The organism is Paraclostridium sp. MRS3W1 (assembly GCF_032465715.1).
Taxonomy (GTDB): Bacteria; Bacillota; Clostridia; order Peptostreptococcales; family Peptostreptococcaceae; genus Paraclostridium; species Paraclostridium dentum.
In genome coordinates this window covers 1-50,041 of sequence record NZ_JAWDJM010000024.1, presented here as the reverse complement: position 1 = coordinate 50,041, position 50,041 = coordinate 1, and the positions used below count along the sequence as shown (strand labels likewise).

General features: G+C 27.3%; 51 protein-coding genes. 11 read left to right on the top strand and 40 right to left on the bottom strand.

Features of this window, described 5'->3' with window-relative positions:
• The 10 genes from RWY47_RS02115 to RWY47_RS02070 all read right to left on the bottom strand — a co-directional run.
• Window positions 1-812, bottom strand: an 812-nt coding sequence (locus RWY47_RS02115; protein ID WP_316030222.1) for an ABC transporter ATP-binding protein, incomplete at its 3' end; no start/stop codon positions are given.
• A 123-nt stretch (window positions 813-935) separates the two neighbouring features.
• Window positions 936-1,898 carry a siderophore ABC transporter substrate-binding protein gene (locus RWY47_RS02110; protein WP_150842241.1) on the bottom strand — a complete coding sequence of 321 codons (963 nt, stop codon included), beginning with the start codon at window positions 1,896-1,898 and terminating at the stop codon, window positions 936-938.
• Window positions 1,899-1,954: 56 nt separating this feature from the next.
• Entirely contained in the window at window positions 1,955-2,710 is a 756-nt protein-coding gene (locus tag RWY47_RS02105; protein WP_021428691.1) for an iron ABC transporter ATP-binding protein, read from the bottom strand.
• Complete coding sequence (locus tag RWY47_RS02100) at window positions 2,707-3,702, bottom strand: iron chelate uptake ABC transporter family permease subunit (protein ID WP_224170894.1); 996 nt, start codon at window positions 3,700-3,702, stop codon at window positions 2,707-2,709. Before RWY47_RS02100 ends, RWY47_RS02105 begins: the two co-directional genes overlap by 4 nt.
• Window positions 3,689-4,645 (bottom strand): ABC transporter permease, encoded by a 957-nt coding sequence (locus RWY47_RS02095; protein ID WP_114542924.1) that lies wholly within the window; start codon window positions 4,643-4,645, stop codon window positions 3,689-3,691. The genes RWY47_RS02100 and RWY47_RS02095 overlap by 14 nt, the downstream gene beginning before the upstream one ends.
• 172 nt (window positions 4,646-4,817) lie before the next feature.
• A complete protein-coding gene (locus tag RWY47_RS02090) occupies window positions 4,818-6,008 on the bottom strand; it encodes a MalY/PatB family protein (RefSeq protein ID WP_224170893.1) in 1,191 nt (396 codons plus the stop codon).
• Window positions 6,009-6,010: 2 nt separating this feature from the next.
• On the bottom strand, window positions 6,011-6,763 hold the full coding sequence (locus RWY47_RS02085; RefSeq protein ID WP_150886177.1) for a MurR/RpiR family transcriptional regulator: 753 nt from the start codon (window positions 6,761-6,763) through the stop codon (window positions 6,011-6,013).
• A gap of 1 nt (window position 6,764) precedes the next feature.
• Window positions 6,765-8,105, bottom strand: a complete 1,341-nt coding sequence (locus tag RWY47_RS02080) for a PTS sugar transporter subunit IIC (RefSeq protein WP_150842237.1) — start codon at window positions 8,103-8,105, stop codon at window positions 6,765-6,767.
• 154 nt (window positions 8,106-8,259) lie between these two features.
• A complete protein-coding gene (locus RWY47_RS02075) occupies window positions 8,260-9,000 on the bottom strand; it encodes a LytR/AlgR family response regulator transcription factor (protein WP_021428763.1) in 741 nt (246 codons plus the stop codon).
• Window positions 9,001-9,012: 12 nt separating this feature from the next.
• Window positions 9,013-10,671, bottom strand: coding sequence for a sensor histidine kinase (locus RWY47_RS02070; protein WP_150842236.1), 1,659 nt, complete (start codon window positions 10,669-10,671; stop codon window positions 9,013-9,015).
• Between the two features lie 235 nt (window positions 10,672-10,906).
• Here RWY47_RS02070 and RWY47_RS02065 point away from each other — a divergent pair, with 235 nt between their 5' ends.
• A complete protein-coding gene (locus RWY47_RS02065) occupies window positions 10,907-11,251 on the top strand; it encodes a hypothetical protein (protein ID WP_168932033.1) in 345 nt (114 codons plus the stop codon).
• 46 nt (window positions 11,252-11,297) lie between these two features.
• Here the strand turns inward: RWY47_RS02065 and RWY47_RS02060 are convergent, their stop codons facing one another.
• Window positions 11,298-12,236 carry a dipeptidase gene (locus RWY47_RS02060; protein WP_150842235.1) on the bottom strand — a complete coding sequence of 313 codons (939 nt, stop codon included), beginning with the start codon at window positions 12,234-12,236 and terminating at the stop codon, window positions 11,298-11,300.
• 214 nt (window positions 12,237-12,450) lie between these two features.
• On the opposite strand from RWY47_RS02060, the gene RWY47_RS02055 reads away from it, so the two are divergent.
• Window positions 12,451-13,188 (top strand): hypothetical protein, encoded by a 738-nt coding sequence (locus RWY47_RS02055; RefSeq protein WP_168932036.1) that lies wholly within the window; start codon window positions 12,451-12,453, stop codon window positions 13,186-13,188.
• 68 nt (window positions 13,189-13,256) lie between these two features.
• On the opposite strand, the gene RWY47_RS02050 is transcribed toward RWY47_RS02055, so the two are convergent.
• The 4 genes from RWY47_RS02050 to murJ all read right to left on the bottom strand — a co-directional run bounded on the left by RWY47_RS02050 (window position 13,257) and on the right by murJ (window position 16,566).
• Window positions 13,257-13,814 (bottom strand): NUDIX hydrolase, encoded by a 558-nt coding sequence (locus tag RWY47_RS02050; protein WP_150842234.1) that lies wholly within the window; start codon window positions 13,812-13,814, stop codon window positions 13,257-13,259.
• 222 nt (window positions 13,815-14,036) lie between these two features.
• Entirely contained in the window at window positions 14,037-14,159 is a 123-nt protein-coding gene (locus tag RWY47_RS02045) for a hypothetical protein (protein ID WP_257438867.1), read from the bottom strand.
• A gap of 75 nt (window positions 14,160-14,234) precedes the next feature.
• Window positions 14,235-14,846: a DUF3786 domain-containing protein gene (locus RWY47_RS02040; RefSeq protein WP_168932042.1), complete on the bottom strand. Its 612-nt coding sequence runs from the start codon at window positions 14,844-14,846 to the stop codon at window positions 14,235-14,237.
• 172 nt (window positions 14,847-15,018) lie between these two features.
• The gene (murJ, locus tag RWY47_RS02035; RefSeq protein WP_035114198.1) at window positions 15,019-16,566 is read right to left on the bottom strand and encodes a murein biosynthesis integral membrane protein MurJ; all 1,548 of its coding nucleotides are present in this window, start codon (window positions 16,564-16,566) and stop codon (window positions 15,019-15,021) included.
• Between the two features lie 176 nt (window positions 16,567-16,742).
• On the opposite strand from murJ, the gene RWY47_RS02030 reads away from it, so the two are divergent.
• A complete protein-coding gene (locus RWY47_RS02030) occupies window positions 16,743-17,045 on the top strand; it encodes a hypothetical protein (protein ID WP_142730379.1) in 303 nt (100 codons plus the stop codon).
• 55 nt (window positions 17,046-17,100) lie between these two features.
• Here RWY47_RS02030 and dltC read toward each other — a convergent pair whose 3' ends face one another.
• The 8 genes from dltC to RWY47_RS01990 form a co-directional block, all read right to left on the bottom strand.
• Window positions 17,101-17,331 carry a D-alanine--poly(phosphoribitol) ligase subunit 2 gene (gene dltC, locus RWY47_RS02025; protein ID WP_021428708.1) on the bottom strand — a complete coding sequence of 77 codons (231 nt, stop codon included), beginning with the start codon at window positions 17,329-17,331 and terminating at the stop codon, window positions 17,101-17,103.
• Window positions 17,332-17,348: 17 nt separating this feature from the next.
• On the bottom strand, window positions 17,349-18,497 hold the full coding sequence (gene dltB / locus RWY47_RS02020) for a D-alanyl-lipoteichoic acid biosynthesis protein DltB (protein ID WP_224170892.1): 1,149 nt from the start codon (window positions 18,495-18,497) through the stop codon (window positions 17,349-17,351).
• A complete protein-coding gene (locus RWY47_RS02015; RefSeq protein ID WP_224170891.1) occupies window positions 18,497-20,011 on the bottom strand; it encodes a D-alanine--poly(phosphoribitol) ligase in 1,515 nt (504 codons plus the stop codon). Before RWY47_RS02015 ends, dltB begins: the two co-directional genes overlap by 1 nt.
• 121 nt (window positions 20,012-20,132) lie before the next feature.
• Window positions 20,133-21,323: a D-alanyl-lipoteichoic acid biosynthesis protein DltD gene (dltD, locus tag RWY47_RS02010; protein ID WP_224170890.1), complete on the bottom strand. Its 1,191-nt coding sequence runs from the start codon at window positions 21,321-21,323 to the stop codon at window positions 20,133-20,135.
• 396 nt (window positions 21,324-21,719) lie between these two features.
• Window positions 21,720-22,301: an HD domain-containing protein gene (locus RWY47_RS02005; RefSeq protein WP_224170889.1), complete on the bottom strand. Its 582-nt coding sequence runs from the start codon at window positions 22,299-22,301 to the stop codon at window positions 21,720-21,722.
• Window positions 22,302-22,597: 296 nt separating this feature from the next.
• Window positions 22,598-23,575 carry a DMT family transporter gene (locus RWY47_RS02000; protein ID WP_224170888.1) on the bottom strand — a complete coding sequence of 326 codons (978 nt, stop codon included), beginning with the start codon at window positions 23,573-23,575 and terminating at the stop codon, window positions 22,598-22,600.
• Between the two features lie 385 nt (window positions 23,576-23,960).
• The gene (locus tag RWY47_RS01995; RefSeq protein WP_224170887.1) at window positions 23,961-24,494 is read right to left on the bottom strand and encodes a hypothetical protein; all 534 of its coding nucleotides are present in this window, start codon (window positions 24,492-24,494) and stop codon (window positions 23,961-23,963) included.
• A gap of 179 nt (window positions 24,495-24,673) precedes the next feature.
• Complete coding sequence (locus RWY47_RS01990; RefSeq protein ID WP_224170886.1) at window positions 24,674-25,363, bottom strand: hypothetical protein; 690 nt, start codon at window positions 25,361-25,363, stop codon at window positions 24,674-24,676.
• 421 nt (window positions 25,364-25,784) lie between these two features.
• On the opposite strand from RWY47_RS01990, the gene RWY47_RS01985 reads away from it, so the two are divergent.
• The gene (locus RWY47_RS01985) at window positions 25,785-26,393 is read left to right on the top strand and encodes a TetR/AcrR family transcriptional regulator (RefSeq protein ID WP_224170885.1); all 609 of its coding nucleotides are present in this window, start codon (window positions 25,785-25,787) and stop codon (window positions 26,391-26,393) included.
• A gap of 10 nt (window positions 26,394-26,403) precedes the next feature.
• On the top strand, window positions 26,404-27,669 hold the full coding sequence (locus tag RWY47_RS01980) for a glycosyltransferase (RefSeq protein ID WP_224170884.1): 1,266 nt from the start codon (window positions 26,404-26,406) through the stop codon (window positions 27,667-27,669).
• Window positions 27,670-27,794: 125 nt separating this feature from the next.
• On the opposite strand, the gene RWY47_RS01975 is transcribed toward RWY47_RS01980, so the two are convergent.
• From RWY47_RS01975 to RWY47_RS01960, 4 genes are all read right to left on the bottom strand, one after another.
• Complete coding sequence (locus tag RWY47_RS01975; protein ID WP_224170883.1) at window positions 27,795-28,412, bottom strand: hypothetical protein; 618 nt, start codon at window positions 28,410-28,412, stop codon at window positions 27,795-27,797.
• A 144-nt stretch (window positions 28,413-28,556) separates the two neighbouring features.
• Window positions 28,557-28,814, bottom strand: a complete 258-nt coding sequence (locus tag RWY47_RS01970; RefSeq protein WP_168932104.1) for a Mor transcription activator family protein — start codon at window positions 28,812-28,814, stop codon at window positions 28,557-28,559.
• 218 nt (window positions 28,815-29,032) lie between these two features.
• Window positions 29,033-29,311, bottom strand: a complete 279-nt coding sequence (locus tag RWY47_RS01965) for a hypothetical protein (RefSeq protein WP_021428689.1) — start codon at window positions 29,309-29,311, stop codon at window positions 29,033-29,035.
• Between the two features lie 105 nt (window positions 29,312-29,416).
• Entirely contained in the window at window positions 29,417-29,764 is a 348-nt protein-coding gene (locus RWY47_RS01960; protein ID WP_224170882.1) for a hypothetical protein, read from the bottom strand.
• Window positions 29,765-29,944: 180 nt separating this feature from the next.
• Here RWY47_RS01960 and RWY47_RS01955 point away from each other — a divergent pair, with 180 nt between their 5' ends.
• The 4 genes from RWY47_RS01955 to RWY47_RS01940 all read left to right on the top strand — a co-directional run bounded on the left by RWY47_RS01955 (window position 29,945) and on the right by RWY47_RS01940 (window position 31,496).
• A complete protein-coding gene (locus RWY47_RS01955; RefSeq protein ID WP_224170881.1) occupies window positions 29,945-30,604 on the top strand; it encodes an N-acetylmuramoyl-L-alanine amidase family protein in 660 nt (219 codons plus the stop codon).
• A 121-nt stretch (window positions 30,605-30,725) separates the two neighbouring features.
• Entirely contained in the window at window positions 30,726-30,974 is a 249-nt protein-coding gene (locus RWY47_RS01950) for a DUF1659 domain-containing protein (RefSeq protein WP_021428713.1), read from the top strand.
• A gap of 27 nt (window positions 30,975-31,001) precedes the next feature.
• Window positions 31,002-31,235: a DUF2922 domain-containing protein gene (locus RWY47_RS01945; protein ID WP_224170880.1), complete on the top strand. Its 234-nt coding sequence runs from the start codon at window positions 31,002-31,004 to the stop codon at window positions 31,233-31,235.
• Window positions 31,236-31,340: 105 nt separating this feature from the next.
• Window positions 31,341-31,496: a YvrJ family protein gene (locus RWY47_RS01940; RefSeq protein WP_021428807.1), complete on the top strand. Its 156-nt coding sequence runs from the start codon at window positions 31,341-31,343 to the stop codon at window positions 31,494-31,496.
• Between the two features lie 238 nt (window positions 31,497-31,734).
• Here the strand turns inward: RWY47_RS01940 and RWY47_RS01935 are convergent, their stop codons facing one another.
• From RWY47_RS01935 to RWY47_RS01885, 11 genes are all read right to left on the bottom strand, one after another.
• Window positions 31,735-32,358, bottom strand: a complete 624-nt coding sequence (locus RWY47_RS01935) for an EcsC family protein (protein WP_224170879.1) — start codon at window positions 32,356-32,358, stop codon at window positions 31,735-31,737.
• A 322-nt stretch (window positions 32,359-32,680) separates the two neighbouring features.
• Window positions 32,681-35,662, bottom strand: coding sequence for a type I restriction endonuclease subunit R (locus RWY47_RS01930; protein ID WP_224170878.1), 2,982 nt, complete (start codon window positions 35,660-35,662; stop codon window positions 32,681-32,683).
• Window positions 35,663-35,699: 37 nt separating this feature from the next.
• Complete coding sequence (locus RWY47_RS01925; protein ID WP_224170877.1) at window positions 35,700-36,152, bottom strand: hypothetical protein; 453 nt, start codon at window positions 36,150-36,152, stop codon at window positions 35,700-35,702.
• Between the two features lie 28 nt (window positions 36,153-36,180).
• Entirely contained in the window at window positions 36,181-37,578 is a 1,398-nt protein-coding gene (locus RWY47_RS01920) for a restriction endonuclease subunit S (protein ID WP_224170876.1), read from the bottom strand.
• A complete protein-coding gene (locus RWY47_RS01915; RefSeq protein ID WP_224170875.1) occupies window positions 37,578-39,605 on the bottom strand; it encodes a type I restriction-modification system subunit M in 2,028 nt (675 codons plus the stop codon). The genes RWY47_RS01920 and RWY47_RS01915 overlap by 1 nt, the downstream gene beginning before the upstream one ends.
• A 354-nt stretch (window positions 39,606-39,959) precedes the next feature.
• Window positions 39,960-41,375, bottom strand: coding sequence for an SMEK domain-containing protein (locus RWY47_RS01910; protein WP_224170874.1), 1,416 nt, complete (start codon window positions 41,373-41,375; stop codon window positions 39,960-39,962).
• Window positions 41,376-41,840: 465 nt separating this feature from the next.
• Window positions 41,841-42,260 (bottom strand): hypothetical protein, encoded by a 420-nt coding sequence (locus tag RWY47_RS01905; protein ID WP_224170873.1) that lies wholly within the window; start codon window positions 42,258-42,260, stop codon window positions 41,841-41,843.
• Between the two features lie 8 nt (window positions 42,261-42,268).
• Window positions 42,269-42,439 (bottom strand): hypothetical protein, encoded by a 171-nt coding sequence (locus tag RWY47_RS01900; RefSeq protein WP_224170872.1) that lies wholly within the window; start codon window positions 42,437-42,439, stop codon window positions 42,269-42,271.
• A 536-nt stretch (window positions 42,440-42,975) separates the two neighbouring features.
• The gene (locus tag RWY47_RS01895; RefSeq protein ID WP_316030221.1) at window positions 42,976-43,893 is read right to left on the bottom strand and encodes an Abi family protein; all 918 of its coding nucleotides are present in this window, start codon (window positions 43,891-43,893) and stop codon (window positions 42,976-42,978) included.
• Between the two features lie 542 nt (window positions 43,894-44,435).
• The gene (locus RWY47_RS01890) at window positions 44,436-45,122 is read right to left on the bottom strand and encodes an ATP-binding protein (protein WP_264319135.1); all 687 of its coding nucleotides are present in this window, start codon (window positions 45,120-45,122) and stop codon (window positions 44,436-44,438) included.
• Window positions 45,106-46,059 carry a DnaD domain protein gene (locus tag RWY47_RS01885; protein WP_224170870.1) on the bottom strand — a complete coding sequence of 318 codons (954 nt, stop codon included), beginning with the start codon at window positions 46,057-46,059 and terminating at the stop codon, window positions 45,106-45,108. The genes RWY47_RS01890 and RWY47_RS01885 overlap by 17 nt, the downstream gene beginning before the upstream one ends.
• 441 nt (window positions 46,060-46,500) lie before the next feature.
• Here RWY47_RS01885 and RWY47_RS01880 point away from each other — a divergent pair, with 441 nt between their 5' ends.
• The gene (locus RWY47_RS01880; protein ID WP_316030220.1) at window positions 46,501-46,767 is read left to right on the top strand and encodes a hypothetical protein; all 267 of its coding nucleotides are present in this window, start codon (window positions 46,501-46,503) and stop codon (window positions 46,765-46,767) included.
• Between the two features lie 53 nt (window positions 46,768-46,820).
• Here the strand turns inward: RWY47_RS01880 and RWY47_RS01875 are convergent, their stop codons facing one another.
• Window positions 46,821-48,104 carry an FAD-dependent oxidoreductase gene (locus RWY47_RS01875; RefSeq protein ID WP_021429833.1) on the bottom strand — a complete coding sequence of 428 codons (1,284 nt, stop codon included), beginning with the start codon at window positions 48,102-48,104 and terminating at the stop codon, window positions 46,821-46,823.
• A 30-nt stretch (window positions 48,105-48,134) separates the two neighbouring features.
• Window positions 48,135-49,091, bottom strand: a complete 957-nt coding sequence (locus RWY47_RS01870; protein ID WP_021432197.1) for a 2Fe-2S iron-sulfur cluster-binding protein — start codon at window positions 49,089-49,091, stop codon at window positions 48,135-48,137.
• A gap of 206 nt (window positions 49,092-49,297) precedes the next feature.
• Here RWY47_RS01870 and RWY47_RS01865 point away from each other — a divergent pair, with 206 nt between their 5' ends.
• Window positions 49,298-49,969 carry a TMEM164 family acyltransferase gene (locus RWY47_RS01865; protein ID WP_206622124.1) on the top strand — a complete coding sequence of 224 codons (672 nt, stop codon included), beginning with the start codon at window positions 49,298-49,300 and terminating at the stop codon, window positions 49,967-49,969.
• Window positions 49,970-50,041 lie beyond the last annotated feature (72 nt).

Here is a 50,041-nt window from a genome sequence, read left to right as displayed (position 1 = left end):
CCTAAGTTTATATAGTTCATATAAGTAAAGTATCCAGCTACTATTAAAACAACTAGGTTTAATATATCTATAAATAAGAACATCCCTGAGAAGTACTCTGCCATAACTTTGTATGCGCCTTCTCTAGCATGTCTAAATATATTATTAGACTCATTAAACTTTTCTAACTCCTCTTTTTCTGTACAGAATGATTTAGTAACTCTCATACCTGCTATGCTATTTTCTAATGTAGCATTTACATCTCCTGTTTTAACTCTAGTGTCCATAAATGCTTTTGACATTCTTTTTCTTTGAGTTACAGCATACAAAATTATAAATGGCAATATCGCAAAAATAATTAATGTAAGAGGTACATTTATTCCTAATAATATTAAGAATGAACCTATTAACATAACTAATGACACAAATAAATCTTCCGGTCCATGATGAGCTAATTCTGAAACTTCCATAAGGTCATTTATGATTCTAGACATTATAACCCCAGATTTATTATCATTAAAATATGAATTAGGAAGTTTTTGTAAATGAGTAAATACATAACTTCTCATATCAGCTTGCATTCTAACACCTACAACGTGTCCCCAGTACTGCATAAAATAATTTAATCCTGCTTTTACTATAAATATTAATAGTAATGTAACTGCAAATACAATTAACATCCTTGAATCCTTATTTGGTACAACTTCATTCATTATATTTCTAGTTATCATCGGATAAACTAGGTCACATAAAGCTACGGCAAATGCAGCTATTAAATCAAGTATGAATAATTTTTTATATGGCTTGTAATATTTTATAAATTCTTTTAACATACCATCCCTCCTTGTCTATACTATTATATACCCAATTTGAGTATATGTAATTAAAAAAAGTAATATTAATAGAAATTTAAAAGTTGTATGAAAACTGCATAGTTTACATACAACTTTTTTATATTATTTATTATCTATCGCTTTATCTACTTCATCTAACATAGTATTTGTAGATATAAATCCACCATCACTTAAGTACCAAGAATGAGTATCTAAGTATACTATGTTGCCATTTTTAGCAGCATTAGTTTTATTTACTAAATCATTATTTAATATCTCTTTAGCTGGCTTTTGATTTTTATCACTTGCTATAACTGATTTATCTATAACAAACATGTAATCAGCATCTTGACTTGATACATACTCAAATGATATATCTTGACCGTGGTCTGCAGATTTTAAATTGCTATCCGTATTTTTAAATCCAAGATTATTATATATCATTCCAAATCTTGAATCAGATCCAAAAGCACTTAAATTCCCATCACTTACCATTAATGTTGTTGCTTTGTACCCATTTTTAGTAACTTCTTCATTTATATCTTCTATTTTTTCATTTATTTTCTTTAATTCTGAATCTACTTGGTCTTCTTTATTGAATATGTCTCCTAATACTTTCATGTTATGTGTAAAAGATTCCATATATTTTCCATCTTCTTTAGCTAAAGATATCGTTGGAGCTATTTCACTTAGCTTATCATAGAAACTATGTTGTCTTCCATTTATTATTATTAAGTCTGGCTTAAGTTCATTTATTTTTTCTAAATCTGGTTCTTTAAGTCCTCCTACATTTGCATATTCACTAGATTCATATTGACTTAAATAAGGTGGCATAGATGAACTTTGAGCCGTTCCTACTACACCTTCTACCCCTAAAGTTTTTATAGCATCTAATGCTGCATAGTCAAATACTACTACCTTTTTAGGATTTTCTTTTACCTCTGTTGTTCCAAGTGCATGTTCAATTTTTATAACATGACTGTTTTGTTCGCTAGTTTTATCATTTTTCTTAGATCCAAACAATAATGTTCCTCCTATTAAACCAACTATAACAATTCCTGATATTAACGCCACTTTTTTGTTCATTTTTCTTTTCTCCTTTTTTATAATGATTATCTTTATCAATTAATATTTAAATTTTTTTAGAAATAAACACAAATCTTATCTCCGTTTATTTCTCTAATATCAAATTCCATATCATATATACCTTCTAAAACTTCTTTATTGATTATATCTTGTGTTTTCCCGTGATTAGCAATTTTACCATCTTTCAATGCTACTATATAGTCAGAATAACAAGATGTGTAATTTATGTCATGCATAACTAATACAACAGTTTTTCCTAATTCATCACATAAGTTTCTAAGAACTTTCATCATTTCAACAGAATGTTTCATATCTAAGTTATTAAGTGGTTCATCTAGAAATACATATTCAGTGTTTTGTGCTATTACCATCGCTATGTAAGCCCTTTGTCTTTGACCTCCACTTAATTCATCTAAATATTTATTTTGAATATCTTTTAATTTCATAAAATCTATAGCTTCATCTATATATTTTTCATCTTCTTTTGTTAATCTGCCTTCGCTATGAGGATATCTTCCAAAGCTAACTAGCTCTCTAATTGTAAGTTTTAAATTTATATTATTTGATTGTTTTAATATAGCTATTTTTTTAGACAACTCTTTGTTATCCCACTCTTCTAATCTCTTGCCATCTATTAGAACTTCTCCGTTATCCTTTTTCATTAGCCTAGTTATCATCGATAAAACTGTACTCTTTCCAGCTCCATTTGGCCCTATAAATGAAGTTATCTTGCCTTTTTCTATATTTATAGATACTTTATCAACAACATTTTTATTTGAATATTTTTTTATTAAGTTCTCTACTTGTATCATTGATTTTTACTCTCCTTTAATAACAAGTATATAAAGTATAATCCACCTATAAAGTTTATAATTACACTTATAGTAGTTGTAAATGTGAATACTCTTTCCACTAAAAACTGACCTACTACTAAAGTTGATATACTTATTAGAATTGATGCACTTATCAAGTATGTGTGCTTGTATGTTTTAAATAACTGCTTTGCTACATTTACAACCAAAAGTCCTAAAAATGTTATAGGTCCAACTAAAGCAGTTGATATTGAAACTAACATAGCCACAACTATTATTAATTTTTTTACAGCTTTATCATAATTTACACCTAAATTTATTGCATGATCTTTTCCCAAAGATATTACATCTAACATTTTAAGTTCATCATATATAAATGGTATAATAGCTATAATCATTATTACTGACATCATCAAGATTTCTGTATTTACATTACTAAAACTAGCATATAAACTATTTTGAAGTGCAGCATATTCATTTGGATCTATCACTACTTGCATAAATGTAGACATACTTTTAAATAATGTTCCAAATATCATACCAACAAGTAGTAAGAAAAACACATTATTGTTAGATCTTTCAAACAGTTTTTTGTAAAGAACAAAAGATGCTAAAATCATTAATGATGATGATAGTAAAAAGTTAGAACTTTTGTTAGTTATAAATGAGCTTTCCACTCCTAATAAAAATACTATTACCGTTTGAATTAAAACATATAATGAGTCTAATCCTAGTACACTTGGCGTTAGTATATTATTATTTGTTATAGTTTGAAATATGATTGATGAAAAAGCTATACATCCCCCAGTTATAACAATTGCTATAAGTTTAGGTATCCTTTGGCTCATAGCATAATCTATGTGATCAAAATTAACTCCTACAGTTAAAAATAATGCTGAAAAAATTACAATTAGAGCCCCTACTATGTATAGTTTACTTTTTAAGTTTATTTTTATATTTATCTCTTTTTCTAAAGCGCTAAGCTGTTGCATGATTTCCCCTCCTTAAAATCATAAAAAGGAATATTATACTTCCAATAGCTCCAACCGTAAGCCCTATCGGAATTTCATATGGATATATGACAGTCCTTGAAAATATATCACATACTAAAACAAATATTGCTCCAAATAATCCAGTATGCCATATGCTATCCTTTAAGTTATCACCTTTGTACATAGATACTATATTTGGTACTATCAATCCTATAAAAGGTATACTTCCCGCTGTTATAACTACACAAACTGTTACAATTGCAACTATCATAAGACCTAAGTTAACAACTTTATTGTAATTAAGACCTAAATTAGTAGCAAAGTCTTCACCCATTCCTGCTATTGTAAATTTATTTGCATATATGTAAGCCATTATTATGCATGGTATTGTTATGTATAGCATTTCATAATTTCCTTTTATTATCATAGAAAAGTTGCCTTGCATCCAAGCAGTTATATCTTGCATAAGATTGTATTTATACGCTATAAAAGTTGTTGCAGAACCTATAATATTTCCAAACATTATACCTATCAATGGAACAAATACGGCATTTTTAAACTTTAAACTTTTTAAAATCTTCATAAAAATAAAAGTTCCTGCAAGTGCAAAAGCAAATGATGCTATCATTTTTCCAGCTAAGCCTGTGCTTGGTATAATCAACATTGCAAATACCAATCCCAATTGAGCTGAATCAATTGTTGCACCCGTTGTAGGTGAAACAAATTTATTTCGACTTACCTGTTGCATTATTAATCCGCATATACTCATCCCTAATCCTGCCAACAGTATACTCACAAGTCTAGGAACTCTGCTTATAAAAAATATATCTACTTTTTCTTTATTGTAACTTACAATATCCATTAAAGTTATATCGTTAACTCCTATAAACAAAGATGTTATTGACAATAATATTAATACAATTAATAAGTATCTTTTTTTCATTAGTTTACTCTCTCTTTCTGAAACCAGTTAATTATTGATAATAGTTTTCATTACTTGTTTTATATTTTACTGATAATAGTTATCACTGTCAATATTATTTTTAAAATTTATTTATAATTTTAAATTTTTTTAAAATTCATTTAGCAATTTCACATAAAAAAAGAAGCTATAACTAAGTTACAGCTTCTTTTTTTATAAACTCATCATAAAATTTATTAAGTTCTCTCATTGATTTTTCAATTATAGTTTTACTAGTGGCTATGTTTATACGTATATATCCATTTTCGCTATCAACAAACCTTGTTCCACTTTCTAGTAACACGCCACTTTCTTTAGCAAGCTTTTCAACAAACTCCAAACTATCATTAACTTTATTCAATTTAACCCAAACTAAATATCCAGACTCTGGAGTCATTACTTCTATTCCTTCGTTGTCTAATAAACTCTCTACAATTTTTAAGTTTTCTTTTATGTTTTCTCTCAATGAATCTACCCAATTATGTCCATTTTCATAACAAGCTACTAAAAATTCATATCCCACTCTGTTTATTTCTAATTTATTTTTAATAAATGTATTTTTTATTTTATCATTAAGTATTTTATTTTTTATTAGTAAATATGAACCACATACTCCAGCTAAATTAAAAGTCTTGTTTGGAGATGAACTGATTATTATATTTTCATAATCTTTTTCAAAATTTATTAAAGAAATAAATTTTTTATCATTTAATATCAAGTCGCTATGAACTTCATCTGATAATAAAAAAACATTATATTTTTTGCATATATATACTAACTTATTTAGTTCATCATAATCCCATACCCTTCCAGATGGATTATGTGGATTACACATTAATACACACTTTATGTCATTCTTAATTATATTGGATTCAAGTTCATCAAAGTCAATATAGTATCTGTTTTTTATATTTTTTAATGGTTGTTTAATAAGATTTAGTTCATTGTTTTCCACTATATCTCTAAACGGTCCATACACTGGAGTAAAAATCAAAACACTATCATTTTTATTTAGTAAAGTTTTAACTACTAAATTCATAGATGCCAAAGTCCCTATTCCAGGTAATATTATATTTCTATCAATCTCTATATCATTTATTTTTTTATACCAATTAACTATAGATTCATTAAATTTTTCTAAAACATCAAAATATCCAAAATCACATTTTTGTATAAATTCCATAAAATTATTAGTTATTTCAATTGGCAATTTATAGTCCATATCAGCTATAAATAGTGGATAAAATGGAGTTTTAAATCCAGGAAACCTTCTATTTATATAATCCTCATTCCACTTTTTAGATCCATTTTCTTTTCTACATAATATATCTTCAAAATCATACATGGCTATACCTTCTTCTTGTATTTTTCTATAAACCTTTTTATAAGCATATCCATAGCTATATGAAAGTTAAGTCTTGTATCAATGTCCGTGTCAGAATCTTGAGTACACCCTGTGTAAATTTTATATTTACACATTCTTTCAAAAGTAGAACCTCTTGTTTCCGTTATCAATACAACATCTATTCCTTTCAAATTAGCTTCTACCAAAACTTCAAGTAACTCAGGTGTTTCTCCACTTCTTGAAAGTATTATAACTAAATCGTCTTCTTTTTTTAATATGCGGCTTGATAGTCTCATAAATCTTGAGTCATCGTGCTGTTCAGCTGGAATACCTAAAAGCTGTAACTTTATTTGAAAAATCTTTCCTAGATAATTGCTCATTCCCATACCGTAAATATTAATTTTTTTGCAGCTATTCATTTTGTCAATTATCTCATCACTTATAGATTCTGATACTAAACTATATGTATCTATCATAAGGTTTACAAAATCATTATTCAAAACAGTATTTTCATTTGAACTTTTTTCATTTCTTTTAAAATAATCATCTTTAAATTGGATAAAACTATCATATCCTAATTTTTCTGATAGTCTATGTACACTTGTATTACTAACTGAAAACTCATTTGCAATGTTCGCTATAGTAAATTTTTTATAAGTAAATTTACTTTTATTTTCTAATAAATCATGTAATAAGTCTTTTTCTAATTTGCTTAAATTTCTAGCATTTAGTGAAATCTTTTTATTTAAATTCATGTTATAAAGCCCACTCATCATCTTCAGAAACTGATTCTGAATTATTTTCTTCAACTTCTATTTCTTCTTTCCTATATTGATTATCTAGTGCTTTTACAAATGGTAAGTATATTAAAGTAGATGCAACTATAGCTATCAATTGAATCAATGCTCCTTGCCATCCACTAACTAATAACCCACTTATTATAGGTGGTGTCGTCCAAGGTGCTATAACTCCATTAAACGGTAGCATGAATTGTAATTTCATAGCTAAGTAAGCTATCAATACTGATACTATAGGTGCTAAAGTAACCGGTACTAACATTAATGGATTTAATATAATCGGAGTACCAAATATAAGTGGCTCATTTATATTAAATAAAGATGGAACTGCCCCTAATTTTGACATCATTTTTAATCTTTGAGATCTTGCAACTATAAGCATAGCAACTACTAGTCCTATAGTCATACCTGCTCCGCCTATTGTAGCAAATTGATCTATCATTTGTATTGTTCCTACATTTGCATTTTCAAATGTAAGATGTCCAGCTTTAAATAGTTCTAAATTCTCTATAGCATTAGCATTTAATAAAGGATTAACTATTGAGTTAACTACAGTAGGATGTATTCCAAACCACCATAATAATCCATTTAATCCTGCCACTACAGTTATAGCTTCTACTGATGAAGTTAACCCTTGTAATGGAACTTGTAATACAGTGTATATAAAGTCATGCATTGTAGTTCCCATAAATAAGAATATTCCATTTAATATTAATGAAATTAAAACTACTATAGTCCCTGGTACTAAAGCTGTAAATGACTTACTTACCATTTCTGGTACATTACTTGGAAGCTTAATCACTATTTTCTTATCAATTGCAAATCTATAAATTTCTGTAGATAATATACTCATTATAATTGCAGTTATAACGCCTCTAGCACCTAACCAAACCATAGGAATAACTTTATTCACAAATTCTCCGGCATCTGTTGTCATAGATTTAGGAGTTACTATCATATAAGCTACTAAAGATATTATCATTACAGATAAACTATCTAACTTATAATCTTCAGCCAGTTTATATGATAATGTTCCTGCTAGCATTACTCCCATCAAATCAAATGTAGCTCTATAACCTGGCTCTAAATAAGCTCCCCAGTTTGCTCCAAATATATTAGCCATAAATTCTGCATATCCACTTACAGGAAAATCTGCTATTAATAAAAATATAGATCCTATTATTGTAAGAGGCATTATAGCAAAGAACCCTGAACGTAATGCTTTTATATAACGTAAATTTGAAAATTTAGCTACTTTTGGTACCATTTTTTCTTCTATAAATTGTGTTACTTTTTCCATGGTTATATCCTCCTGTCGAATTTTGTTAACGTTTTCTTTAAATTTATTTTACTGGAATTTTTTCTAATTGTACATTTCTTTTTTCGGAATATTTTCCATAAATTTTAGATATAATTTTATACATAAAAAAGGTACTAAATTTCTTTAGTACCTCTTATATATGCATAGTATTTCTAAATTCTTTTATATTGCTTCTACTAACTGGAATTTCTTTTTTTATATCATTTAACTTCAGTATGTATGTACTATTAAACCACGGTATAATTTCTTTTATTTTATTTATATTAACAATATAAGATCTATGTGTTTTAAAAAACTGATTACTTGGTAAACTTTTGAAAAACTCAGAAATAGAGCTTTTAACTATATATTCATTTTCTTTTGTATAAACTATTGTTTCTCTTTCGTTTGCTTCGCAGTAATATATATCATCAAATTTTAAAACTATAATTTTATCATTTTTCCACATCGTTATTGTATCTTGCACATCGCTTTTTTCTTCTAAATTTTGTTCTCTTTTTAAAACCTTTTCATTTTCTTCACAGTCTTTTAGTTTATTTAATGTATTTATTATTCTCTGATCCGAATAAGGCTTTAACACATAATCAAATGCTTCTAATTCAAATGCCTCCACTGCATGCTCTTTATAAGCTGTTATAAATACAATTTTAGGCTTGTACTTAAATTTATTTATAGTTTTAGCTAGCAATATACCATCTAACATAGGTATGTTTATATCTAAAAATATAACATCTATGCTATTTTCTTGTATAAACTTTAAAACATCTATTCCATTATCAAATTCACTTACAATTTCAATATTACTATGATTTTTAATAAAATATTTTAGTTCTTCTCTTGCTGGAAATTCATCTTCTACGATAATACACTTCATTAGTAAATCCTCCTATATTGAAAATTCTATTTTTGTACCTGGATTTAGTCTTTTTATACTTAAGCCTTTACCATACATAAGTTTCATTCTTAAATGTACATTATAAAGTCCAATTTTATTTTCTGGCATATTTCCATTTTTAACTTTTTTTATTATATCTTTATCTATAGTTACTCCATCGTTTTCTACACTTATATATATTTTATTAGTTTTATTTTTAACACTAATTTTAACAGTTCCATGACCTCCATTAGCTCTTATTCCATGTATAATTGCATTTTCAACTAATGGTTGAATTATTAAACTCGGTATTTTTATATTAACATCTTCATCTATATCATAAATTACATTTAACTTATCTCCAAATCTTGCTTTTTCAATTTCAACATATGCTTTCACTTGCTCTAACTCTTTTTTTATATCTATAGTTGTGTCACTAAACTCTAAATTATATCTTAGAAAAGTAGCTAAATTTATAATTAAATTTCTAGCTATATCTGGATTTATTCGTATAAATGAAGTTATTGTATTTAATGCATTAAATAAAAAATGTGGGTTTATTTGAGTTTGTAATGCCTTTATTTCAGCTTTATTTGCGGCCTCTTTCATTTGCTCAACCTTAGATATTTCCATCAATGTAGATATCATTTGAGATAATCCAATAGCTAATGCTTGTCTAGATTCTGTTATTTCACGTTGCTTTGAGTAGTATATTTTTAATGTTCCTACAGTTTCATCATTTTCTTTCAAGGGAATTATCATAGCTGTTTTTAAAGGAGTTTTTTTATCAACTAAATATTCTTCTTGTTCTTCTTTTATATATATAATTTCACCTTTAATAATACATTCTTTAGTTATATTGCTTAAAGTCTTATTGTTATTTTTAAAATAATCTTCTCCTATTCCAACATAAGATAATACAACCTTCCTATCTGTAATCGATACAGCATCAGCATCTATATCATTTTTTATTATTTCACAAACTTTATTTAATGAGTTTTTATTCATATTCCTAAAGTATGGAAGTGTTTTGTTTGCTATATCAAGTGATAACTTTGCTTGTTGAGCTGCAATTTCTTCTTTTTCTCTTCTTAAACTCTGTAAAATAGATATTAAAAAACCTATTCCAACTTGCCCTATCATCATAGGTATATATATGTGCCTTACAATAGACACTGCTATATCATAAGGTCTTGATAATATTAAAATAATTTCCATACTCATGCTTTCAACAAACATTCCGCATATTATTCCAACCACCCATTTTTTATCACTATCTACTCTATTGCATAAATATCCTGATAAAACACCTGCCAACACACTCGTTAAAAAGCAAGGTATTGCTGTTATCCCATTTATATCAATTAAAAATCTATGAACTCCTGCAATAATGCCTGCTGTAACCCCTACTATAGGTCCAAACAACATTCCTCCTGAAACTATCGCAATATTTCGTACATTTGCCATAGAGCCATCCACATCTATTCCAAGGTACGTTCCTACAATAGCAAGAAAGCTAAATACACCTGAAATTATAATTAAATTTCTTTTATTATTTTGCTCACTTTTTAATATATTCTTTAAGATTTTAATTTTACTCATTAAAATTAAAATCACTATTAGAAAACTAGTTTTCTCTAGTAAATTAAGTACGATTCCTTCTCCTGCCATAAAAACCTCTCTCAATAAAATTTCATACATACTAATTATATAATAGGAATTAAAAAGAGTATATATTCACATTTATTAACTTATATTTTAAACACATTTTTAATTACAATTTCGTAACCGTAAGTAACAACGGTGTAACTGTTATCTATATTTTTTCTATGGTAATATTTAAATATAGAAAGACATAAGCAATTATACTTAAATAAATATTATATAAAGAAAAGGGGTTTTACATATGAAAAAATCAATCTTAGTTTTATCAATATTAGTTGGAGGACTATTTTTAGTAAATCCTACTCATGAAATAACTTTTGCTCAAGAAAATAATAATCAAGCAACTGTTCAAAAACAACATACATTAACTCAAGCTGATGCACAACAGCTTTTAATAAATAATAATGACAAAGTAAATTACATATTCCAAGGAACTTCAGATAATTTTAAAGCTTTACAAGATAAAGGTTTAAGAGGATACGTATTCTTACCAGATGTGGAATCTGATATGGGATATTTCGTTGACCAAGATACTAGTCATATTTACTATTTCCACCCAAGTGGATATTTAGAGTTAATAAAATAGACACTCAAAAACAGGCTCATTCTATTAAATAGAATGAGCCTGTTTTTTACATTACATCTTTAATTACTCTAAGTGCATTTTTATAAAAAATCTTTTCTATCTCATCAACTTTAAAACCTTCTTTTTCTAACTGTATTGCAAGCTTATTCATTTCACTTGAATTTTTAATTTCAACAGGAGACTCTATTCCATCAAAATCTGAACCAAGTGCTATTACATCTATTCCCCCTACATTTCTCATATGTTTTATATGTCTTACCATATCACGTATCATAGTCATAGGAGTTTCACCTATAAATGCACTACAGAAGTTTATTCCAGTTACACCTCCTGCATTTGCTAATATCTTAATCATTTCATCAGTTAAGTTTCTACTATGTTTAGTCATTTCTCTTGAATTTGAGTGAGTTGCAATAAATGGTTTTTTAGATATCTTTGCTACATCATAAAAACCTGCATCAGATAAATGTGATACATCTACAATCATCCCTAAATCATTCATATTTTCAACAACTTCAATTCCAAATGGTTTTAGTCCCTTAGTTGCATTTTCTGGCTTTATATGTGGGTACCCAATTTCATTCTCATGGTTCCATGTTAATGTAATCATTCTAACTCCAAGATCATAGAATTTTTTCAAATTTTTTATATCGCCCTCTAGAACAGCACCTTCCTCTATTGCTAAAAGTGCGCTAATTTTACCTTCTTTTTCATTTTTTATTATTTCTGTATAGTTAGTAGCTAAGCCTATAAATTCATTATTTAATTTTATCTCTTCATGGAATTTATTTGCCATATTCATGCAGTGCTTATATGCATTTTTATGTTCATCAATATCAACATATAATGCAAATGTCTGAGCCAAACAGTTACCTTCTTTTAGTTTTTTTATATCTATGCAGTGTTCATTTTGACTTAAATTACTTCCACCTTTTCCTAACATTAATAAATCTATCGTATCGCAATGTAAATCTATAAATTTCACTTAAAATACCCCCAAATATTATTTTATTCATATACTAATATTATAGGTTTAGTTCCTTTAAATATCTATAATAAATATAAATGTCAATGATTGATGTTTTTAATCTTATTTTCTTTTAATATTATAGTTGCTATATATAGGAGCTTTAGCTATATTTAAAGTATAAGATAAATAATTTTTTAACAAATTATAATATAAAAATAGGAGGATTTATATGTTATTTGAATGTTTCTATTATCCAATACTAGGCAATAGTGGTAATTTAATAAAATCTTATGATAAGTTAAATGAGTTTAAATTTGGTGATATAGTTCCAACCAAGACTATTTATTACAATTATGGTAATGATTTTATAATATATCAAGGAGAAAGTTTTTTTAAAGTTAAAGATAAAATTTTAGTTGGTCCCATTGATTTTGAAGATATTTCATTTCCTAATACCATAGTTTTTAATAATGGAACGCAGCTTACTGTATCATCAGATAAAGAATTAAAGTCAATTAAATTAATTTCGCAAGGAGAATTTAAACTTGAAAAAGAACTCGGAGATTTATTCTTCTTATATAATTATTTTGTAAAAGAAATAAAATTAGCTCAGTATGATGTATTATCTATTCTCACTAATAGCTCTAAAAACTGTTCATTTGTTAACAATGAACTCGATATAAATACAGAAAATCTAATAAACAATTTAGATATAATAAAATCTAAAATATATAATTTATTAAGCTCTAATCATGATATCAAAAACTCTTATCTAAACTATATTAATTTCAAAGAAAATGAAAATCTATTTAATCTTTCTATATACAAATTTTTCAAAAAAGAATCTAAAGAATATAAAAATTATTTAAAGCAAGCTTCAAATCCTCGTCATAATAATAAAGATCCAAAAATTAAATTAGAAAAAATGTTAGAATCATGTAAAAATAACTATAGACTAACATCTTAAGTCTTAAAATAAAAAAGCTATGATAGAACTTATTTTCAAATAGCTAAGTTCTATCATAGCTTAATTTTTTAAATATTTTTAGCTTTTTGTATAAGTTTATTGTAAATACTTATCATATGCTCCTCATTTACATTGTCCTCAATTTCATCTATTGGTATCCATCTTACTCCACTATTTTCATCTTCCTTAATAAAAAGCTCTTCATTTTCATCAGCTTCTAAAATATAAGCTACGGATAAATGCAAATGTGCTGATACAAAATTTCCTCTCTTTATATGAGAATTAACTGTTAAAATTTCTATCGAACAAATTTCATCAGTTATCGGTTTAACACTTTTAATTCCAGTTTCTTCTTTAGCCTCTTTTATAGCTACATTTAATAAATCACTATCTCCATCTGCATGACCACCTGTCCATCCCCATGAGTTGTATATATTGTGATGTATCATAAGTACTTTATCTCTATTTTTATTAATAATAAACCCTGAACTTGTTATATGACAAATCTTATTATCTCTAGTTAATATATCGTCGTACTTTTCTATACACTCTAATATTAATTCTCTATCATTTTTTTCCTGTTCATTTATAGGTTTATAGTTTTTTATTTGCTCTATATATTCCATCGTATCCTCCCAAGTTTTTATTATATATACCATTATAATATAAATGAAAAAAATTCGCTCCACTCATTTCCCCAACGACTTCGTCCGTTGCTCAAAGGCTTTTTTACGCTCAAAACATATAATTTTGATATATATAAGTTTAATGGGTTATTTGAAGATTTTTAGCAATCATAATTTATTTAAGCGTAAAAAAGCTGTCTCAAATGAAACAGCCCTTTACTTCTAATAATTTATCATTATAATTCCAAATGAAGCAGCTAGTACTAATACATCAGCTATTGCAAGCAATGTGTATAATTTACTTTGTTTTTTCTTCACACTTCTTATACTTCCAGATATATTCATAATTAGGTACCCCCTCTAATCTATTAATAGTATATATTATGATAATTAACAATTTATGACATTCTAATTCAATATTTATTTTAAATTTAGTAATATTATCTCTGGAACAACCGCTAAATCCTCAGCATTAAAATAATAGCTTATATTAGAGTCAAATAATATATTTCCAGATGGCTCTAACTCCTCATCGCCTTCCCATAACACAAATACAACATAAGTATCATTTATAAATCTTACCTTATATGAAATATCCCCTATTTCTAATTTTTCAGCCCCTATGTTTTCCATATGTAATTTAAATCTTTCTATTTCCTTACCATAACTATCAATTAATTTCTTAATAGTTCTTGATTTAAAATTTGGATAATAAACATATCCACCTTCAATTTCTTTGTAAGTTAAGTATTTTTTAGTTTCTTTTATTCCCTTTGCATTAGTTAAAAACCTTAATATTAATATATTTGTAGCTGTGTCAGTTATAATTTCATTAGATTCTGTTAAGATTTTTCCAGATGGATATTGTACTTTTAAAAATGTGTTTAGGAATTTAATTTTGAAATATTTCTCATCATGATTGTATGTAGAATTTGACATTTGTAATATTTGATCAATATTGGATTGTTGAAAGTTTTTTATTGTATGTTTTAAAACAAGTTCATAATTACCTTCATTTAATTTATTGCTCATTACATCACCTATTTATTTTATTTTTTCTTACTTTATATTATATTTCTACAAGTTAACATATATTCCCTTTTTATTGTTAAATAAACTTTATTTTCTAACCATTATATATATTAATAATTTTAAAACAAAAAAGCTACAGATTAATCTGTAGCTTTTTTTCTCTATATTTTATTTATTTACGTTTTACTTTTTTATTTATCATTTTAAATATTAATTTAACTTCATCTACTCTTAATACAATTATTGAAACTGCATATACTATAGCACCTAATCCTACAGATATAGCTAATTTAATTGCATCTTGTATAAATCCAGCACTTAAAAATGCATCTATAGCATTATACGTAAATTTAGTTACAAGCGCCATTAAAAGTGCAGCTATTATGGACTTTATAAGAACTGAGATAATTTTCTTACCACCGAACGCACCTATTTTTCTTCTTAAACTTACAGATAATAAGGCTATAGTTACTAAAGAAGAAATACTTGTAGCAAATGCAAGTCCACCTAATCCCATATTAGTGTATTTTACAAAAGCTAAGTTTAATACAATATTTAATACCATTGCAATAATACCATTTATCATTGGTGTTTTAGTATCTTGTAATGAATAGAATATTTTTCCTAAAATATCTCTTAGTCCAAATCCTAACATACCAATTGAATAGAATATAAGTGCTATAGCTGTCATTTGTGTAGCTCTAGCATCAAACTCGCCTCTTTGGAATAATAATTTAACTATAGGCTCAGCAAGTATTATAGCGCCTACAGAAATAGGTATTATTATTAATGTAACTACGTTTATAGCTGTTACTATTGATTCTTTAAATTTCTTCTTATTATTCTCTGTAGATAATTTAGAAAGCATTGGGTATATAACCGAAGATATAGAGACTATAAACATACCCATTACAAACTGATTTAATTTTGTTGCATAATTAAGCGCAGAAATACTTCCTTCTACCAATGTAGAAGCTATTGTTCTATCTACTATACTATTAACTTGAGTTACCGCTACACCTATTAAAACAGGTCCTATTAGCCATAACATTCTCTTTAAGTATTCATCTTTTAAATTTATATATGGTCTGTACTTAAATCCTTTTTTACGAGCAAATGGATATTGGAATATAAATTGTAAAGATAATCCAATTAAAGTACCCCAAGGTAATAAGTTTGGATTAATTGTTACACTTAAAAATATAGAAATTATAATAAGCATATTATATGGTACAGACATAAGCCCTGGTATTACAAAGTTTTCTTTAACTTGTAAAAATGCCATCATTATGTAACTCATTCCTAAAAATGCCATTCCAAGAATTAGTACTCTTGTAAAATATATAGCTTGAGTTAATGTTTCTCCTTTAAATCCAACCGCAAACAACTTAACAATTGGTTCTGTAAAAACAACTCCTACTAAAGAAGTTATTAAACATAACAAAACAACTATATTAAGTACGTTATTCGAAAATCTAAGTGAAGCTTTTTTTCCTTGTTTAGCCTCTAAGTCACAATATAGAGGTATAAATGCAGTCCCTAAAGATGTTCCTATTGCCGAGAATATAACTGCAGGTATATTCATAGCTACTAAGAATGCATCACTAGTACCTGATGCTCCATACGCTGATGCTAGTGCTAGTTCACGACCAAATCCTAGTATCTTGGCTATTAATGTTGCAGCCATTAAACCGACAGCTGCTTTTGCTACTTTTGACATAAAACTTCGTCTCCTCTGAATCTTAAGTTTAATTTAATTATTTCCTTAACTAGTCTATTTTATATATTATATATTTATTTTTATATTTTGCAAATTTGTTTTTTTATATAAATGTGTTAAAATTTTTATATGGCATTATAATATGCCAAATTTTGACTTTATTCAAGGAGGTTCCCATGAATTTTAAAACTACATATCATTGTCTAGTTTTAAGACTAGAAAACTGCACTGATGATTTACTTTTCAACATTGCTACAAAAATAAGCAAACATAATTGTGTTGTAAAAACTATTGATGTTGATGAGTATAACAGTGAAAAAACTATATCTTTTGCAAATCAAGATAATAAAGATTTAGTTCTTTATAAAACTGACGATGTTATAAAATTGTACTTTGATAATACTATGAAAAATATAAGTCCTGTATTTGAAATTTATAATGATATAGTTGAATATATGGATTATATCGATGTTTTATAAATAAACCAAGGAGGAAATAAATTTCCTCCTTAATTTTATTTATTATCAAATTTTATTATTTTCTACCTTCTAAGAACTTAACTAAGTTATTTACTGTTGCCATGTCACTTCTTTCTAAATCTGTTGGTTGAAGTGTTATTCCTAATCTTTCTTCAATTTCAAGTAAAACTTCTATTATAGCTAATGAATCTAAAAGTTCTGCTTCAAATAAATTTAAATTTAAATCCTCTCTTATTTCGTCACATCCTAAAACATCTTCAAAAATTCCTATAACTGTCTCTTGCATTTTATATCCTCCTTAAATTAAGCAAAGTAACCTGAGAAAATTAACAATCCAAAACATGCTATATGGAATGTTATAACAATTTGTACAATCTCAAACCACTTATCTTTTTTATGTTGTTTGTAAAACTTTGATTTCTTTTGATACATATCTGTAAGTACAAGCACTACCCCTTGGTATATCCCGTACACAATGTAAAACCATGTTAAGCCATGCCAAAATCCCATAGTTATCATTGTAATCATTTGTGCAACATGCGATGCTGTAGCTCTTTTCTTAAATCTTTTCTTTCTCATAGATGCAATTACAAATCTAGAGAAAATGTAATCCCCAAACCATCTTGAAAGACTTATATGCCATCTTGTCCAGAATTCTTTCATATCCTTACTTAAAAATGGCTTATCGAAGTTATCTGGTGCTTTTATACCAAATATATAACTTGTTCCTACAGCAAATAAACTATATCCTCCAAAGTCAAAGAATAAATATAAGCTATATGCATACATATAACTCATAGCATTTACAAAGTTTATTTCTGAAGGTATTTTTGACATCCAATATGTGTTTACTAAAAATGCTATTACAAATTTATATCCAACACCCATGAATATCTTTTTAATACCTGGTATTAAATAATCATCTATATATTCCTCTTTAGGTATCTTCTTTTCTAAGTCTTTTTCAAATCTTCTTGATCTATCGATCGGCCCAGAACTTAATGTTGGGAAAAACAATACAAAATAAAGCATTGTTGAAATTTTAACTTCTTTAATTGCTCCATCATAAATTTCAATTACCATTTGTATAGTTCTAAAGTTTAGGTATGATATACCTATAAACCCTATTGCTCCAAATGATGTAAGCGGCGAAATTTTATTTATTATAATAGGAGACATAGAAGCTAGCAAAAATAGTCTATAAACCAATTTGCTATCCGTTTTTTTTCTTACATATTCATATCCTTTAACTACTATTATTTCTAACGCCATAAATGCTATTAAAAATGAAAGTCTAACATTTACACCAACTATTAAAAGTATCATGAATGCAGTTGCTATCATACCATAATACTTTATATTTTTTTCTCTTAAACCTAAAATCACTGCTGGTATTGCTGTTAATAGTAATATATAAAGATAAAAATAATCTCCATATTGTGAAAAAGTCATTAATTTTCCTCCATAAGTTTCTTTCTATCTATTTTCCCATTAATATTTGTAGGGAACTCATCTATAATTTTTATAGTTCTAGGTATCATATATGAAGGGATATATTTACCTAATTCTTTTTTTATTACCACTCCATTTTTTATATCACTTAATGAATTACTTTCTTTTAATTCTACAATTCCCTTTAAGTAAGCAATTTTTTCATTTTTATAAACTGGTAAAACTATTGCATTTTTAACATTTTCAACTTTTCTTAAGTTACTCTCTATATCTTCAATTTCTATTCTAAATCCATTTAATTTTATTTGGAAATCTCTTCTTCCACAGTAGTAAATATTTCCACCTAATAGATATCCCATATCCCCTGTTCTGTAAGCTCTATATTTAATTCCATCAATTTCATCATAGAAGAATACTTCATCAGTTTTTTCCTTGTTATTAAAATAACCTTTTGAAACAGAAGGCCCAATTATTATAATTTCACCTTTTTCGCCTTCTTTAACTTCATTTCCATTTTCATCTAATATTTTTATTTTACAGTTTTCCATAGGATACCCAACTGGTAAACTTTTTTCATCATTTATAAGTTCTTCTGACATATCATTTACACTGACACCTACTGTTGCTTCTGTTGGTCCATATCCATTTATAACTCTAGTGTTTGGGAATCTCTCTAATAACTCTTTAGTTAAAGGTTTTGGAAGAGCTTCACCTATGAATATCATAGACTCTAATTTTGGTAACATTTCACTATTAAAACTATTTTCTGTTACACAAACACCTGCAAATGATGGAGTAGAAACCCAAACAGCCATATCTGACTTACCAAATTGATTAAACAATTCTTTGTAATCTGCTAAAACTTTCTTTGATAAAGAAAATAATGTAGCACCATGAACTAATCCTGGATATATAGATGTTACTGAAAGATCAAATGAGTATGCAGCTTGGTTCATTATAACTTTCTCACTTCCATCAATTTTTAAGTATGGACTTATCCAATCAACAAAGCTGTCTAAGTTATTCGAACTTATTTGTACCCCTTTTGGCTTTCCTGTACTTCCTGATGTAAATAAAATGTATGCATTTTCATCTTCTTTTACCCAGTTTTCTTTAGATATTGACTTACCTTCATAAGTTTTTATTATCTCATTAAGTTTTTCTTCATTTACAATATTTAAATCTCCAAAGTTAGTTTCTTCACTAAAATTGAAAACTACCTTTGGTTTAACTTCTTTTGTTACTTCAAATACTCTATCTATTGGGAAGCTTATATCTAACGGTACATAAGCTCTTCCTGATTTTAAAGCCCCTATCATACATGCCATTATCTTATTTTCTTTATTTCCATATATAACTATAGGAGTATCCTCATCTCCATAAATGTCTTTTAAGTATAAAGCAATAGCTTCTGAGTACTTATCTAAATCTTTGTATGAAAGATTTTCGTCATTGCATTTTAATGCTATTCTATCTGTATTTGAATACTTTTTTATACCTTCAATAATTTTCATGTCTAATCCTCCTCATTAAAACTCATTGTATATGAATGGCAATTCTTTAAATGGAGTAAATGTTAATATTAATATTGCTGCAATTATTATTATCGTAAAACAAATACTCATCATTAAGTACTTATTGCTGGTTAAATTCTTTAAATAACTTTTCACAAACATCTACCCAACCTTTCGTTCCAAGATGCATTACATCACGTAAATAATACTTTTCATTTTCTTTTGATCTTAAATCAATAACATCAAAACCATGTTGTTTTGCAAGATTACCTGCTTTATTATAGAATTCATATCTTTCATCTTTTGATATACCCGTTACATTGTAAAACTTATCCATTCCAGGTATAAGCACAATTACAGGTTTTATCCCTAAATCGTTGCACACGTCTAGAGTAAGTTGGTAATCATCAAACTCTTTTGAATCTACAAGGTTCACATCCTTATATTTACCTCTTACTTTATCTAAGTTCTTTCCAAAATTCTTTTTATAGTATATTTTATCTATACATAGATTGTTTTTACCTACTCTTTTTTTAGCATCTACTATAGCTTGGTCCATTTCTTTGTCCCAATTAATAGGCTTCCCAGGTGCTAAAGCTTTTTTATCAGGTAAATTCACTAATCTTTCATATAACATACCTTTTTCTTTAAGTTTTACTGTATCTTCTCTAAACTCGAAATAAGGTGCTAATAGCACTTTTTCAACTTTTGATACAAGTGTATCAGAACTATATAACTTAGCATATACAGCCTCAGACTTGTATTCTTCTGATCCAATTAATAATTTACTTGCTCTATTTGCAAATTTAATCTTATTTTCCTTAGAAATATCTGGGTTGTTTAAAAATGCATAAAATTGAGTTGGCGAAAATCTCGTCTGATAGTGATGAGAAGTAACCCCTTCTTTATCCATAAACCACTGCATTGAAACTAATAAAACAACCTTTTTATCCTTTATACTTGGATCAAAACTACCTAAAATAGTAGTATCTTGTAAGTTCTGAGTATATGCTCTCCCGATCGTAATAACTCCATTTTTACTTCTATTAGTATTGAAATAATAAGTAGGGTGTTGCTTTGTTGAATGCCCTAACTCTGATGATCCTAGCATCATTATATCTTTTTTCTGTAAAAAATAGTTATTAGCAATAACGCCTTTATCTTTTATATTACTTAAAGAATTGTTCATTATTGGTTTTAAATCTTTTTCTTCAAGCATGTAGTCAATTTTAGAATCAAGGAATTTATTTAGTCCGAATAAAAATATACCGCCCACTACTAATGGTATAATGAAATAAATTAATTTTTTCATACTTACTCTCCTCTAAAATGTTCATAATCTATAAATATATTAGTACTTTGCCTAAATATATTCAATAACAATATTGTAATCAAATGTCACACTTTGTCATTATATTCTTTTTTTTATATAAATTCCAGTTAATTTTTTGTGTCATCTCCCATTTTATACCATTTTTTAACTATTTTCTTGCGTTTTTACTCATTTAAGCTAGTTTTGAAAAAATCTTTATCATAAAACATATTTTTAATTTATTTTATAATTTCACTTTTTCATATATTACATTGTAATTTTTCTAAAATTAATAAATTCAACTTATCAATGCACTAGTAAAATTTACTTAATTTAATCATTTATCAATATTTAATCTTACAAATAAGTAAAGGATCATTAATTATTAATGATCCTTTACTTATTTGTAATCGCTTCACTATTTTTAGCTATTTTTTCTGCAGTTATTTTGTCTATTTCTTTCTTTAATTCTTTTAAGTATGGTGAGAATTCCACCTTATCCGAACCGTAAGTAAACTGTAAATCGTATTCTAACGGAATCCAAGTACTGATATCAGCCTCGTTATGTTGAATCACTGCTTCTAAGTTATCTAAGGCTTTGTAAAGCTTTGCTTCCTCTGTTTTACGTTCATTCATTTCAGCTAAAAGTTCTATAAATTCCTCTTTATAATGAGCAGGGAAAGTTTCAACCCATTGTAAAAATATTTCATCCTCTTTTTTGCCATCTTCTTCCTTCTTGTCAAAAGCTGGAATATCACCAGTAAAGGCCTCCCCTAAATCATGAATCAAACACATACGAATTACCTTATCCATATCAATATTTGGAAATTCATCTCTCATTAATAATGCCATTAATGCAATACGCCAGCTATGTTCCGCCACACTCTCATGGCGTCCACTTGATGTCCATGAATGCCTAGTGTTGCATTTTAGTTTTTCTGCTACTGATAATATTTCTAAAAATGTTGATGTGTTCATACGAACCGCCTCCCCCAAGCTTATATTTATAAGTATCTTAATATAAAATATATTTAATATTATATCATAGTTGCTGTTTATAGTCTGAGAACTAAGTTCTATCAATAATTTCTTAATCCATCCTCATTTCAACAACCTTATAAATCAAAGGATTAAATAAAATTATTCCTTTTTAATAAATAATCTATTATCCGCTAAGCTTAGTGATATATATATCTTCTAATTAATACTTCAATAAAATTGGCCTTAAAAAAAGATATTGAATTATTATTCAATATCCTCAGCTTTTAAATGTATTATTTTTCTTCAGATGTTGCTTTTTCCTTGAAACGAATACGATTTGCTAATGTAGGTGGTAGATATCCAACTAACACAGATGCTGCATTTTGGATATAGCCTAAAACTGTTGAGCCTAATGATGCTAATACAACTATAATTGCACCTAAAACTTGAATTCCTGTCATAGTTTCTTTAAAAATTATTATTCCGACTATTGCACCAACAACTACTTCTAAAGCAGATAGTATACTACATGTAGTAGTATCTATATATAAAGTTGATTTAACAAAACATACGTTAGCTACCATTGTACATAATATACCAACTCCAAATAAATCAAATATTAATTTTATATTTCCTGAAGCAATCTTATTTGCTATAAAAGAAAAATCTGTTACAAAAAATAGAGCAATTGCTGCACCTAAAAATCCATATAAAAGCATTGTATCTCTTTCATATTTATCTGCAAAGTATCTAGGAATCATAATTTGTAGTGCAACGCCAAATCCATTTGCAAGTCCTGCTAATATACCAATCATATCCATGCTAGTTCCACTTGCTCCTGTTAAGTTTGCAACTAATATTGCTCCAAAAATACAAATTCCAATTGTAACAACTGTTTGTAAATTTAACTTTTCCTTAAAGACTATCACACCTAAAAGTGCAACCCATATAGGGCTCATAAACATTAATACAGTAGCAACTGCTACAGGTGTTCTTTCTACTGCTACCCCATAAAAAGTAAAACTTGCTGCATAAGCAACAACCCCATAAATAAAACAAATAATAAGTCCCTTAAAATCAATTTTTAAAATAGATGGTTCTTTTATTGATTTTATCAATAAAAAAACTCCTCCTGCTAACAAGCATCGTACAAAGGAAACCTCATATGAAGATAAATTTTCTGCCGAAAGCCCTCTTACAAAAATCCCCATAATTCCCCACATAACTGCTCCTATTATAGCAAGTAATATCCCTTTTCTTTGTGAGTTCATTTAACTATCCCCATTCTATATAATTATAATTCCAAATTATTATAACTTAATTTTTTATAATTTAAAAGCTTTCATTTTTTTCACTGTAAATTTTTTTCATTTTAATGAAAAAATACTAGGTTTATTATATTATATATGAATATTTATTAATTATAGTTTGTTTAAATTTTAAAAAGGAATATACTAAAAGACTTAATCATTCTTAATTTTTCAGTATAATTTTCTTAAATCTATTTCCACAAGTAAACGTATTTTGACAAAAAAATAGGCAAGTATGTATTATTTACATTCTTGCCATTTGCTTATCTATTTCTTTTCTAATTTGTGTATTTAATTATAAAATCTGATAGAACTACTTATTCCATATGCTCAGCTTCACCTAATTTTATAAATATGTATCAATTAAATAATAGCATCTATTTATAGTTTCATTAACCTGATCGTAAAATGACATGCTTTCTTTGTTTGCTATCCATTCTTTTTGTTTTGCCAAAAGTTGCTTATATGTATAATTATTAGAGTTTTCTTTAATAGATTTCCAAGCCTCATTTAAAACATAATCTGCTTTATCGTATGCTACATCAAAATCATTAGTGTGTGATGCTTCGTATAATTTATCATACCATTGTTGTTTTGTTTCTTCACTTACAGACCCATGTAAAGATTCATTTTTAGGCCTAGCATCCACCTTAGGCGAAGTGTTAATTTCTGTAGTTTGCTCCTTAGGTTCTTGTTTATCTTGGTTTTCTTCTTCTTGTTCCTGCTTTAACTCTTTTTTTAACTCTTCTTTTAATTTATTTTTTTCAACTAAAGCTTGAGTTTTATCTTGAGTTTTATCCTCTTCTTTTGATGTCTCTTTACTTCCTGCACACCCTGTGGTTAATAACATACATATCGCTAATGCAAGTATTTTTTTCATAATTATGTCCCCCTTTATGTTTATCTTTTTTCTCAAAACTAAATCAAATAAATTTTTTACACATTTAAAACTTCCTTATTTGTACTATATCTCCTATTTTATACATGAATTTTACCCCTATCGTCGACTTGATTTATTCTCTGAAGTAACATATATAAACATCATGATAATTTATTAGTTTAATATTTGACACAGTTACAAGCATGCTTACCACCAACATCGTTTAAGTCTACTCCATAAGCACTTGCTCCATTTAAAAACTTACAACTAGATGAATTGTGATAATAGCTATTTCCTTTAGCTATATATACAGTTTTCCCACTAGATGAAGATGTTTCATTAGAACTACCCTCATTGCTCGAGCTTGATGGTGGGTTATACTCCACTGGATTTTCCCAACAGTTACACTCAAATTTTCTCATATCTGATGTAAGTTTTACATAAGATGTACTCGCTCCTTCTAAGTACTTACAATTAGATATAGTGTGATAATAACTATTTCCATTTGTTATATATACATACTCTCCTATATGCTCGTTATCGCCTTTATCATAGTTACTACTATTGTTGCTAGATGATGATGTATTTGTATCATTATTACTACTATCATTACTAGATGATAATGTTGTATTTGTATCATTATTGCTACTTAATGAAGATTGTTCATCAGTACTTTGTTCATCTTCTGAATTATCATAAGATTCATAGCTAGTGTAATCTTTTTCTGTTTCATTATCATTACTCTCAGCTAATTCTAAATTTGTATCCTCCAATTGACTAGATGTAGCTGATTCCTCTTTTGAACAACCTATTAACCCTATGCTAAGTACTGCTACTACTAATGTTAAAACTATTTTTCTTAATTTCATGCTTTTACCTTTCTTACTCCGATTTAATTCTATTTCGCTTATTTAAATATAAACATCACAATATATTATACATTTTTGTCCTGTCGATTTTTGTAAAATTTAGTAGTTTGACAATATATCTTTGTAGATTTTTGCTTGCAATAAAAAAATTAAAATCCTATATAATCCCCTTGTATTTTAGGATAATAAAAATCTTCATCATACAAATCTACATTACTATCATATATATCACTATTTCGGTTATAAAGTCATTCAATTACCTACTAATTGCTATTTATAAATTTTGTATATTTTGATATAAAGAGATTAAATTAGCGTGAATCATACGCTTATTCTTTTTATGATACAGCCTTGAAAAAAATAGTCAAAAGATTATAATCTAAGTTATTAACCAAATTGGTCAATAATAGAGGTGATAAATGTGACTGAACTATTTAATAAATTAAATGAAGATAAAACACTTGCTATTATAAATTCTGGCATTGAAGTTTTTAGTATTTATGGATTTCAAAAAGCATCTACAGATTTAATAACTAGTAAAGCAGGGATATCAAAGGGATTACTTTTTTACTATTTTAAAAATAAATTAAGTTATTTCACCTATTTATTTGAGTATTCTCAGAAAATGATATCATCAACTATTGATATAGACATATGTAGAAAAACTGAAGACTTTTTTGAAGTTTTAGAATATATAATTGAACAAAAATATAAACTTCTAGCAAAATATCCTCATATATTAAACTTTATTGTAGTTGCCTATTGCTCAAGTGACGAGAGAGTAATAGCTATAGTAAAAAATAAAGTTACTTCTTATCATAACTTTAATATTTATGAGTATCTAGAGAATATAGATACAAGTAAATTTAAAAATGAAGAAGATATACACAAAGTTATAGAAATGCTATCTCTAATATTAGATGGATATTTACAAAACAAATTAAAAATGAATCAAAATATAGAAATTGATGAAATAATGGAAAAGTACAAACTTTGGACTTCTTTACTTAAAGAAGCTGTGTATAAATAAGGAGGATAATATGAAAATTGCAATCTTTACATTAGGAAGTCGTGGTGATGTACAACCTTATGTAGCCCTTGGAGTTGAAGCCTTAAAATATAATCATGAAGTAGTAATTTGTACTGGTGAAAGTTTTAAGTCATTTATTGAAGATAATAACATAGAATTTGCTAAAGCTGACTTAGACTTAATGGCACTACTACAAACAAAAGAAGGTCAAGATATATTTAACAATGGAAAAAAACATATACTAAAATCTTTGAAATACGCTAAAGAAAAAGTAAACCCATCATATAGAAAAACTATGGATCAATTCTATAAGTGTGCTAAAGATGCAGACATAATAATATATCATCCTAAGTCTTTTGCTGCACAGGATATAGCTCTAAAGCTAAATATTCCTTGTATATGTATTTCACCCGTACCTTTTATATATCCTATAGAAGAATTTCCTAATTTAGTAGTATCCTCACAAAGTAATTTAGGCAAAAAAATAAATAAGTTAACTTATATTCCTTTTAAATACGCTGATGCTTCTAATATAAAAGAAATAAATGATTTTAGAGAAAAAATGTTAAATATGCCTAAGCGTAAAAGCGGAATCTACGCTTATAATATTGATAAGAAACCTATTCCAATTGTTTACCCTGTAAGTAAATATTTATTTGAGGATGTAAAAACTTGGGGTAACAAAGTGTATTTGCCTGGATTTGTTTTCTTAGAAAATAAAGAAGAAAAACTAGATGAGAAAATTGAAGAATTTATATCAAAAGGTAGTAATCCAATAGTAATCTCATTTAGCAGTATGCCTCTAAAAAATCCAGATAAATTTAAAGATATTCTGCTTAAAGCTTTAGATAAAACTAATAATAGAGCCATTATCTTAACTGGAATTAGTGGAATGAGTTTTAAAGACGAAGAAAATATATTGGCTGTACCCTATGCCCCACACAACTTGCTATTCCCACTATCAAAAGGAATAATGCATCATGGTGGAGTTGGAACTATGGCTAGTGCATTGAAGTCTGGTAAACCACAATTAATAATGCCATTTTCTGTAGACCAACCATTTTGGGCCAATAGATTATATGTATTGGGCTATACAAGTAAACCTTTAAATGAAAATACTATTTCTGTAAATTCATTAGCAGAATCTTTCATAGAAATGGATAACCCCAAGTATATATCAAGTTCAATTAATATAAAGAAAAAATTAGATAGTGAAAATGGAAATGAAAACTTAATTAAGCATATAGAAAGTGTTTACTTGAATTATAAAAAGTAACTAATAAACAAAGGCAAGTATACACACATGCTTTATCGTGTGTATTCTTGCCCTTATATTTTTATATAATCTAAGAATCATGTCTGTAAGATATGATTCTATCATTTATCAATTCCTGATTTTATTTACATTAACTTACTTAACTTATTAAGCCACCATTCTCTATCTGATCCAATATATCCATTAGGAGTAACTATCATATAACTTTCATTAACTTCTAATATTTTAGGAACGCCTGTGTATACTATCTCTATATAAAGTTTGAATGGTTTAGCTTTTCGGTTTAACTTATTCTCTAACTCCTCAACATACTCACAAAATCTTTCGCCTCCTATATATTCATATAGTGATAATGCAGTTTTGCCTCCAGCCTGCATATTCCACCATTCAATAAAATTAGGATATGCATTTTTACAACACTCTCTTAACTCAACATATTCAAGTTCTTTGAAATTACTTATATCATAAATTTCTTCTATAAAATTATACATTGTATCTTCACCTATATTTACAGCTTGATTACTAACAATATCATTGAACCAATTACTCCATTGAGTTTTCAATTTGGAATGGTCACATTCCTTGTAATTATTAATAACTATATTAGCTGGCCAACGCACATTATCTTCATCAAAAACTTCATCATCTATTAAATTATACATACAACCTGTAAACACAGCAAAATTTAATAGATCTTCATTAAAAGTTATAATTGACCATGATTCACTATTTTCTAAATACATACTATAAAATCTCCTCGATATTCATACCTTATTTTTATTGCTATAAATATGATATCATCTATTGTCAAATATTGTATATTTTATTTAAATGTCTTCTTAAAGCCTATAATCTTCTTATCTAATAACTATAAAGTCTTCTTAAATTCAATGTATTTCTCCTACTATATTTCTAACTTGAGCTTCACTTATATCATACTTTCTAGCTAACACTCTATAATCTCCATTAAACTTCTCCCTAATAACTCTATTTCTAATTGGTCTAGTCAAAGAAGCTTCTTTAGGTATATATAAAGAACTTCCTCCTAATAATTCAACTAACTTCTTAAAAGCATCTATCCCTATATATTCAGCAATATCCTTATGTGTTTTTGGTATATCCTCTAAAGTCAATTCTTCTAACATTAAATACACCTCCATAAATCTAAACTTATATTTAACCCTATACATATATTATACAGTTCTTTATCCATAACCTTTATACTCATATCAGGTTTATTTTATATCCAGATTAATTTACAAAAGAACAAGGCAAGTATGCGTTCTTTGCATTCTTGCCTTGTTCCTTACTTTTTATATAAATCTAAAGATATCATGTCTATAAGAGATGATATCTAACATTACTATTTAATCTCACCGTTTAAGTAAGCTTCTCTACACTTATCAAATGCACTTTTTCTTCCTGGTTTTTTTCTTACATTAGGAGCTTCTTCATTATTTTCTGGAATAAACCCAAATTCTCTTACTAAAGCTTCTTCTCTAACTATCCAAGTTTTGCCTAACTTCTTAACGTCTTCTCCATCAACAAATCTACTTCCAACATTATGTCTTAATGTAGATTGGTCTATATTATACATACTAGCTACATCTGCAAATGTATATAAACCTTCAAATGAACTCATACTATCACTCCTTATTATTTGTTATATAAGGATTATTAACTCTTATCGTGATTTATATACTATCCACAATTATGTAAAAAGCTTATTATATCATAATTACTTAGGTTAAAAAAATGAAACTTGTTCTGAGCTATTTTGTATAATTAAGTTTAAAACTAAATTAACTCCATTTAATGTCCATTTAATATGTCCACTTTCAAATCTCACTATTTTATCTATATCTTTATCATATTTTTTAGTTATATCCCATACTCCAGTTCTATGTTTGTATATTAGCCCAAGTTTTTCTAATCTCTCATTTATTTTTTTCGCAGAATCATAATTGTATATCGACAATTCAGGTAACATTTTCGATATATCTTTAGATGTATATAATCTTTCTTTGTTTAAGTCTAAAATTTCTCCATTGCTTAATTCAATTAAATTTTTTATATCCTTAATTATATCTCTCATGAAAACCTCCTCTAATTTTACTCCATACATAAATATTCTTTTTGATTAAATTCAGTTCCATGTTGAATACAATTTTATATTTACATTTTCTTATATGATAAATTCTTCAAATACTTTATTTTTCTACTTAAAACCTCCTGTGCTAATCTTACCTAGATAATAAATTTGGGAGGTACATATATGAAATGGTATTTAGATTTCGGTCATGGAGGTAAAGACTCTGGAGCTGTTGGCTCTAATGGTAAAAAAGAAAGTGATATGGTTTTAAAAATAGGTATGATAGTTAAATCTATTCTTGAAGAAGCTTTTGAAAAAATAGTTACTACTCGTGAAGAAGATAAGTTTTATTCTTTATCTTATCGTACTAATAAAGCTAATAATGAAAACTGTGATTACTTTGTAAGTATTCATATGAACTCTTCTGAAAACAAATCTGCAAAAGGAACTGAAACTTGGATATATGATACTAATAATAAAATATGTAAATTAGCTACTAATTTATCTTCAAATCTTTCTAATAAACTTAATACTCCAAATCGTGGTGTTAAGGTATCTAAAAAATTCTCAGTTTTAAAACATAGTAAAATGCCTGCTGTAATTATAGAAATTGATTTTATATCAAATAATTCTGTTGAAGCTTCTTGTTCTGATGAAATGTATTTAAGAAATGCAGCTAATACTATAGCTTCTACTTTACTTTCATTTGTAAATAAAAAAATAGAAACTGAAGGTCCTTTTTATAGAGTATGTATAGGTGCATTTAATATTAAAGATAATGCAGTAAAACTCAGAAACGAGGCTATTTCTAAAGGTTTTAAAGATACTTATATAACAACTTAATCTACATAATATTAAAATATTAATATCTCTTTCAAATATTTTCTTCAATTACTTTCTTTGATTGCTTTAATATCCTCCTACTATACTTAAGTTAAATCAAATATTAAAAGGAGGAATCAAAATGGCAGATATGAATTTAGCTCCAAATACTTCAGAAGTTGCTCAAATGTCAGCATTAAGAATTAAATATGACTGTGGTTTAGGTGAAAATGGAAGAACTATAGTTAAAACTAGAAGTTTTTCAAATGTTAATCCTGAAGCAAAAGCTATTGATGTTTACAATGTAGGTGAAATATTAAATGCTCTACAAAAACATGATGTGCTATCTGTAGTAAGAATAGACAATACAGAATTAACGCCAGCAAACTAATTTTTAAAAAAGAAAGGGGATTAAAAAATGAGAAATATAGAAACTAGATTATTAATGGTTTTCTCTACAACTCTTGGAAGAAAAGTAAGCTTATTTGTTTCAGATCCTAGAGAAGATTTAACTGAGGAAGAAATAAAAGCTGCTATGGAACAAATCGTTAAAAAGAACATATTTGCTCCTAGATTTGGTGAAGAGTTAGAAGCTCCATTAGAAGCAAAAGTAGTTCAAACTGCAACTACTGGATATGACTTAGTTATATAGGGTAATTAAAAAGATATAAGTTTTGATTCCAAAGCTGAAAAAATGCTTTAAAGGTCGCTAAAACTTATATCTTTAATAATTTATAAAGTTAAGGGAAGGTTTTATATGGAATTAGATTTAATGGCTTTAGTATCTAATTTGGGTTTTCCTGCTATTGTTACTATGTATTTATTAATTAGAATAGAGGGTAAGCTTGAAAATCTGAGTACTAGTATAAATTCATTAAGTAATAATATATATGAACTAAATAATAAAAAATAAAAGTGTACCTATTTAAATCATTAAGATTTATTAGATACACTTTTTTATTTCTAAACTTGGTTTTTAAAATATAAGAAATCAAAATACAATTTCTAATCTAAAAATTATTTTGTTTGACATAAAGAGTATGCATAGTATTTTACATACTTAAATATCATCTAGAGTATTTACTCTTATACGCTTCACTTGTTATATACTTATCCGTTACATCTCCAAAGAGTCACAGTTTTTAGTTCGATTAACAAAAAACTTTTTTCGCTGTTTTCCCAATTGTTCTTGTGCCTATTGCATCTACCGTTCCTCCTATTACGCCTCCAACTAAAGGTATACATTTACCTAGGTTTATTACACCTGTTTGCCCAAACTTAGTTAATAATCTAAATCCTACTTTCTGATTAATATTTTTTATAACTTCGCCTGGTATCTTCTTTACTAGAGACTTTGCTACGTTCGTGCCTATTTTTATTCCGCTTTGTTTTAAAATATCCGCCGCACTTTGTCCTGTTAATGATACATATACAAGAGTCCTTACTTGGTCATCTTTTAGATCATAGCCTCTCATATTTGCAATAGTCGCAATCATCCTTGTTTGTATATATATTACGGAACTTATATTTGCTGGAACTGACACAGGTAATGTTATTATTCCTCCTAATCCAGTTATAAATCCACTAGTTGCACATTTAGCTTGTTGCCAACTAATAAATTGATCTATAGCATCATCTATAGAACTAGATTTACTAATATACTTATTTGCTAATTCTTCTGCAGTTTCCATCCCTGGCAATCCATTTACTGCTTTTTCATAACTCCAATCCAATACCTGCATTAACTTAAATTCAGTAAGTTTATTTTCCCCCATGTTTCCTCCAATTTATTTCCTATTAACATTTTTTATTCCATTATATTACAATTTATAATCAAGTGCAATTAATCGTAAAACATATAAAAAGGAATGTTCTTCATGTTTTTCAGATAATTCTTTCCTAACTAAATAGCTTATCAAATCTTTTTTTCACCTATGTATTTAGGTATTATTTTCTTTAATTTTTTGTATTAAAAAAAGATGTTAGTATTTCTACCAACATCTCTTTTCATTAGCTTATATATTCATAACTAGAAAAAAATATATCTAATATATAACCTAAATTATAATGTATTTTTATCATTTTAATTAATGCATTTTATCTATTTGCTTCTTCATATATCTTTTCTGCTAAATAATGAATCATATAATTTTGTAAATTATTATTTGTTAATATCTCCTTAACAAGTCTATCATTTCTATTCTTAGTTTTAACTATACCTCTCTTAAAATAACTCTTTCCAAAAGTATTAACCAAATCTTCATAGCTATTTGCTTTAGCTATATCCATAATACTCTTATCATTCTTAAACATTTCCTCATATTGTTCTATTATAATTCTATCTTCCTCTGTAAGACCTACTCCAAAAACATCATTTATCTTTTTTATTATATCCTCTAAATATTCTTCATCCTCATCACTTACACGAGAAGTTGCAGATTCGGATATACCAACTAATTCACCTTCACCTTTATATAAAGATATATCACTACCTTTTTTATCATCTTCACCTAATTTTTGTAACTTATAGTAATCTAGGCTTAATATATCATCTATATCTATTCTTTCTTTACCCTTTTTAGGTAGCTTTCTTAAAAGCGCGACTAAGTAAACTTGTAACCTTAAAAGATTTATATTCTTTATAGGGTAAATCTGAATTAAGAAATTATAAAAAGTAATATATTTTTGACATTTCTTTTTAAACTCATCTGATGATTTTTCGTCTTCTTCATCTAAATAACAGTATCTCTCAACTGCCTTATCAATTAAGCTATTCATCTTAGCATCTTGTGCATTTGTTCTTTTATCCTTGTAAAATAATACTGCAAAATCATTTACTTCTTCATCAGTATATATACCATATTCATGCAACTGATACCAAAGGTCATTTACTACGTTAGGATCTGTAACTTTATCTATATTAGTCATTTCAAAATATGGTTTATATGCTTCTTGTATATCCTCTACACTATTTTGGAAATCCAAGATAAATGTATGTTTATTAACATAAGTTCTATTAAGCCTTGATAAAGTCTGAACAGTTTTTATCCCATCTAATTTCTTATCAACATACATAGCACATAACTTCGGTTGGTCAAAGCCTGTTTGATATTTTTCTGCAACTATAAGTAATCTAAAATCACTTTTTTCAAAAATACTAGGTAAGTTTGAGTCAGTTATATCTGGTGCTACTTGTTTGTTCATACTAACTTCTGTATATTCAATATCATCATCTTTTACAGTACCTGAAAAAGCAACTAATGCTTTCATATTGTACCCTTTTTCCTTTATGTATTGATCTATTGCTAATTTATACTTAACAGCATGTAATCTACTTGCTGTAACTATCATTCCCTTAGCTCTACCTTCTAACCACATAGATCTGTTGTCTACAAAATCATCTACTATAGTTTCAACCTTCTGTCTTATATTATGTTCATTTAAGCTAACAAACTTATTTATAGCCCTTTTAGCTTCTCCCTTATCAAACTCAGGATTATCAGCTATTTTCTTTCCAACCTTGTAGTATACACTTACTGGCATAAAGTTTTTTAATACATCTAATATAAATCCTTCTTCTATAGCTTGTTTCATAGAATATAGATGAAACTCATGGTAAAGTCCATCTTCGCCTATTCTACCAAATACTTGCATAGTCTTATTCTTAGGAGTAGCAGTAAATGCAAAGAAACTTATATGTTCTAAATTAGTTCTTTTTTCTATAAGTTCATTCATCTTGTCTATACTAGATTTTTCATTCTTTTCATTTTCAGCATCAATTGTCTTAGCTTCTTCTAATGTCTTTCCTGCTAAAGTTTCTTTTAATGCATTCATATTCTCTCCAGATGTAGAAGAATGTGCCTCATCTATTATTACTGCATAACGTCTTTTTTCAAGTTGTTCTATCTTAGGTAGTGCATATTGGAACTTTTGTATAGTCGTAATAATAATCTTTGCTCTGTTTACAATAGCATCAGCTAAATCTGATGAATTTTTATCATTATCTATTTTAACAACTAATCCGTTTTTGTGTTCTAGTTGATATATAGCATCTTGAAGTTGCTTATCAAGTACCTTTCTATCAGTAACAACTATTACAGAATCAAATATAGCGTTATTATCTTCATCATGAAGACTTGATAATCTATGAGAAGTCCATGCTATAGTGTTAGTCTTCCCACTACCTGCACTGTGTTGGATAAGATAATTTTTACCTGCTTTATTTACTTCTAAATCAGCTACTATTTTTCTTACTGCATCTAACTGATGAAATCTAGGAAATATAGCTTTTTTATTTTTATTATCGTCTTCTTGGATAAAATAAAATCTCTTTATAATATCAAGTAAACTATCCTTAGTAAGTATCTCTTCCCAAAGATACGAAGTCTTTTCCTTACCTTCTACCACAGGATTTCCCTTACCTCTATGGTTACCTTTGTTAAATGGTAAGAAGAATGTTTTATCTTTTTTTAACTCTGTTGTCATATATACTTCATCAGTATCTACTGCAAAATATACAAGTACTCTTTGATTAAATCCAAACAAAGTTTCTTTTGGATCTCTATCTTCTTTAAATTGTTTTATAGCATTATATACGTTTTGATTAGTAAACTGATTTTTAAGCTCCATTACTATAACAGGAAATCCATTTAAAGATAATACTACATCTAAAGTATTATTGTGTTTTAAACTATATTTCAATTGTCTTGTTATTTTGAATATATTTTGCTTATAGTTTTCAAAAGCTGTTTTGTTAGTAGTCAGATTTGGTTTGTTGTAGAATAATTGGAATTTTCCGTTCATCATTATATCTTCTACACCATTTCTAAGCACACTTATAAGTCCTCTTCTTTTGATGTTTGAGTTAACTAAATCTATAAAAGCTTTTTTGTAATTACTTCCTCTATTATATTTAAACTCATCTAAAAGTTCCTTTTGAGTATTTTCTAAAAATCTAAATAAATCTTCAGTAAATAAACAATTCTCAATGTCAAATTCTCGTGAATTTCCTTGTTCATAACCAATTGAAACTAAGTGATTTTCTATTGATTCTTCAAGGTTTTTTTCCTTTGGTAACATAATCTCCCCTCACTATACTATCTATAAATTTATCTTTCTAAAATATATAATTATTTACGTATTTAGTTATATCTATTGATTCTTTATCTGAATGTACTCTAGCATCTATACATTTTCTTCCTATAAAATGAGGATATAATTTAAAGTCAATTTCTCCGTTCTTTTTCTTTTTAGCTTTTAAATTATAATGCTGTTTCAACTCTTCTCTTGTAAATATCAAAACTTTATCTATGTTTTCACTACATATTATAGTCATATAATCATAATCTTCGTCTAGCTCTTTACTAGAAAAACTTGTCCATAAATACGTATTAATATCTTCACCTTCACTATAATTTTTACTTGTTTTTATCTTTACTTTTTTAACACCTTCTATTGTTTTAAAAGTTATTTGATTTGCTTTAGTTTCTACATTTTCTATTTTATCTAAGTTATTTTCTATAAACTTAGATAATACTTGCATTGTTATATTTTTTCTACTTAATTTCATTTGTGTACTCCCCCTTTAAAATATTCACTTAATCTAGTATCTCTATTTTTCCTGTTACTGCTTCACTTATTAAACTTTGTTTAGCTTCTTTTAATCTATGCAACTGACCATAAATATTTTTTATTATATATTTAATTTTTTTATCATATTCTTCTATATATTCACATATTATTTTTTGTTCTGATAGGATTCCTAATGGGAACTTTAATTCCTTATACTTATCTGCTCCAATATTCTGTATTGTAGCCTGCATAAAAATACTATTCTTCCAATTTTCATATCCCTTAGATTTTGTAAAATTATATAAAAGCTCAGACATAACTATATTATGGTTTGGAGTTGCTTTTATAAGATATCCTGCAAAACATGCTTTACCTTTGTAATTTTTAAATAAAAATGTTTTTCCTACAGTTCCTCCACTTCGTGCAAAAAGTATATCTCCCTCATTTAAATAGTAATCTTTTGCTTTTTCCACTGGCAACGACTTAAATGTTTCATCTTTCAACTCTCCATCATCTTTAAAGTCAGTTATTCTTATATATCTAGGTAGTTCTCTATCGTCAAGTTCTGCACTTTCATTTGCACCATATTTTAGTGCTTCTGATATAACGTGTTTTATTTTCTTAACTTCCCAATCCTTAGGTATTTCACCCAACCATTCAACTCCACTATCTTTCATCTCATCACTACTTCTTTTAACCAACTCATATCCATAACCAGTCTTAACAACTTTAACCTTACCAGTAACAACTTCACTTATAAGGCTTTTTTTAGCTTCTTCTAATTTTTTTATTAGTTCTTCTTTTTTAGATATAATTAAATTAAATTGGTCACTCTTTTCATCAAGGAAATTTGCTATTTTTTCTTGTTCATATTTTTTAGGTGATACTATATACAAATTATTCATATCTCCCAAAGATACTGCTGGTTGAGCTGTCGTTGAAACTATTGTATCTAATATACCATTTCTTTTTATTGTCAAAAGTTGATAATGAATATATTCATTGCTGACTTTATCTAGGTCCACACTTAGTTTCAAACTATTCCCTGATATCACTGCTTTTTTATCTATTTTAGGTAAAATACTAGATAATCCAAACTGTGCACCTATTTTAGCTAAAACTATGTCTCCTTCCTTTACCTCACTTCTTTTTATACTTTCAAAGTGCGCTTTTGTAATAGTCTTTAAATTTTCAGTATTTAGTATTCCTTGTGTTGCAAAGTTGCTTTCTATAACATAAACATCTCCATTGTCAACAAAATGCTCACTTTTTAAATTGCTTCCAAATGGTCCATCAACAAATGCATTGCTTTTCGATGACTTAATATACTTTATTTTACTTACTTTCCAATCCTTAGGAATTTTCCCTATCCACTCAACTCCACTATCCTTCAACTCTTCTTCACTTCTATATCTATATTTCATTATCCTAGCACCTTCCTTATCTCTAGTGCTATCTCACTTTCTAAACTTTCAACTTCTTTCATAATTTCATCAAAACTTCTTAGCTTTTCATATTTATAAAAATATCTAGTAAAAGGTATCTCATATCCTATATTATTTATACTACTTTCATCTATATAAGCATCTTCTACATGAGGTTTAACTTCTTTTTCAAAGTACTCATATACATCTTCTTTAAGAGCTATACTTTCAGTATCTTTTAAGCTACTATCACTTTCTATATTCCCTTTAGAATCCTTACAAACTACTGCATCTTCATTTCTAACTCCTATAGCATTAACTATAGCTTTCACAAGGCTTGCTGAAAGTGCTAAATCAAACTCCTTCGACTTAGATTTTAAATCCTTTATAAACTTATCTCTATCCATATACTCAAATTTGTTATCAAAACTTTCTAGAAGCTTTAATAGTTTTTCTTGTTTTATTCTTCCCTCAGCTTCTTCTTTTTCTTTAATTTCTTCACCTTTTTTCTTGGAAACTGCAAGGTTTATAAATTGAGTAGTACTTTTAACATTTTCAATAGCTTCTTCATTTACTTTAAAACTTAATTTTAAAGGTCTTTCTATTGTTACTTTTCTAAATCCAAAATCTTCTTTATCAAATATTTTACTTTTTTCACTTACTTCAAAACTTGTATATATTTCTTTTATTTCTTTTATTTGATCATTAGTAATTTCTTTTCTCTTGTTTCCTAAGCTTTTTCTCATAGATTGATAATATTCAGTAGCATTTACTAGTTGTATTTTACCTTTTCTTCTATCTTCTTTTCTATTAGTAAGTACCCATATATATGTAGCTATTCCTGTATTATAGAACATATCAGTAGGCAGAGCTATTATACCTTCTAGTAAATCATTTTCTATTATCCATCTTCTAATGTTGGATTCTCCACTTCCTGCATCTCCTGTAAATAACGGAGACCCATTAAATATTATAGCTATTCTGCTACCATCTTCATCATCATACATTTTGCTTATCATATTTTGTAAAAATAATAGAGATCCATCACTTACTCTTGGAGTACCTGCTCCAAATCTTCCATCAAATCCTAAATCAGCTTCTTCTTTTACTTTCTTTTCTTCGTCTTTCCATGTAACACCAAATGGAGGATTTGATATTAAAAATCTTATCTTTTCTCCACTAAATCTATCTTGAGTTAATGTGTTTCCTAATCTTATATTATCTGCATTTTGTCCTTTCATTAGCATATCTGCCTGACATATTGCAAATGATTCATCAAGTAACTCTTGTCCATATAGATTTACTATGGCACTTGAGTTTATTTTTTCTACATAGTCTTCAGCAATTGAAAGCATTCCTCCTGTACCACAGCAAAAGTCTGCTATAGATATTACTTTTCCTTCTTCTGTAAGGAAGTTTTCTTTTCCCATAAATAGCATTTCCATACAAAGTCTTATAACTTCTCTTGGAGTATATTGTTCTCCTGCTGCTGAGTTTTCAGTAAATCTTCTTAGCATTTCTTCGTATATATATCCCATTTTATTATTTGATACAGAATTTATATGTAGGTCTACTTCATACATTTTGCTAAGGACTGCATATAGTTTGTCTTTTTTATCTAGTTGAGCTATTTCATCTTTAAATTTGAATTTACCTATTATTTCTTTTACATTATTTGAAAATCCATTTAGGTATTCTTCAAAGTTTGATTTTATATTTTCACTATCATCTATTAGTTTTTTCCATGTGAAATCACTTACATTGTAGAACTGTAAGTCTATGTTGTGATTTTCTTTTAGATCTACTATCACAAGTTCGTCTTTTTCTTCTTCTGGTAAGAAGTCGTATTCTTGGTGCACTGATTTTACTATTTCTCTATCATAATCATCTAATAGGCAATCGAATCTTCTTATTACTATTAGTGGTAACATTACTCTTCTGTAATCTTCTTCTTTATATGTGCCTCTCAGGCTTTCTGCTATGTTCCACAAAAATGCAACATGGTTAAAATTATTATGTGTATTCACTTTACTGTCTCCTTTTAGTTAAATTTCATATTATGATTATATCATTTTCAAAGTAGAAAAAAACATATCTATTTTCCATCAATACCTCTTTATAGTTTTAATTAAAATGTATTTTTATACAAAAAAATAGTAGACACTAATCTACTATTACAAAAACACGCTCCATTACTTGTGATACAACTCTCCATAACTACTCCCCGTAGCGTACTCTAATCAAATTCTACTATATTTCTACTTATTGAAAAAATCAGTGACTCTAATTGATCGTGTCTAATTTATGTATTTATAGCAACATACTTACAATTTATCACTTGTATAACACAATTTACTTTTATACATCAACCTGAATTAAAATTAACTTTTACTAAAAAATCTCTTTAATAATGACATTTTGCTGTTAGTATTATCATTCCTATTTTTATAAAACTCGTGTGCCTCTGGTAAAAGTTTATTTTTCATCCAATCTAACGTATAGTCTGCTTTCCATTTCACTACATTATCAAATCCTTCCATACTAGGCTTACCATATTTAAATCCCGGTTCCCAGAATACATCTAGCATACTTATACTTTCTCTAGAAGGCTCTACCCTTATTTCAGCCAAGATATCTCCTCTAATTTCACCATGTACATTAGGAGATAAGGTCAAACTATCATCGTTCCAATTATTATTAAAAATATTCCATTCTCCATTGTCATTAAAGTAGTCATGTTCTCTAGCAAAAAATAAGATTTCATTCCACTGCTGTTTACTTATTGTCATCAGACAATATTTATCATCAATTTTTCTAATAGATTCCGCACCAAGCTTCTTATCAATTATTTTTTTGGATTTAAAATACTGCTCTTTTAATTCACAAAATAATTGAAAAATATGATATCCAGTATGTGCATTAATATTAAATCGTATATTTTCTATCTGCATATATAACATTTCTTCATCTACATATCTGTCTACATTATGTTTTCTTTTAAATTCATCTTCTTCAATAAAGTAGTCTTGTAGCAACATCTCTTGATTAAATGTAATATATGCATCAGAAATTTCATGTTTCCTAAATTGTAATAAACAGCTAATCTTTTTTTCATAAGTTAACGGAATAAACGCAGTAAGCTGAATATCTCCATACCCTCGGTTCCACATAGCAATTTCATATGATTCATGATAACAATCACTTTTAAGTAATTCAGTACCTTTTATAATACTAAAATATTTTATTCTTCCTGAATCGAATACCATATTTATGTCATCATAAATTTTTTTGATAAATTCATTTTCCTTTTTGTTACGTTCTATAATTAAATCAGTAATTTTTTTAAAATTATAAATATTATCCTTAAATGAAAATTCCTTATTATTAGCTAATTTAATTTTTTCTGGCTTATTATATCTATGTTCTTCGTCATCTAAAATTAAAATATTTAGACTCTCAATTTGTTTTGATACATTCCATTTATTAAATTTCTCAATAGTATTTTCTATTTTCTTTCTGTCACTTCTTGATGTCACTTGAAAAGCAATTTTCTTGTCGTAGTCAATTAGATCAACTGCAATAAAATTCCCCGATACTTCTGCTGACATAGATACCAAATTTATACCAAATATCTCATTTAGTATTTTACCAAATATCTCTTCACAAATTACGTTAATGTCAGTCAGATTTATCTTGTTATTTTCCTTAATCCCCTGGGCAACTTCATGTAGTCTTCGTTTAATCCTATCAATAGTAATATCTTTATCCTTAATATACTCTATAGTAAATTCTCGCATTATTTACCTCTTATTTATAAGATCTAATAGTAACTTACAATTCTATTAAGTCCATTTTTTTAATTTTGTTTAAATAATTTTAAAGATGAATTATTTCAGTTTTATTTTTCTAGATCGATATATGATTAAGTTTTTATCCTAATTATATTCAACCCGACTATATCATATTTATATTCGGTATGACAATTTTATTTCTTCAGTGGTACTCTTTATTACTATGCTCTAAATATATATTTTATCTTATTATATATTAATTTCTAATTAAGGAAAATAATCTTGTTTAACTAAAAAAATCGTATGAATTATATCAATACGACTTTTTTACCAAAACCCCACGCTCTTACTTGTGATACGTTCTCCGTACCTTACTCTACGGAACACGATTTCATTATATAGATACCATTTGTTCCTTACTATACTCATGTCCTTCTTTATTGCTCCAGGTTGTTGTGACCATAAACTTATCTAGAAACTAGAGTATATAATAATATGCTCTTCAAAACTCTTGCCAGGTTCAAGAAATTCATAAGGTACCTTATCCCTAAATACCATATTTTTACATTCGTCTGGAACTTTAAAATCTGCATTATATGCCTTAGATTTACCTGAGTTCCATATTTTCATCTTGTATTTATCTTTAGAAATTTTCATTATACGAGCTTCAATATTTGCATTCGTAGCTTCTTCTCTTTCTTTTTCCTTATCTTCTAACTCATATTTCTTTAGCTTTTCCTCAAATTCATTTAATCTATGTTGAATTTTACTAGCTTTCCTAGAATCTCGAAAAGAAAATATAGATATTATAATAGCTATTGTAGGAAATCCATACTGAACTAAATCAGCAAAAAACTCTTTAAATTTTAACCATAACTCTGTTATCTCCATGTAACCTACTACTTAAATATTTTCTTAAAACCTTTTTCTATCTCCTTCATTATGTCCTTCTTAAAATCCTCAATGTTAGCTTCAATTATGTAATTATTTTCTTCTAAAAGTCTATCTTTAGTTACTACTTTACCACAATCACTACACTTTAGAGAAATTTTCATCTCTATATTTTTCATTATAAGCCCACCTTTTACTATTTCTCAAACTATTATATTGCTATTTTAAAATTTATACAATTCATTACAATCAAATGCAAAAGGATAGGTTTCCTTGTTCGTTAGGCAACCTATCCTTCATTAAGTATGCTATTACATCATTATTTATTTGTATCTATAAGCTATTTATTTATCTTTCCTTAGTTATTGTGAGCTCTTACTTGCGGATACTCTTCACTATTCTATTAGTGTCTTCTAACTTTTATATATAAGATATAATAATTTTTAATATCATACTTTATATAATTTCCAACTAAATTTTTGTCTAATAGAATACAAACAAGTATAAAATTTTGAACATTATATCCAATATAAAAGCCCCTGGGCCATATAGGTTACCAGGGGACTATCTACCATTATTATACGTTTTGTTTTATTTTTTGTTCCTTCATTTCATATCTTAATTTAAGTTTATTATATCTCGTTGAACATGTCAATGTTTTTATATAGAATTTATACTATTTATATTATATACTCTATGTAAAAATTAATACTATTTATAAGTTCAAAATATCCATCCAATTCGAAGGGAATCCCATTTTATGTGTAATTTCATCTATACTTACTGTATCTAATTGCTTGTCTAATGTATTAATCAATTCCACTAGCATTTCAAAGTAGTGTTCAAATTCTCTTTTATCTAGAATCAATTTGAAACCTATCAAGACACTAAAAAAATCATTTGTTGCTATACTACCTCCAAAATAATTTGTTATATGATTATCTTTTATATTTTTAATAGATTTATAATTATACAACCTTTCACTATGTGCACACACATTCCTAGTTATAGCTAAAAACTCTATGTAATTCTTTAATTTATTCTCCCAAACTGTATATTTTATCCTTTTTGCTACATTAGCTCTATCTGATTGCTTCATATTACTATAAAATTTACTGATATCTCCAAATGATAGGATATTTACAACTACCCAAAGTGGAACGTAACCTTTCTGTTTCATATAGTGCTTAATTGAAGGATTTTTATCAATTTGACTTGCTATTTTTTTATGCATATTAGCAATGCATTCTCCTACATTTTTATAATTCTTACTATTTACTAAATCAAAATTTTCATACATTAAGTAGTTTTTATGTCCATATTGCTTTGAAAAAACATACGACACATTTGTCCTTAACTTATTTTCTATTTTTAACAATACCTCTAAAGTCTCACTTCTTAGCCTTCTATCAAATTCATATAATGCATATATTTCTTCTATCTTAGTTCCACGCTTATATTTTTCTACTGGTATACGCTGTGATAAAAACGGCTCTTTATATCCATTAATGACATCATAATAATTAGATGTAGCTAATATATGCTTTGCCCATCTCTTGTTCTTTATAACAACCCCTCTACTCTGTAGTAATCTAATCTGCACTCTAAAATCTCTAAACTGTTTTTCTGTCACTCCTACTATCCTCTCCCACTAGTATTCTCTAACATATATCCTTACTCAGCTATATATCTATGAATCTATATAGCTGAGTAAGGATATACTCTATACATTTTCATGACTTTATTATACAAAAAATACTAACCTTTTACTAGTTAGTAATACTACTTTACTAATTGAATTCCCTTTCAATTATTTACTTTAACACTATACTAATATTAAGTTTATCAAAATTTTTCTATTGATCTTCCCACTAATATAACTATATTTGTACACTTATATTTTGTTAAATGCCATAATTAATACTATTTTCATATATAAAACTGTGCTCCGTTATTTGTGATACGGTTCGTTATTACTTATTCTAAATAACATATTTATTAAGTATAAGTTTTTATATTTATCTTTATAAAAATATTTATTTTTCTCAAACAGTTTCGCATTATGCTTGTTATAATTATTATGTGAAATATATATCACTTGATCTCCTATTTCTAAGTATCTATAATATTATCTTATAGTGTAGACACCTTTTTTAGCTCATAACTTAAAATTGCTCATCCATAAACCCTATAATTAAGCTTCCTCCCCTTAAACTCCACAACACTTCCTTTACTCATTTCAATCAACCTACTCCCCACAGCTTCATCAATATCCAAAAGTTCTTCAACTTCTCTTTCACAGCTCACTATAACTGGCAAATAATTAAAATATCTAAAATTAACAATCTCAAACATAATATTTATATCACTCTTAGTAATACTTCCCTTAAATAAATCATCTATTAAAAGTACCTTAGCTCTTTTGTATCTACCAATGATCCTTTCATATTCTTCACTATCCATTACATTTTGTTTAATCCTAGTTATAGCTTCTCTATAAGACATATATAAAACTCCAACACAATTATCCATAAGTTTATTTGCAATCGCTAATGATAAATGAGTTTTCCCTGAACCTACTTGTCCTAAAAATATTATTGAGTTATTTCTAGTATCTTTAATTTCATTGAAGCTATTAACATATTTATTAGCTTTTTTATAAGCTTCTACTACTTGAATATCATATGTATAATCGAAGCTTTCAAAAGTCTTTTTCCTAAATTCATCACTTATACCACTTGATTTTAAAATCTCTTCAGCTTCTCTTAATGCTCTACATTCACAAGGAACTGCCACATCCCCTTCAATTATAAAGGTTAAATCTCTACACTTATTACATCTATATTTAGTTTTCTCCCTCAATGAATTCTCTGATTTCTCTAAGTTCTTCTTCTGTTGGTTTTCTATAAATGTTTGAGTCCTCTGAGTTAGCATCTTTTTGATGCTTAGATTTTCCATGTTCATTGATAGGTGCTCCATTTTCATTTCCCCCTTGATTTAATTTTCCAATTTCATATGCTTTTAAATCTTCAAAAGTCTTTATGTTTTTTTCTATCCATTGTTTTATAATTCCGTTAACATACCCTTTATTACATCTTCCATTATCTGTTGCTATTTCTATAGCTCTTTTAAATAATCTAACATCTATAGTTTCACTAATTTCAATTAACCACTCTGCTACAATTCCATTAATAAGTCCTATATTTTGCTCATATAGTTTTGCATATTTAGATACATCTTCTTTTATACACATATCTATACCTACATCTTTATTTATGTATTTTTCTTCTTCTTTTTCTTTTTGTTTTTCTTTTTCTTCCCCATAGTGGTTATCTAAGTTGCTTTCAAGTTTAGTCATGGGTATCGATACTGTATTTAAATAGTTGTCCACTTTTTTGATATGGGTATCGATACTGTATCCATACTTATTACATTCATTTAAAAATAGATTTATTAATAGTTCACTTTTAATTTCTTTTAACTCTTTTTCTACGCACTTTTTAACTTTTGGGCTAACTATCTTATTGTATTTAACCCAGTTATTTATAAATATTTCATTTGAAGATTTATCATAGACTATCTTTTTATAACCTTCAAATCTATCTAAAAGTTTTTCAACTGTTTCTCTGTTGTATCCTGTTTCAGTTTCTATTATTCTTCTTGGAAGTTCATAAACTCCACATTGAGTAGTTTTGCTGTTAGTCATTAGATATAAGTAGAAGTATTTCTCTTCTGGTGTTAAATCTAATACAAAACCATCTTGCCAAAAATCTATGTGTACTTGTCTGAATACTGCCATAATATATCCCCCTGTTTTCTTAGTGAGGTGGGCGTTCGTGATAAATATATTCCTTTCCTTCACTGTAAAGCTCTAAAGGACTCGAGCTTTAACGTTTCGTCAATGAACTTATTTACCACTTCACTAACTCATAAGAAAATTCTCGCCACCCCCGTGCCTTTTTTGGTTGAATACTGATTCATTATTTTTGATTCTTTACTGGATCCTCTAAAGAACTCGAGCTTTAATGTTTCGTCTTTGAATTTATTTGCTACTTCTCTAGCTCGTAAGAAAATTATCGCCACCCCCGTGCCTTTTGTGTTTGATACTGCTTTATTATTTTTTATTCTTACCTTTAACTACTAACGTTCTAATTACTATAGTGCTTGTCCATTTTTCAATATATTTTATTTAGTTTTAAATCTTATATAATTTCATATAAGTATATAGAGGTGATTTATATTGAAACGTGCAACAAATACTTATACTTTATCTAAACGTTTTTCATTATCTTCTATGTTAGCAATCATTGCTTTAATCTTAATTTGCATTGATATATTTGCTGATATTATTATTTTAAGTATTGTAGGCTTATTGACCATTGGATGTATCAGCTTATATGATACGATACATAACTATAAGCTTTATAGTATAATACAGTTCTTTTCTTTATTTAATACAGTAGTGAGTTTTACTATTGCTGCATTAGATATTTTTTATATGCTTTAAGCTTAAACCTTTACAATAAATAAAAGGAGATAACAAAAGTTATCTCCTTTTATTTATTTGATTATTTTTTTATTGAAAACCCCTTCTAATCCGGCCTTCTTAACTCTAGTTTCTATTTCCTTTTTATCTATTGTATAAAAACCTAAATCCTTCATTCTATTAAAGTAAATACTTCCTGCAAAAGTAAATTTTAACCTATCCGCATGTTCTTCTTTTAATTCTTGATTAGCATAAGATATAAAGTCTCCAATTGCAATATTAGTTGGTAATTGAAGTAAATACATACCTATAGCATTTCTAGCTGCATTATGCCCAGCTAAAGATCCAGTACATATAGCTTCTGTATGACCTACAAAGAATCCACTTTTTTCTCCACCTACAAATAAGTTTTCAAGTCCTGTTACTCTCATATAGTTATCTCTTGGAGCAACTGAAAAATATCTTACTGAATTTCCCTTTCCTCCTGAGTATGGATCTACTATTATAGCTCCTTCAAATCCTGGAATTTTTCTTAATTTCTCAAGTGGATAAAATGGTGCCATTAGTTTTGCATGACCTGTATCTATTAGAATTAAATTCTTAGCAAACTCAGGTAGTGAGTACTGTTGACAAACTTTTATATCAAGTTTTTCTGTATTTATAAGTTCTTCTGGTAAAGGTATTACAGCACAACCTTTTTCATTTAAATCTTTTTGAATTTCTTCACTTAAACTTTCTTTTAATAATTTCATAGAACCACTAAAAGCCCCTAACTCCCCTGTGTTTCTTCTTCCATACATATCTTCTATTCCACACTTGCTAGTTATACTAACTCTTCCTCCAAACGAAGGACATCTTAAAACACACATAGCACATCCATTACCATACTTAGTGCAATTTCCCATAGGTCCTGAAGATCCTGTTGTTTCTACAAATGAGTCTCCATTTATAATCTCCCCATCTTCTAAAACAACAGCTTTTATTTTCTTGCCATCTAATTTTACATCTATAACTCTAGAGAAAAATCTTACTTCTATACCCATACTTAATATTTTTTCTCTTACAGGTTTTTCAATTTCTGTTACATTATATATAGTTGAATGTTTATGACCTGGAAAATCCATGTCTTTGTGTGTACTATACTTATCTGTTAATTCAAATAGTTCACTTGCTCCTAAGGCTATAGCTTCTTCTGTTGCAGTATATCTTCCATTGTTTCTCATTATTCCTCCAACATTCCCAAGCCCTAGTAAAAGATCTGTTCTTTCTAAAATAGTAACCTCTGCTCCTGCTTTCCTTGCAGATATTGCAGCTGCACAACCAGCCCATCCGCCGCCTATAACTACTACTTTTGCCACTTTAAATTCCCCCTTAAACCTAAAACAAATTTATTTTAAACTTTTTAGATAATCTCTTCCATTAATTTGAGCTTTACAAGATTTCGTTCTTTTCCCATTAATTACAACCGTACATCCTCCACATATTCCTTCCCCACATACAATTAAATTATTATTTGCTATTGAGAATCTAATATTTTCGTCAACACTATCAACCAGTTTCATGATTTCCTTATTAAAAGAATTAAATCCGCCGCTATATACAAGTTCTACATTATTTCTTCTTATATAGTCTTTAATTAGCTCTTCATCTTCTTTTATATTTATGAAGTGGATATTGACATTTAACTCTTTTATTTTATCTATAACTTCATCTAAAATAGTTCTTCTAGTGTCTACAAATACTTCTACATGATTATTATTTTTTAAGATATACTTAATTATTTTAGGTGCATTTACTTGAGATAACCCACTTAATATTACCGCTACATTACTATTTGTTGTAAGTTTAAACTCCTTAAGTCCCAATACCCCATTTAAGTATGGACCTCTTACCCATACTTTATCAAAACTTAATAACGATTTAGTCTTATGTCCAACCTCTTTAATTATTACTTTTAAAATTTCATTTTCAACATCTATATCCATAACAGATATAGGTACATTGTATCTTGAGTCAATTTGGTCTTTGCATCTTAATAATATATAAGAACCAGGGTTTAATAGTTCTTCTAATAAAATTTTAGGCGTTCTTATCTCTAGTAAATATATATCCTCTTTTAATTCTTTTTTTGTTACAACATCACACAAAACATCTTGCTTTTCATTACAAGCTACATTTCGATTATGTTGCAATTCATTGTATACACAAACCCCCTGCCAAATACAATCACAAGTTTTACTGCCTTGTATTAAACTACATTGAATACAATCTCCTGAATATGCTAAATGACACGGACAATATTTGCTTCCGCAATCAGCACATGGTTGTATGCTTATTCTTTTCAAAAGACCACTTCCTTTGGATGATTTTTTAAATGTCTAATTTTTAACTGCTATAGTATTAATTTATTATCTAATTTTTATTTTGTTACAATTAAATATTTATATAAATTTTTAAAAACTATATATCATAACTACTACTTTGGAATATAATGTATAAAAGGACATGATTACATATTTAAACTTGCTTATAAATAGTTAGGGGGGAGTTTATGAATTCTAATTTTGTTTTTTCTAATGAACATTTAATAATTCTACTTTTTGTAGCTATATTCTTATTCTTATTGCCTAAGCTAACCAAAAACTTACTTCCATACAGCTATTTAGTAGAAAAAATTATATGCCTATCATTTGTATTCATAATTATATTAGAACAAATATGTTTAATTTCTTTAGGAAGTTATAATGTTTTGTACACACTTCCAATAAACATAACAAGCATAACAATATATTTATGTATCGCTATTTTACTTTTTAAAAAGTATCATTTATTTAATGTATTTTTCTCATGGAGTATAGTTTGTTCTATAGGCGACTTAATATTTTTTAAAGATTTATATTTTGAGTTTCCACATATTCTTTATTTCTTTTATATAGCATCTAGATTGTTACTTTTATATTCTTTAGTTTATTTAGTTGGAGTCAGAAAGTTTTATGTAAATTCTAGGTGTATAGTAGATAATATAAAAGCATGTTCTTTATTTTTCTTATTTACTTTTTTATTAAATCACTTCACTAATGCTCGTTATGATTATAGTTTTTCAAATGCTAATTTTTATAGCATATTATTGTTCACATTTATTACATCTTTAATTTATTTGCCTACATTAATTAAAGATAACAATAGTATTGATTTTAAATTTAAACGAAAAAATAAGTTATAAGAGTATTAAATAGTACTCTTATAACTTATTTTTTTATCTAAATTCTTTTTATTTTTTTTAACTATATAAGAA

What these genes read in the sequence shown, in the direction of transcription:
- RWY47_RS02015 (WP_224170891.1), bottom strand. Translation starts at nt 20,011, where the DNA reads ATGAAAATTATTGAAGGTATAAAAAAGTATTCAAATACAGATAGAATA.
- RWY47_RS01995 (WP_224170887.1), bottom strand. Translation starts at nt 24,494, where the DNA reads ATGAAAAAAATACTTGCATTAGCGATATGTATGTTATTAACCACAGGG.
- RWY47_RS02080 (WP_150842237.1), bottom strand. Translation starts at nt 8,105, where the DNA reads ATGGAAAAAGTAACACAATTTATAGAAGAAAAAATGGTACCAAAAGTA.
- RWY47_RS01905 (WP_224170873.1), bottom strand. Translation starts at nt 42,260, where the DNA reads ATGGAGATAACAGAGTTATGGTTAAAATTTAAAGAGTTTTTTGCTGAT.
- RWY47_RS02105 (WP_021428691.1), bottom strand. Translation starts at nt 2,710, where the DNA reads ATGATACAAGTAGAGAACTTAATAAAAAAATATTCAAATAAAAATGTT.
- RWY47_RS01930 (WP_224170878.1), bottom strand. Translation starts at nt 35,662, where the DNA reads ATGTTACCAAAGGAAAAAAACCTTGAAGAATCAATAGAAAATCACTTA.
- RWY47_RS01975 (WP_224170883.1), bottom strand. Translation starts at nt 28,412, where the DNA reads ATGTATTTAGAAAATAGTGAATCATGGTCAATTATAACTTTTAATGAA.
- RWY47_RS01865 (WP_206622124.1), top strand. Translation starts at nt 49,298, where the DNA reads ATGAATTCTAATTTTGTTTTTTCTAATGAACATTTAATAATTCTACTT.
- RWY47_RS01900 (WP_224170872.1), bottom strand. Translation starts at nt 42,439, where the DNA reads ATGAAAAATATAGAGATGAAAATTTCTCTAAAGTGTAGTGATTGTGGT.
- RWY47_RS01965 (WP_021428689.1), bottom strand. Translation starts at nt 29,311, where the DNA reads ATGAGTTCATTTGAAGGTTTATATACATTTGCAGATGTAGCTAGTATG.
- RWY47_RS02065 (WP_168932033.1), top strand. Translation starts at nt 10,907, where the DNA reads ATGAAAAAATCAATCTTAGTTTTATCAATATTAGTTGGAGGACTATTT.
- RWY47_RS02085 (WP_150886177.1), bottom strand. Translation starts at nt 6,763, where the DNA reads ATGAATTTAAATAAAAAGATTTCACTAAATGCTAGAAATTTAAGCAAA.
- dltC (WP_021428708.1), bottom strand. Translation starts at nt 17,331, where the DNA reads ATGCAAGAGACAGTTATAGGAATTTTTGAAGATGTTTTAGGATGTGAC.
- RWY47_RS02075 (WP_021428763.1), bottom strand. Translation starts at nt 9,000, where the DNA reads ATGAAGTGTATTATCGTAGAAGATGAATTTCCAGCAAGAGAAGAACTA.
- dltD (WP_224170890.1), bottom strand. Translation starts at nt 21,323, where the DNA reads ATGAAAAAATTAATTTATTTCATTATACCATTAGTAGTGGGCGGTATA.
- RWY47_RS02030 (WP_142730379.1), top strand. Translation starts at nt 16,743, where the DNA reads ATGAATTTTAAAACTACATATCATTGTCTAGTTTTAAGACTAGAAAAC.
- RWY47_RS01945 (WP_224170880.1), top strand. Translation starts at nt 31,002, where the DNA reads ATGAGAAATATAGAAACTAGATTATTAATGGTTTTCTCTACAACTCTT.
- RWY47_RS02040 (WP_168932042.1), bottom strand. Translation starts at nt 14,846, where the DNA reads ATGAGCAATAAATTAAATGAAGGTAATTATGAACTTGTTTTAAAACAT.
- RWY47_RS02000 (WP_224170888.1), bottom strand. Translation starts at nt 23,575, where the DNA reads ATGAACTCACAAAGAAAAGGGATATTACTTGCTATAATAGGAGCAGTT.
- RWY47_RS01950 (WP_021428713.1), top strand. Translation starts at nt 30,726, where the DNA reads ATGGCAGATATGAATTTAGCTCCAAATACTTCAGAAGTTGCTCAAATG.
- RWY47_RS01970 (WP_168932104.1), bottom strand. Translation starts at nt 28,814, where the DNA reads ATGTTAGAAGAATTGACTTTAGAGGATATACCAAAAACACATAAGGAT.
- RWY47_RS02090 (WP_224170893.1), bottom strand. Translation starts at nt 6,008, where the DNA reads ATGTATGATTTTGAAGATATATTATGTAGAAAAGAAAATGGATCTAAA.
- RWY47_RS02070 (WP_150842236.1), bottom strand. Translation starts at nt 10,671, where the DNA reads ATGGCAGGAGAAGGAATCGTACTTAATTTACTAGAGAAAACTAGTTTT.
- RWY47_RS02095 (WP_114542924.1), bottom strand. Translation starts at nt 4,645, where the DNA reads ATGAAAAAAAGATACTTATTAATTGTATTAATATTATTGTCAATAACA.
- RWY47_RS01925 (WP_224170877.1), bottom strand. Translation starts at nt 36,152, where the DNA reads ATGAAATTAAGTAGAAAAAATATAACAATGCAAGTATTATCTAAGTTT.
- RWY47_RS02050 (WP_150842234.1), bottom strand. Translation starts at nt 13,814, where the DNA reads ATGGAATATATAGAGCAAATAAAAAACTATAAACCTATAAATGAACAG.
- dltB (WP_224170892.1), bottom strand. Translation starts at nt 18,497, where the DNA reads ATGACTTTTTCACAATATGGAGATTATTTTTATCTTTATATATTACTA.
- RWY47_RS02045 (WP_257438867.1), bottom strand. Translation starts at nt 14,159, where the DNA reads ATGAATATATCTGGAAGTATAAGAAGTGTGAAGAAAAAACAAAGTAAA.
- RWY47_RS01960 (WP_224170882.1), bottom strand. Translation starts at nt 29,764, where the DNA reads ATGAGAGATATAATTAAGGATATAAAAAATTTAATTGAATTAAGCAAT.
- RWY47_RS01955 (WP_224170881.1), top strand. Translation starts at nt 29,945, where the DNA reads ATGAAATGGTATTTAGATTTCGGTCATGGAGGTAAAGACTCTGGAGCT.
- RWY47_RS01990 (WP_224170886.1), bottom strand. Translation starts at nt 25,363, where the DNA reads ATGAAATTAAGAAAAATAGTTTTAACATTAGTAGTAGCAGTACTTAGC.
- murJ (WP_035114198.1), bottom strand. Translation starts at nt 16,566, where the DNA reads ATGTCAAAAGTAGCAAAAGCAGCTGTCGGTTTAATGGCTGCAACATTA.
- RWY47_RS02110 (WP_150842241.1), bottom strand. Translation starts at nt 1,898, where the DNA reads ATGAACAAAAAAGTGGCGTTAATATCAGGAATTGTTATAGTTGGTTTA.
- RWY47_RS01940 (WP_021428807.1), top strand. Translation starts at nt 31,341, where the DNA reads ATGGAATTAGATTTAATGGCTTTAGTATCTAATTTGGGTTTTCCTGCT.
- RWY47_RS02055 (WP_168932036.1), top strand. Translation starts at nt 12,451, where the DNA reads ATGTTATTTGAATGTTTCTATTATCCAATACTAGGCAATAGTGGTAAT.
- RWY47_RS01910 (WP_224170874.1), bottom strand. Translation starts at nt 41,375, where the DNA reads ATGCGAGAATTTACTATAGAGTATATTAAGGATAAAGATATTACTATT.
- RWY47_RS01885 (WP_224170870.1), bottom strand. Translation starts at nt 46,059, where the DNA reads ATGGCAGTATTCAGACAAGTACACATAGATTTTTGGCAAGATGGTTTT.
- RWY47_RS02005 (WP_224170889.1), bottom strand. Translation starts at nt 22,301, where the DNA reads ATGAACACATCAACATTTTTAGAAATATTATCAGTAGCAGAAAAACTA.
- RWY47_RS01935 (WP_224170879.1), bottom strand. Translation starts at nt 32,358, where the DNA reads ATGGGGGAAAATAAACTTACTGAATTTAAGTTAATGCAGGTATTGGAT.
- RWY47_RS02100 (WP_224170894.1), bottom strand. Translation starts at nt 3,702, where the DNA reads ATGCAACAGCTTAGCGCTTTAGAAAAAGAGATAAATATAAAAATAAAC.
- RWY47_RS01980 (WP_224170884.1), top strand. Translation starts at nt 26,404, where the DNA reads ATGAAAATTGCAATCTTTACATTAGGAAGTCGTGGTGATGTACAACCT.
- RWY47_RS01920 (WP_224170876.1), bottom strand. Translation starts at nt 37,578, where the DNA reads ATGAAATATAGATATAGAAGTGAAGAAGAGTTGAAGGATAGTGGAGTT.